The sequence below is a fragment of the Desulfosporosinus sp. BICA1-9 genome (assembly GCF_000802135.1).
Genome location: NZ_JUEE01000082.1, coordinates 1 through 57,671 on the forward strand (window position 1 = coordinate 1; position 57,671 = coordinate 57,671).

41 protein-coding genes and 4 pseudogenes are annotated in these 57,671 nt (G+C 40.7%); 1 reads left to right on the forward strand and 44 read right to left on the reverse strand.

Translation table 11 applies throughout. The features are described 5' to 3' along the window. The 21 genes and pseudogenes from JL57_RS10300 to JL57_RS10390 all read right to left on the reverse strand — a co-directional run. Positions 1 to 344 (reverse strand): annotated as a pseudogene (locus JL57_RS10300) (DUF3102 domain-containing protein); the annotation flags it as partial. A 356-nt stretch (positions 345 to 700) separates the two neighbouring features. Then, positions 701 to 1,222: pseudogene (locus JL57_RS10305) on the reverse strand (S16 family serine protease); the annotation flags it as partial. Further along, a complete protein-coding gene (locus JL57_RS10310) occupies positions 1,191 to 1,376 on the reverse strand; it encodes a hypothetical protein (RefSeq protein ID WP_034141967.1) in 186 nt (61 codons plus the stop codon). The gene JL57_RS10310 and the pseudogene JL57_RS10305, both read right to left, overlap by 32 nt. A gap of 84 nt (positions 1,377 to 1,460) precedes the next feature. Further along, entirely contained in the window at positions 1,461 to 1,820 is a 360-nt protein-coding gene (locus JL57_RS10315) for a hypothetical protein (protein ID WP_034141968.1), read from the reverse strand. A gap of 111 nt (positions 1,821 to 1,931) precedes the next feature. Next, complete coding sequence (locus JL57_RS10320; RefSeq protein WP_291299931.1) at positions 1,932 to 2,333, reverse strand: hypothetical protein; 402 nt, start codon at positions 2,331 to 2,333, stop codon at positions 1,932 to 1,934. Between the two features lie 60 nt (positions 2,334 to 2,393). Continuing rightward, complete coding sequence (locus tag JL57_RS34065) at positions 2,394 to 2,549, reverse strand: hypothetical protein (RefSeq protein WP_291299932.1); 156 nt, start codon at positions 2,547 to 2,549, stop codon at positions 2,394 to 2,396. Next, positions 2,533 to 3,876, reverse strand: coding sequence for an AAA family ATPase (locus JL57_RS10325; RefSeq protein WP_034141970.1), 1,344 nt, complete (start codon positions 3,874 to 3,876; stop codon positions 2,533 to 2,535). The genes JL57_RS34065 and JL57_RS10325 overlap by 17 nt, the downstream gene beginning before the upstream one ends. A 126-nt stretch (positions 3,877 to 4,002) precedes the next feature. Continuing rightward, positions 4,003 to 4,149 (reverse strand): hypothetical protein, encoded by a 147-nt coding sequence (locus JL57_RS34070; protein WP_291299933.1) that lies wholly within the window; start codon positions 4,147 to 4,149, stop codon positions 4,003 to 4,005. Further along, positions 4,146 to 4,628 carry a DUF1819 family protein gene (locus tag JL57_RS10330; protein ID WP_291299934.1) on the reverse strand — a complete coding sequence of 161 codons (483 nt, stop codon included), beginning with the start codon at positions 4,626 to 4,628 and terminating at the stop codon, positions 4,146 to 4,148. The genes JL57_RS34070 and JL57_RS10330 overlap by 4 nt, the downstream gene beginning before the upstream one ends. Positions 4,629 to 4,801: 173 nt before the next feature. Then, on the reverse strand, positions 4,802 to 4,981 hold the full coding sequence (locus JL57_RS34075) for a JAB domain-containing protein (protein ID WP_366557007.1): 180 nt from the start codon (positions 4,979 to 4,981) through the stop codon (positions 4,802 to 4,804). 477 nt (positions 4,982 to 5,458) lie between these two features. Beyond that, positions 5,459 to 6,385: a DUF6155 family protein gene (locus JL57_RS34080; protein WP_291299936.1), complete on the reverse strand. Its 927-nt coding sequence runs from the start codon at positions 6,383 to 6,385 to the stop codon at positions 5,459 to 5,461. An 858-nt stretch (positions 6,386 to 7,243) separates the two neighbouring features. Continuing rightward, entirely contained in the window at positions 7,244 to 7,486 is a 243-nt protein-coding gene (locus JL57_RS10345) for a hypothetical protein (RefSeq protein WP_034141972.1), read from the reverse strand. A 327-nt stretch (positions 7,487 to 7,813) separates the two neighbouring features. Beyond that, positions 7,814 to 7,903, reverse strand: a pseudogene (locus JL57_RS34085) (SEC-C metal-binding domain-containing protein); the annotation flags it as partial. A 224-nt stretch (positions 7,904 to 8,127) separates the two neighbouring features. Then, a pseudogene (locus tag JL57_RS10350) lies at positions 8,128 to 8,433 on the reverse strand (DUF1643 domain-containing protein); the annotation flags it as partial. A 138-nt stretch (positions 8,434 to 8,571) separates the two neighbouring features. Further along, positions 8,572 to 10,551, reverse strand: a complete 1,980-nt coding sequence (locus JL57_RS10355) for a DUF2779 domain-containing protein (protein WP_034141974.1) — start codon at positions 10,549 to 10,551, stop codon at positions 8,572 to 8,574. A gap of 65 nt (positions 10,552 to 10,616) precedes the next feature. After that, positions 10,617 to 11,045 (reverse strand): hypothetical protein, encoded by a 429-nt coding sequence (locus tag JL57_RS10360; protein ID WP_034141975.1) that lies wholly within the window; start codon positions 11,043 to 11,045, stop codon positions 10,617 to 10,619. A gap of 314 nt (positions 11,046 to 11,359) precedes the next feature. Then, positions 11,360 to 12,724: a DUF6884 domain-containing protein gene (locus JL57_RS34090; protein ID WP_291299937.1), complete on the reverse strand. Its 1,365-nt coding sequence runs from the start codon at positions 12,722 to 12,724 to the stop codon at positions 11,360 to 11,362. A gap of 78 nt (positions 12,725 to 12,802) precedes the next feature. Beyond that, positions 12,803 to 14,002, reverse strand: coding sequence for a HEPN/Toprim-associated domain-containing protein (locus JL57_RS10375; RefSeq protein ID WP_034141976.1), 1,200 nt, complete (start codon positions 14,000 to 14,002; stop codon positions 12,803 to 12,805). A gap of 403 nt (positions 14,003 to 14,405) precedes the next feature. Then, the gene (locus JL57_RS10380) at positions 14,406 to 15,191 is read right to left on the reverse strand and encodes a hypothetical protein (RefSeq protein WP_034141977.1); all 786 of its coding nucleotides are present in this window, start codon (positions 15,189 to 15,191) and stop codon (positions 14,406 to 14,408) included. A 58-nt stretch (positions 15,192 to 15,249) separates the two neighbouring features. Further along, positions 15,250 to 15,963, reverse strand: a complete 714-nt coding sequence (locus tag JL57_RS10385) for a hypothetical protein (RefSeq protein ID WP_034141978.1) — start codon at positions 15,961 to 15,963, stop codon at positions 15,250 to 15,252. Between the two features lie 181 nt (positions 15,964 to 16,144). Then, the gene (locus JL57_RS10390) at positions 16,145 to 16,543 is read right to left on the reverse strand and encodes a DUF6508 domain-containing protein (protein WP_034141979.1); all 399 of its coding nucleotides are present in this window, start codon (positions 16,541 to 16,543) and stop codon (positions 16,145 to 16,147) included. Between the two features lie 335 nt (positions 16,544 to 16,878). On the opposite strand from JL57_RS10390, the gene JL57_RS10400 reads away from it, so the two are divergent. After that, entirely contained in the window at positions 16,879 to 18,885 is a 2,007-nt protein-coding gene (locus tag JL57_RS10400) for a restriction endonuclease PLD domain-containing protein (protein ID WP_034141981.1), read from the forward strand. A 199-nt stretch (positions 18,886 to 19,084) separates the two neighbouring features. Here JL57_RS10400 and JL57_RS34095 read toward each other — a convergent pair whose 3' ends face one another. From JL57_RS34095 to JL57_RS10495, 23 genes are all read right to left on the reverse strand, one after another. Further along, entirely contained in the window at positions 19,085 to 20,095 is a 1,011-nt protein-coding gene (locus JL57_RS34095) for an HNH endonuclease (RefSeq protein ID WP_291299938.1), read from the reverse strand. A gap of 659 nt (positions 20,096 to 20,754) precedes the next feature. After that, on the reverse strand, positions 20,755 to 21,024 hold the full coding sequence (locus tag JL57_RS36345) for a hypothetical protein (RefSeq protein WP_366557008.1): 270 nt from the start codon (positions 21,022 to 21,024) through the stop codon (positions 20,755 to 20,757). Next, positions 21,015 to 21,329 carry a hypothetical protein gene (locus tag JL57_RS10410; RefSeq protein ID WP_034141982.1) on the reverse strand — a complete coding sequence of 105 codons (315 nt, stop codon included), beginning with the start codon at positions 21,327 to 21,329 and terminating at the stop codon, positions 21,015 to 21,017. Before JL57_RS10410 ends, JL57_RS36345 begins: the two co-directional genes overlap by 10 nt. Before the next feature lie 2 nt (positions 21,330 to 21,331). After that, the gene (locus JL57_RS10415) at positions 21,332 to 22,303 is read right to left on the reverse strand and encodes a nucleotidyltransferase (protein WP_291299939.1); all 972 of its coding nucleotides are present in this window, start codon (positions 22,301 to 22,303) and stop codon (positions 21,332 to 21,334) included. Positions 22,304 to 22,500: 197 nt separating this feature from the next. Continuing rightward, the gene (locus JL57_RS10420) at positions 22,501 to 25,677 is read right to left on the reverse strand and encodes a helicase-related protein (protein ID WP_291299940.1); all 3,177 of its coding nucleotides are present in this window, start codon (positions 25,675 to 25,677) and stop codon (positions 22,501 to 22,503) included. A 90-nt stretch (positions 25,678 to 25,767) separates the two neighbouring features. Next, the gene (gene pglZ, locus JL57_RS10425) at positions 25,768 to 28,290 is read right to left on the reverse strand and encodes a BREX-1 system phosphatase PglZ type A (RefSeq protein ID WP_034141985.1); all 2,523 of its coding nucleotides are present in this window, start codon (positions 28,288 to 28,290) and stop codon (positions 25,768 to 25,770) included. Positions 28,291 to 28,333: 43 nt separating this feature from the next. Next, positions 28,334 to 31,798, reverse strand: a complete 3,465-nt coding sequence (gene pglX, locus JL57_RS10430; RefSeq protein WP_034141986.1) for a BREX-1 system adenine-specific DNA-methyltransferase PglX — start codon at positions 31,796 to 31,798, stop codon at positions 28,334 to 28,336. Between the two features lie 26 nt (positions 31,799 to 31,824). Beyond that, on the reverse strand, positions 31,825 to 35,397 hold the full coding sequence (brxC, locus tag JL57_RS10435; RefSeq protein ID WP_291299941.1) for a BREX system P-loop protein BrxC: 3,573 nt from the start codon (positions 35,395 to 35,397) through the stop codon (positions 31,825 to 31,827). A 25-nt stretch (positions 35,398 to 35,422) separates the two neighbouring features. Then, a complete protein-coding gene (locus JL57_RS10440) occupies positions 35,423 to 35,968 on the reverse strand; it encodes a BREX protein BrxB domain-containing protein (protein ID WP_034141987.1) in 546 nt (181 codons plus the stop codon). Positions 35,969 to 35,977: 9 nt separating this feature from the next. Further along, complete coding sequence (locus tag JL57_RS10445; RefSeq protein WP_034141988.1) at positions 35,978 to 36,571, reverse strand: DUF1819 family protein; 594 nt, start codon at positions 36,569 to 36,571, stop codon at positions 35,978 to 35,980. 482 nt (positions 36,572 to 37,053) lie between these two features. Further along, entirely contained in the window at positions 37,054 to 41,043 is a 3,990-nt protein-coding gene (locus JL57_RS10450; protein ID WP_034141989.1) for an AAA domain-containing protein, read from the reverse strand. Between the two features lie 282 nt (positions 41,044 to 41,325). Continuing rightward, positions 41,326 to 42,789, reverse strand: a complete 1,464-nt coding sequence (locus tag JL57_RS10455) for a hypothetical protein (protein ID WP_034141990.1) — start codon at positions 42,787 to 42,789, stop codon at positions 41,326 to 41,328. A gap of 23 nt (positions 42,790 to 42,812) precedes the next feature. Then, on the reverse strand, positions 42,813 to 43,841 hold the full coding sequence (locus JL57_RS10460; RefSeq protein ID WP_034141991.1) for a nucleoid-associated protein: 1,029 nt from the start codon (positions 43,839 to 43,841) through the stop codon (positions 42,813 to 42,815). 388 nt (positions 43,842 to 44,229) lie between these two features. Beyond that, complete coding sequence (locus tag JL57_RS10465; protein WP_034141992.1) at positions 44,230 to 45,456, reverse strand: hypothetical protein; 1,227 nt, start codon at positions 45,454 to 45,456, stop codon at positions 44,230 to 44,232. Between the two features lie 18 nt (positions 45,457 to 45,474). Further along, entirely contained in the window at positions 45,475 to 47,031 is a 1,557-nt protein-coding gene (locus tag JL57_RS10470) for an AAA family ATPase (protein WP_034141993.1), read from the reverse strand. Then, positions 47,007 to 48,863, reverse strand: a complete 1,857-nt coding sequence (locus tag JL57_RS10475; RefSeq protein ID WP_034141994.1) for a hypothetical protein — start codon at positions 48,861 to 48,863, stop codon at positions 47,007 to 47,009. Before JL57_RS10475 ends, JL57_RS10470 begins: the two co-directional genes overlap by 25 nt. A gap of 1,305 nt (positions 48,864 to 50,168) precedes the next feature. Then, positions 50,169 to 50,336 carry a hypothetical protein gene (locus tag JL57_RS34100; protein ID WP_291299942.1) on the reverse strand — a complete coding sequence of 56 codons (168 nt, stop codon included), beginning with the start codon at positions 50,334 to 50,336 and terminating at the stop codon, positions 50,169 to 50,171. A gap of 371 nt (positions 50,337 to 50,707) precedes the next feature. Beyond that, positions 50,708 to 50,881 carry a hypothetical protein gene (locus JL57_RS34105; protein ID WP_291299943.1) on the reverse strand — a complete coding sequence of 58 codons (174 nt, stop codon included), beginning with the start codon at positions 50,879 to 50,881 and terminating at the stop codon, positions 50,708 to 50,710. 22 nt (positions 50,882 to 50,903) lie between these two features. Next, positions 50,904 to 51,278, reverse strand: coding sequence for a hypothetical protein (locus tag JL57_RS34110; protein ID WP_291299944.1), 375 nt, complete (start codon positions 51,276 to 51,278; stop codon positions 50,904 to 50,906). 338 nt (positions 51,279 to 51,616) lie between these two features. Next, positions 51,617 to 53,065, reverse strand: a complete 1,449-nt coding sequence (locus tag JL57_RS10480) for a hypothetical protein (RefSeq protein ID WP_291299945.1) — start codon at positions 53,063 to 53,065, stop codon at positions 51,617 to 51,619. After that, on the reverse strand, positions 53,059 to 54,024 hold the full coding sequence (locus JL57_RS10485) for a phage holin family protein (RefSeq protein ID WP_291299946.1): 966 nt from the start codon (positions 54,022 to 54,024) through the stop codon (positions 53,059 to 53,061). Before JL57_RS10485 ends, JL57_RS10480 begins: the two co-directional genes overlap by 7 nt. Positions 54,025 to 54,559: 535 nt before the next feature. Beyond that, on the reverse strand, positions 54,560 to 56,788 hold the full coding sequence (locus tag JL57_RS10490) for a hypothetical protein (RefSeq protein ID WP_034141995.1): 2,229 nt from the start codon (positions 56,786 to 56,788) through the stop codon (positions 54,560 to 54,562). Between the two features lie 213 nt (positions 56,789 to 57,001). Continuing rightward, on the reverse strand, positions 57,002 to 57,259 hold the full coding sequence (locus tag JL57_RS10495) for a hypothetical protein (RefSeq protein WP_045690927.1): 258 nt from the start codon (positions 57,257 to 57,259) through the stop codon (positions 57,002 to 57,004). Positions 57,260 to 57,671 lie beyond the last annotated feature (412 nt).

Genomic DNA, 57,671 nt, shown 5'->3' on the forward strand with positions numbered 1-57,671 from the left:
TTATCGAGTTCCGCTTTGGACGTCTTGACGTTCTCCAATTGGACCTTCAGATTGACAAGCTCCGCAGTCAGCTCGGTGATGATACCGTTTTGGTTTTCCACTGATTTCTGGAGGTCTGCGTTCTCCTGCAGGGCCTGGTCTTTTTCCTGTAAAACCTGGTCTTTTTCTTGCAGGGTCTGCGTTCGTTCATTGACCGCTTGCCTGAGTTCCTGTTTGGTCATTCCCTCGATATCCATATCAATGATGAATTGCGCCCGTTCCTCCTTGGGGATCCCTAAAAGAAGCACCGCCTGGCTGTAGTTCAAATTCGGATCCGGATCCGAATTTGAGGAGGTAGGCTGTCCGGCTCCGGCGGAATCTCGGTTTGATTATGATATCGTAATAAAAAGATCTGGAACAATTGGAGCGTTATTTGAACCAGAAGATGGTTGATCGTTCATATTACGCATGGTGCTTTTGGTCAGCATTTTTTGGGTACTCTTCTATGCCGAAAAAGTATGTCGATTCATTATTTAATGGCTGGAGTAAGAAGAAAATTGAGGCAGTACGAAGCAGAATGACCGATATCCAGTTACAACTATTTCACTAAAACTATACACTGGTCTAAATTTTCCCCAGCTTTCTTACAGGCTAATTTAATAGCCCTATTTTCTGATTCATAGAACATTACATTACATCCTCTACCTAAAGTAATTTCCTACTACTCCACTCCCAAAGCCTTAAACACCGCATCTTCCGGACTTTGATAAAACGCCATCTGAAACTTCGCAAAGAGTTCTGATGGAACGGTGGCAATATCCGTGGCCGATGCCATTGGAAGTAATACTTTCTTGGCTCCAGCATCAAAGCACACTTGCAACGTGTTGGCTAACTCTTCTACTTTATTGATGGTGCCACCGAGACTCATAGAACCCAATACGACTAACTGACTTTGAGGAGGTTTCCCCATAGCTCCAGAACACATCGCGATAAAGGCTGTCAACGTCAGCTCAGGGGTCATGCCGATGCCTTGGATATCTTGAACATACAGCAGGTAATCCTTGGTCTTAGTGCTTATCGAACCGCTGATGCTCCTACTATTGGCTTTAAAATAATTAAACGCAGTCAGGGTGTTTTCTTTGGCTTCCCTGCTGTTTCCAAGCCCAGATCTCTCAAATTTTCCAGATCCGGTCACGACTTCCGTTTCAATCTTATACACTCCGATCATCCCGGAATCCCCGCGACCAAAGCTTTACCTCACCTAATTCCAGCTCATCGACGACCTCTTGGAAATCCCCATCAGCATCGTACCAAAAGATGATCTGCCGTTGGGCCCCGTCTCGACACGGTGCCTGAAATTTATCGGTCAGGGCTGCATTTATCTGGTCATGATTCATGGTTTCACCTACTATTTCTATACATTAATCATAAGGCTACAGCCTTAAACTTGGGATACGCCTGATTCCTCTCCGCCCATTCATCTAATCCCCCAAGTTTTTGTCAAAGACCTTATCCAGAAGTAATTCATCCGTTTTAATAATGGGATTGTTATTCAGTTTTCCATCGATCATATACTTATCCACATAAAAGAATTCTTCACCACAGACATGCTTTTGCGGCACTATTGAGTCACAGAGCTCTCTGATTTTGTCAAACTGTCTTTCTCTTTTCAAACCATTTAACCTGTCCATAAACAGGTTCACAAAGTTAATCTTTTTGACGAACTCTTGAGGTAAAGTGTATCTAAATGTTTCTTTCAAGAACTCACAACTCTCGACTTGATTAAGGGTTGAATAGTGCTGGTACCACTTCTTTGAATTCTCCAATAGTTCTACAGACAATATTGTTTCACACCTTTATATGGAATATGATTCCTTCAGTCCCTAAATCCACTAAACTTGCCACCCATCCTCCTAGACCATTTTATTAAAGCTTGTCAGCAAATGTATTCATCAAAAATGGATATCCCCAACTCTTTGACATTGATTTTTAATATCTTTAAAATCTTCTACAGCACCGGCTTTTACTGCTATTCTTAGCAATTCCTTTAATTTATTAACAATATCTCTACGACGTTCGATCAAACCCTCTCTATTTAGGCCAGTATGTTCGATTGTGGTTTTTGCCCTCAAATCGTTATTAATAGACAGTATTTTCGCCGTTTCTATATCTATTTCTAAGTAATTCTTTATCTCATCGAATGTTGGGTTTAAAATTGGATTTTCGTCATCCCATTTATCCCCTTTATATTTTTTGCTATTACACACTTCGCAAGAATAATTGAGATTACACCATTCAAAACATAGGTGTGGAAATTTACTTTTAGGCATTAAATGTTCTATTCTTTCAAACACCTGAACCCCAATTGGGGATTCACAAAAACAACACTGCCCCTCAAACATTTCATGTAATGTTTATTTGACATCTTCTTGTCTATATTTATCTACGAATTTTTGCGGGATATCATTAAACGTACTATGTTTCGGAACTTCCGCTAACAGGTCAACAGTCCATTTTTTTGCATTTTTCTTTAGGCTTTCTGGTTGTGCCAACCTATCTACTTTGTGCATTTCTCTTCCCTCGTTCCTTTAGGATGTCCTCAATTGAGCCAAGTTCCGCTAATTCAACAGCAGCATCATTTTGGGGAAGATTTGAATACACATCATCTTTCAATTGATTTAATTTGGTATTTTCTTCATCTGATAATTGGTTTTTGATTTTCTTAAACGACAGCTGTTTGATTTCTTCAAGTTGTGGTTTTACTTCTGGCGATCTTTCGTCAACTCCCATGAATGTATTCAAAACATCATTTACTCGCCAGCCGTATGGAGATTTTATATATTTAGTATCTAGCTCAATAATCGGTGTACTAGTATCTGAGTCAAATAGACTTATAATTTTTTTATCCTTACAGGACGCTATGACAACTGGAGAATGGGTAGTCGCAATAAATTGAACATATGGAAATGTTTGCATTAGAGCCTCAACAATCCTCCATTGCCATTTCGGATGAATATGTAAATCAATTTCATCAATTAAGACAAGTCCAGGGGTTTTCTCTGTAACGTCACGTCTTAAATCAGGATTTAGTATGGCCATTCTATAAGCAATATCCGCAACCATTCCAATAAGGCTACGATAACCTGCACTCATGAATCTAAGTGGCAAGGCCTCGCCATTGGAAAAATACACAAGTTCTCCTGTCCGCTCATCATAGAAGATGGTACTATTTATATCTGTGTTTTCTAAAACACCAATAAACTTACCAACAGCTTTTTTTACTGATTCATATTCAGCAAGTTCTGTTTTTTTCTGATAGGCGATGCGCTCCATTCTCTGACACCAGTTGGTAAGCATACTAATATTGGACTCGGAAGCCAAACAATGAGTGTAACCTACATTACGCATATAATTTACTGTAAATACATCTTCCCATTTATCTCGTTTTTGCGTCCACATTCTTCCTGCGCTTTGATAGCTGATAACTGGAAACACATTGTTTTTGTTTTTTGTGAGTGTTGTAGCATATTTGGAAATATTTTTAGTTGTAACCGTTCTAGTTGTTTTCTTTTGGCTACTTTTGCTTCTATTCCATACAATTTCTTCGTCCGCAAAATCCGCGATACATCTAACTACGGTAGGGGTAAAGTATTCAATATCGTATGAACCATCACCTACTAAATGGCCTATGCTTCTGACATCGTCAGGTGTGAAATGTATTGTAGTTATACCATCAATCCCAACTATAAATCCACCTAATCCAATAGCTATTGCTTCCAACACTGATGTTTTACCCATTCCATTATTACCTATAATTAAGTTGAACTTATTATCAAAATCAAAGGTGTTATGTTTAATTCCTCTAAAGTTTTCAATGGTAATACTTTTTAAAATCATAAAATATCACCCCTCAGTTTAATTACAGACTATGCACCAAGTGCTAATCACCAAGACTACATTAACCAATTATTGGCATTATCATTGCGCGCTAGTTTGTCATTCTCAATCCTTTTAACTCATTCGTCAGATCTTCGCCAACACCTTCTGAAACTTAGCGTAATTGACGACGACCCCGTCATCCAGATCTATCTCAATCTGCTGATCAGCCAGATTATGAATCACTTCGTCATATTTTTTTAGTTCGTCCATCTGTTTGGTTAAGACTTTCAACCGCTTCGTCGCTTTAGTCTTTTCTTGCGTGTACTATTAATCAAACCCGCCTCAAAGAGTATTATACTATAGACCTGTGACAATTTTTTGAGCGTCGATTCCTGCCACCCTGCCACTTTAAGACTTTGTTCTGCTTTATTGTTAAAGAAGATGCAAAAATCCTTAGGTTCTAGTTCCTGCTCTCCTAGCCGTACTTTTTCCAGATATACTTCTTCTATAAACTCTAGAAATAGCCGATTCGTTTTCATGATCGCTATTAAGGCCACGAGTTTGCTTGTATGGAGAGAACCTTGAACTAGTAGGTTTAACAGTATTTCATCTAGAACTGCTACTCGCTTAAGCGTTGCACTTAGTAGCTTATCCAGGCTTTTATTTGTGGCGTACTGGAACAGGTTTTCGTCAATAATTTTTGCACTGATTTCTACACTAGAGAGCCCTGCTAAGGTTAGTTTGGCGACTTGCTTCAGTTCAACATACAAAAAGGGCTCACCCGTGAGATTTGCGAAATACTGTGGTACCACTGCATCACTTCCGATTTAAGCTATATTGGTTATTGTTATCATTCAACCTATTCTTTAAACGAAATCTCATTTTATTTCCATTTAGTTACAATTATTGTTCTGTATTGAAAACTAACAGTTCTATCACTTGTCTATAATAATCTCTTTTCGGAACAGCTAACATACGCTTGTCCTGCAGCAATGATGTGGTCAAGCACAGATATTGAAATAGGTTCTAAGGCAACCTGGATCCTTTTCGTTACTTCAATATCTTGAGGCGAAGGAATACTGCAATACTCCGTGTCCGTCAGCAACGACTGCTCCGACTTCAATGATCTCGGGGAACCAGACTCTCACTCTTCAGTATCTTTTGTGCACTTAAAGGCAAAAAAACACCGAAGACTCGTTTGCACTTTCTTCGGCATTATCATGTGTCATGGCTATATGAAAATAAAAAATAGACCATTCAAAATGGTCTATTTTCTGGTCGGCATTTGGTCAAAGCTTGCAGTTTGACCTGCCTACCTTAAAAGGCTGAAAGCCTTGATATTACTGGTCGGAGCGACATGATTTGAACATGCGACCTCTACCACCCCAAAGACACGGAGCAACTTGTTACAGCTTAGCTTATTCTGTTAAAACCCTTTAGTACCAAGGGTTTCAGGCATCGGTCATACCGGTGCCTTTTCTTATTTTGTTATGCTTTGTTATCTCTTATTACCCTCGTTGCATTAACGGTTGCATTACTTTTGTTTCCCTTGCCTGGTCCATCTCAATACATCTTCCGTAATTATTCATCGGTTACTGAATCATAAATTATAATCATCAACTAATTGATAATTTTTACTGTTCTTTTCAACTAATTCTAATAGGCATAGGGGAAATGAATACTTTTTTCTTCCCAATCGCGCATTTACAACAATACCGTATAAATCAAAGATACCTTCAATATCCGTAACTTTAATAATGTCACCTACTTCCAAAGGGCCAGGATCATCAATAATTTCGGCCGAAAATGGAAACTGGAGGTTTTCCTCAAGATATTCGCACCAAGCATCCTCAATTTTCGAGTCATCCTTGCCACCACAACGTATAATAAATTCGTTAACTCGTCTTTCCTGCTCGTTATAATTATTTTCGGAACGCTTTATTTCTATTGACCTCAAATTGTCTGGTTCTTTTTCATCTTTTTGTAGCTTTATTATACCTTCATCCTCATAGTACGCATAATATAAATCGCATAAACCATCCGAAAACCCCCAACCAATACCGTCACTAGCCTCCATGATCTTCCTAAATCTGTCCTGGAATTGTTGATTAAGATTTTCCTCAAAAACAAACTTTAAGGCTTTTTCGTACATACCCTCTATATTATTGTAAAATTTTTGGTCAATATCACCATACTCATCGGTAAACTCAACTCCGTTTTCCGCATATGAAATCATTAATTCTGCTATGTTCTCTGGTGACCGTGAAATCTTCCTAAAGTCCTCCAAAGCCTTTTTCATTACTGAGTAACGCAATTTCCCGAGTCCTCTGTCCTGGAAAAATTCATCCTCGATAATTTTATTGTACTTTTCTAGAATATCCTTTTCACCCGCAGGATCTAACTTGACTTTGTAATATTCTTTTACAGCCGGAAAGAGTTTAAATAGCTCTGTGATTTCTCCTTTTAATTGAACTTCATTGAGGCTTGCCAAAAACTTCTTAAGCTCCGTAACCTTTACCTCACCCATTCTGTATGCTCCTCCCGCCAACGCTGTTAATTTATTGCAATAACTTCATAATTCTTATTATAACACCCAATCCAAGCCCCAGATATAAACAGGCACCGAACCTAAAAGCTTCAGCGCTTAGTCCAATAATTCTAATATTTTTTCTCACAAATTCACCTTGACCTGAGTTAGTATGCAACTGCTAACCGCTTGCACGGTTAATTGGCTATCGTCTCATAGTATCGGTATTTTCAGAAGGTGCAACGATTTGAGAAGATTTTGACAAGATTATTCGCTCTGTATTGTATCCTAATTAAAGCAAATCCCGAAACGATTCACTGCCAATAGGGTATTGGCATTTACTTTAGTTAGGCAACAATTTCTAGGCCAATGTATATTGTTCCTTTCCTTGGTACATATTGTCTTGGCAATGGGTACACATTGTCTAAAATCTTTTTCCGAAAGTAAAAAGCACCTGCTTTTATTGAAGCAAATGCTCATATGACGTAATCGCCCTACAACTCGTTTAATTTGTTAAATTCATACTCTGTAAGTTAGTGATAATATGCGCTTAGAGTTAAAACATTTGATTTTGCCGAGGGTGACGAACCAGGAATATTTCAATATCATCTTTTGTAATACGATAAAAAACCTTATATGGCTCAGATTTTCCAACAGATATGAGCAGCATTCTTAAATTAACGGGGTAACCTTTAAGTACAACAGCTTTTCCTGGGACATATACGGAAAAGTCCTGTCCTTGGAAATAATTATTGATGTGCCCCCTTAAAAATGATGCTATAGGTGTAAGTTCTATTTCTCTTCTCCATTTATCAAGAAATATTAGTGAATCAACTGCCGATCTTCTCCAATGTATTCTCATGCTTCTCTAGAAAAACCCAAAATTATGTCTATTTCTAAATCAGAAAGGATTGGGTTTTCTCCTTCCAAAGCTTCTACTAACAGTTGTTCTTCTTCGGTATCAGTCACCTCATAAACATTAGCATCATTGTATTGTTCAACTTCGAATAATAAAAACTTTCGGTTACCAATTTCGATATATAATGAACCTGAATTGACCGCTTCTAGAACATCTTTATTTTGAATTTTAATTGCCTTCATAATCACTCCTAAACAAAGGATATATCTAATTATACCATGATTTATAAAAACGAACCTATTTATTTAACTGGTTAATATAGAAACAAAATTGCTGTTATTCGTTTCTGATACGACTATTTTCATCCTTATATTCCTAAATTATTTTGACAATAAACCAAACGGCTCCTAATTATAAGTCCAATACCTGACACAGAGCAGGCTTTAACCTGCCAGAAGCTTCCTTCCTCCCGAAAAAAGGGGGAAAGCGGAGATTAACCCCGCAGTCCCACTCACTCAACAACCTCGCAGCGCTCACTACGCGCCCGGGCTTGCGCACCTTCTTTAGCTCTACTTTCCACAGCATCTTTTGTACTTATTGCCACTACCGCATGGACAAGGATCATTCCTGCCAACTTTACCTTTTTCTTTACCAACACTTACCAAGCCAGAACTTAGGCAGTATTTGCGGCGTTGACAATTGCATCAACGGATATTTTTGTTATATCGTTTCGGATTATTTCCAGTGGCATAAGTGGGGATTCTCCTTTCAAAGGATTACTAGGTATCACATACTTCTAACGCTACTTTCAGCTTGTCAAAATGTGTAATGCGCCAATCAAAGAAGGGCGGCTGCCCGCCACCCTAGAGCAACTGACGGCGCACTAAGCCAACTTCCAGTCTTTCAACTCCATCTCGTAGCCCCAGACTTGACCATGTAAAGGATAGGGACCTTTCTCGGATACTCTATCGACATAAGTAATCGGCAGTGGGTTTAAAAGGCGAAGTACATCTTTGATCCGACGGATATAGATCCTTTCAAATCCCTTAAGGGCTGTTCCCCAAGCTACAATTATTTTGCTCACTTCTCCTGCAGCCTGTTGAATGAATTCATCATTCCGGATTCCTTTGATCCGTTGTTCCCCACCTTTGTTCTTACAGAGTTCTACTAGGTCATCCGCATTGGTTGTTCGGTATAAGAAACTACCTGTTTTTCTTGATGCTCCCCCCGTTTACTGATGCTGCAATTCCACCGCGCTTTGAATCTCACCGGCGTTGTGATTATAATCCTCGGGAGACGATTTGATGAATTTCTTTAAAACCTTTTCTTATTTCGGGTAAACTAAATCCTTCCAGCCCTCGTAAATCATAACCATTGCTAAAGTATCCAACTCACAATACTTCAACAATGCTTTCTCTATTTCCGTACGTTCATATTCCGACATCTCTTCGAATTGCATTCGAGCATAAGCTGTTAACGCAGCCCCTCCATCACGCAACTCATCACTATCGCTCAACACTGCGAAGTCTTTTTCTGAAATATCCTGAAACATATTAGGCAATAGTTTATAGGGATCAAGGACCCTGTCTTCGACATACTCAATCCATTTCCAGTTTCGATAATTCAAACTTGGGATACCACCATCGGCGCCATAAATAGGGTTGGCGTATTTTTCTTGTAGGAATCGTGAACTATTCAGAATCGCTGGCAAAACCTGCTTAATGGAATTCGAGCCCTTCGTGGCGGGATCATAATAATATCGTTTGACAAGTTCGCACATATCGATCATATTGCGGGGCCCTGCCACCCACTCTTTACTCTTTTTTACTGGAGTTGTAATGGTGCGAATAAAGTTACAGAGTTCCTCCCTGTCTGGTATATCCTCTTGGTCTTCCCCCAATTGCCGATAAATCATATTTAAGTACGTGTTTTCATGCGCAGCATATCGGAAAATGCTCCCTTGATCCTGGTCCAATTCGTTTTTCAGACTTCTGAGAAAACCATAGTTGGGGAATACCCCTGGTGCGGTGTTAAGATATTGTCCGCGATGTTCAATCCGCCCGTCTTTTTGCACGACATGGTGGGAAAACTGAAAGGCAATTCCTTCATAAGGACGTCTCCCTTTATTGAAGGGAATCGCAACCATGGAGGTTTCAAAATCTATGAAATGTAGCGGATAAACCCACGCACTCATCTCACGGTATAGATTTTCTGAATCGATCCAATGAGTCGCGTCATGGCTTTGAGCTTTTGTTACTTGCAGCCATTGCCTAGCACTAGAGGATATACCCAGATTGTCATCATCTTTTGGTGAAATATCTTCTTTGCAAATGTCCGATAGTTTGATGCGTCCTTCATTTAGACATAGGTCCTTTTTTCGAAAATTCCAGATTTCGAACATGGTTGAATCCTTGAAATCCTCGTCGGACCAGTTCAGACCTTCCTTCCAGCACTCATGAAAGCCGCTTTTCATGCCTACCTCCCTCTCTTGGTCAGTCGCTTTGAACTCGCAATGAACGCAGCAAGTAGAAGGCAGCGAAACTATTTTTTCGTCTCTGACATAGTAGTTAGCCAATAAATTCACATGTTCAACAAAACTAATTGGTTTCGGACCGACAATGACCTCTTCGGAATAGATTAAGTCACAACTGTCATCGACCTTGACCTTGACCAGAATCTGTTCGGAGAGATCTTCCTCAGATAGAGTTTGAGCTACCAAAACACTTTTTCTCCCGTTTTTATTTTTGGTGATTTTGAATTTCTGATTAAGCCCGTCCGCAGGACATAGGGCATTTTTATTGGCCATCATCAGATATGCAGAAACGGCATACGCTGGAAAGGCAGATCGGATGACATGTTTCTGAAAAGCAACATCTTCTAGATAGGGTTTCCATGATGAGGTAATCGACCTGTTTTTAGTCAGAAAAGCTTCTTCAGAATCCGTGTCAACCGATTTCGCTTTGACCTCTACTAACTCGATGTGGTTCTTATTCTTGATTAGAATATCAACTCGGATGAAAAGCGTTTCAAAGCGAACAGCCGCTTCATAGATGATAACCTGATCATTCTTCAGCAAGTCATTTGTCTGACGTAGTGCCTCGTCATAATCCAGTGTCTTAATATCATGCCCGCCAGGAAAATAGCACTTGGCCAATTCTCCGACTTGGAATCCTCCATCAGCCAAAGCGAGCAGAAACGTATCCTCTAGATTTTGATTAGCGTATTCGGATTTCCCCGTATAATAAAGTTTTGTTGGACATTCTAATCCCAATTTATATCGGGATTTGGTCAAGTATCTGGATCGCATAAATCAACCCCTCCCTCATCACCACTATTCCAAAAGGCGAAAACAAATCGTTGTTACAATCAGGCTCACAGCTTTGAATTCCAATACTCTACATAGGCTTTATACCCTCGCACATCAGCAAAATAGGCTACAAGCTGCTCTCCTTTAAGCTTATATGAATTCAAGAACTCCACGTCATTACGGCAAGCTTTTTCGATTCGATGGTTTCCATCGATTATTTCAAACACACCTGGTCGGATTTCTGCCTGTAATATCGGCTTAGTTATATCCACCTTTGGCAGATGATCCTCGTTTACAGAACCACGAATATGTCTCTTGAACCACTCACTAACCTTGATCAACTCTATTTCAGCTTCAAGTTTCCCTGCTGTGATATGTTCTAATATCTTTGAAATATTAAAGTTAAAAATTCCATTAGGATATATTTCATCGCCTACATTCGTTGGAATTGGATTGTAATTTTTATCAAGCTTGAGCTTTCGGCTCTTATTCATCCTCAACAAGCCTCGCTACGTTCAGACCACATTTCTTACATTTGCCCTTAAGTAGGACGCCAAATATTCCGTCATCATGCAAAGAGTACTTGATAATAGTAGTTACTCCGCAAGCTGAACAGAATACATTGTTTTCTATAAGTTCCTGTATATTTCGGGGTAGCTTTGCCCATTTCTGAGCTGCTTTGAATCTAGTACTGACATTACGCCACCTCTTTCCCTTTCAATACGCTCTTAGTGGATCTGTTGAAAATCTTAAATATACGATATCACGACCATAGTAGTTCATTTCTGGGTAGCTCTATTATCTACAATCATAAATAGTACTTTACTGTCAGTTTTGTCGACTTCCCTTTGGGCGGCGCAAAAATAATATCATACTCATAGTTAAGTTTCTTAGTCATTGCATCGCAAACCGTTGGAGTCGCATTTACAAGCCCCAACTCCTTTTGTAAATCGCCCGCTCGTAAAATATAAGTGCTTTCCCCTGCTGCTTTTTTTTGCTGCAAAAGATTGGATATATAGTTCCTTACTTCTGACACTGATAGATTCGTCGTTGAGTGCTTCACCATTTTGGGCAAAACTGAAGTAGCTTTTTTCTTATTCATCGTTAAATGCTTCGTATGCGGCATCTGCCCAAATCTAATACTATCCTTAATAAATCCAAACTCCTCAACTGACAACGGCTCCGCATCGAGTCCCTGGGTTAACCACAAACCACTCCGGCTTATTCTATCTACAGGGCTAGATTTGCCGAGCCAGTTATTATCCGGATAAAAATCATCTGAACAATTCAGAAGTGAAATCAATGCTTCTTCAATCCGCAGTCTAGCTTCATTATTATTAATGGGAAAGCACACAAAGGATATATTATTATGCAAGTAATCACTAACGGCGGTTTCGATTTCCGCCTCTTTTACTTTGTCGATGGTGGCTGTGTTCTTTTTGTTGGACATATCCAGTGTCCAAAGATCGAGATATGGATCATTATTCTTACTGAGCAAAGCTTTGCCAATATTTTTCCTAAAAATGCTTCCGTCTTTATTTTGACTGATAAAATGGTCTTTTAATCTTGCCTTTAAGCGACCCTCCGCGGTGTGAGTCCCCACTCTTACAATCCTATCGAGTTCCCCCTGTTTTTGACCTTTCTCGAACATTATGTAGATTCCATCTTCAAAGGGAATCTTAGCAATCATTTGATAATCCATTCTGGGCATCCTATTAAATAACAGATGAACCGCTTTGCACAGATTTGTTTCACGCTCATAGGCTATTAAACGTTGAAGTGCAGATTGCCTTTCCCCTTGCCGTTTGCCTTCTAAAGGCAGGTAAATGTTTATGATACTGGGTAGTAGATATTTGCAATAATTATTGCCTGCCAGAATAATAAACTCATCCTTTTCAAGGGATGCTATGTCTTTTAGCTGTGCTAAAACGTTCTTGCTCCAGTCTTTCTTTTCATCCTCAGATTTATCTAAGAGCGTATCATTGTATGGCGCTAAGACCTGATCTTTCGATACAAGTCCATATTTTGCAGAAAGTACGTAAATATCGTCTGCAACAATTTCCGCATATGCATAGGCAAGTCGAAACGTCGGGCTTTTGGAATATAGCTCAACAGCAGGGCAATCGTAGTCTTCTTTTAGACTTGTACATGATATTAACGCTATTCTTGACAATATCACACCTTCTTCTGTCTGTTCTACTCTTTCCCAATACGTTAAAGATTACGTTCTTGTGTTTTGATAATAGAAGCTTTAAGAAGCATTGGTCACCCATTGATCGACTAAGTAATCCAAAAGAAACCGAAGTCTATCCGTATTATAACTACCGTCTGTCAAATTGGACCCTCTGAAGGCTCGCACTAGTGCGTCTTTACCTTCGAGTTCACCTTGATACCTATCTAATTCACGATTGTATGATGTCCAACGCAAATAACTTATAGCTGAACTAATTTTGCTCATGTCCAGAAAGCATTCGATTGCAACGGCTGAGCCATTAATGTCTTCAACAGACTCTCCATTCGGGCCTATCGTTCTGAAGCTTGAAAAATATTCATGATCGGGCAACTTGCATATATGCAAATTCTTTGGCCTGGATAAATCTCGACATTTTTCAAATTTCTCAATTCCCGCTGCATCATTATCAAATATCACAAGAATATTGTTTTGTATCTTTATTCTTGATAGTCCTTGGCAAAACCGGAATAGGTTGCCTGTTCCCGTAAATGGATAATTCTCTTCCATATCCACAAAGTAGAAAAAGTCCGAGATATCAGGATAAAGCGCATTTATTGAACGCTTAATAATAAAGGAGTCAGAAGAACCTTCTGTAACGACTAATATCTTTGACGTATCAGATAGCGGGATGAACACCTCGTCAAAGCTAACCCATCCTCCTTCCACAATATCAGCGTAACGCCACTGAACAAGGAAATCTGCATTTTCGTCTTTCTCAGCAAGTAACCTTAACGTAATATATGGATCCAAGTTTTCAAAAAAAGTGCCTAAATCCTTATCAATAGTAATACCTTCTGGTAAGTATTGGGATAATTCAGGATCAGCAAAAATATAACGACTAACAAACTCACCCAAATCACAATCATAACAACAATTAGGGTCAAGTACTATTTTTTGAAGGTCTATTGAACTAATAGCTGAAAGAAATTGTTCAAAAGAAATTGTAACCTCTGAATAATAGCTAGGCATCATTTGAAGATGCTCTACATATCTCCTTTTTAAAGACTGAAAGGAATACCCCAACAGATCCAACCGTTTCTTTAGAGAGCCTAACTTTCGTGAGAATCCTTCTTTCATTTCAACAATATCATCAGCATAATAATAAGGAATTTGCATGACGTCAAATCGTTGAAACAAACACGAATGATCTGTAAAGGAATTATTCTTTCCCCAATCTATCTCAAATTTATCGATCCCCAAGGTGATCATTGAACCCATAAGCATTATCCCCCATTTTATAAATTCCCAGAACACAGTGCTAACCTTCTTAATTTTATGCGCAGTGTCACACGTCGCATAATAGACATAACTACTTTTTAATATTTAGGCATCAGGCCTCGTTACCAATGAGATCGTTCTGATTAGCGTTCTATATTAGTTATTCCTCTTTATCCAGTCCTCATCTCCGTTGTTTTAGTAAAACATAAGATACACACGTTATAGGAGTCCATAGACTCCTGGGCCTCATGTTTCAGTTACTCATCTTACTCCAATGAAAATGTAAGCCCTTAAAACCGCAGCTGTCTACGATGGCCTCTGGGGCATTTCAAATACCCCCATATAGTATTTCTAAGTTACTAAAATTCTCGAACGCGTTAACCTCTTTCATATTAAAAAAGTGTCAGTCAAAAACAAAAAAATGCTCTTTCCAAGGCGAAATCTGAGTTAAACGAATTCCCCTAGCCCTTAATAGTCCAATATGTTCTGATGAAGGGACAATGAAGAATGCCCTCAATGTACCTCGCTTGTAAAGCAGCGCGAAAATGTTATCAACACCGAGTTTTTCCTTCAACTGATCTAACCTTTCTTTCATCTGAACTTCGGCTGGTCCACTTCGGCATAAATGATGATAGATAACCAAACTTTGTTCGCGCTTTACGAAGGGAACCAATTCTTCAAAGAATGTATATTTTGGCCCGGTCTTTTGATGAGATTTAACAGACTTTACCTCTAACCCATTATCAGGATCAACAAAAATCACGTCGCACCCCAACGTCGCCTCAAGCGCTTTGCTACTCCATCGGTTTCTGTAACTGATCCGTTCGTTTCGAGCAGCAGGACTATTGTTAGACATGCCCTCATAACTAAGGGGCGTCTCATAGAAAACAGTCTTTGTTGGTAGCACATTGAACTTTTGAATTATCGAAACATCTCTTTTACCTGCCTTAATGATCTCAGATAGCGAATCATAAAGAGCTGGATCACCACTTCTGAAACGTGCTAGATTAGACGTTGTCTGCTCTAAATAGCGAATGTGTTTTCCGTCATCGTTGTGATTTTCATCTGGTACACGATACCAAACGACTCCCAATGATAAATCCAATTCGGTGCTATTTCCCATGCACAATGTTTTTAGTAGATGGTATTTACCAAAATCTCCAATATCACCGACATATCTGTTTTGCATCCTACTACTCCTTCTTCTCTTCTGTACTTAACTTCACTCTTTCTACACGAATTTCTGATTACTTAAGTAAATGAAAAAGGTCTCTTTTAAGAATTTCTAATACCTTTCGCCTAAATGGTTCAAAAGAATCTCCTTTACTTCCGTAGTATAGGAAGTGACGACAAGCCATAATTACTCCCGCCTTTCCATTAGAATATTTGAATTGTATCAACGGAGCTTGCAGCTCCATTCCCACTATTGACTGTTCAACATTTATCGTATTGGGAGCGATCAATCCTCGACTAATAAAAATATCAACTGACTGATCCACCGTTTTCTTGCCATGTAGAATTATCAAGCTTGGCTTAAATTCCGTGACCAAACTATAAAATATATCCTTACCTTTCTCTATCACAAACTTAGGTTCCTTTTTAAGGGCCTTTAGATTGGCAGTCGGGTAAGGAATAGCATCCGTTTCAAGAATCGATGCGTCTGTATAGTTAGAGAGCCAAGAAAAAAATGAATTCATACCGATTCGGGTACGAGATACTTCATCCTTATCCTGGCTTAATCTACTCGCTTTGTAAAAATCCATAAACTCTTCGTAGTTTAGAAGTAAGTCGACGTACTTATCTATTTCCATGTCCATAGGGAATATTGGAGTCGCTGGGTTAATCCCCACAAAGAATATGTCTACCTTAGATAACTCACCCTTGCAGATAAAAGGTCGATAATAGGCTTTGCCAAGTTCTGGTGCCAGACACATTTTCTTAAGAGAATCATGTGAAACCACAGTTACCCCTCCCATCTTTTCCATATTACATTTGAGATAAAAGAGATTGTTTCGCTAATGCCCACTATTTTTGTCATTCCACTCTATCTCGTATCTATTAAACATCTCTACTAAACTAAGGAATTCACGTGCCGAGCTGACTGTTTAAATAGTCAAGCCCAGGCTTCTTGTGCCAAAAAAATCACTTTAAGCCTGATAACTCCCGTAGTCTATATAAAACATTTAAGAAAATCTTCTCCTTTATCACCTGTCCCCAAAACCCATCACAAAACCTTTCCCCACGAACAGAATGTGTGAGAATTGCCCGCAGGAGTTGAATATCGGCTTCTGCAATATAAATGTTTATTTTGCCAGTGTCGATCTGATTTTTTTCCAGATAATCGAAGTAGTTATTAATTAGCAAATCACTATCATAGACGTCCTTGATAAAGCTATGTAGTTTTTCATCGTAAATTGGGTAATCCATTTCGAGCACACCATCGTTGGTTTCAGATGGCCTGTGCGACATATACAAATCAAGACTCTCATCCTCGAAATAGCTTATGTATTCCAATAATTTTTGCCAGTTCTCAATTGCCATTTCAATCCACCACCTTAGATTTAAGTACAATCACCTTACGTTGACAAATTTTTGAACATGCAAGCATACAGTTGCCATTGATCATTTTATTGTCTTTTCGATGTGATACAATTAGGACGCATAAAGTATGAATATTTTGACTTCTAACCATACACCCATAATGTTCAATCCCCATTAGTTTAGCTGCAAGGTCCCGTAACTTCACCACGCCTTTATGCCATTTATTTGGCAAGCGCCCCTTCCTTGTGAAGGGATATCTTGGTTATCAAAAATTAAGTAATCCAAAATTAGAAGGATTTCTAGATTTACTACATAGCTGAAAGGAAAATGAGTGAATGAGCGCAAGCCTTTTCGATCCTTTAGAACAAGATACTGAAATAAACCTTTTTAGCGAACCTTCGCGATCCGGTAATCGAATTGATGTAGTACAGATGGAGTTTGTCGAAGCAAAAAGTGTGCAGTGGAAGGATTTATTCAAAGGTTTTGATAAAATGTATGCCATCACCTATTCCTCTGGGATGAAGTTTATCTGTGATTTATTGGAGACATTCCAATATGCCGAAGTTATCTTTGGGTTTGAGGATGTAATGACCTATAGTTTACAGGAAATCATGGCTCACCAATTGAAAACAATCGAACGTTTGAGATTAACATCGAGTAAAACTAAGATTGATTTGGTTGCCAAAATAGATAACGGTTCTTTGAAAATGTTTGTAGCTCGAAAGAAATTATCCCACGAAAAGATTTATCTGCTCGAATCTACTGATGGGAAAAAGCGTGTCATTACCGGCTCTGCCAATATGTCCTATTCCGCTTTTTCTGGAAAGCAAAGGGAAAACATTAGCTATATCGATGGAGATAAGGCCTTTGACTGGTATAAAAATAGTTTTAATGAATTGAAGGAAATGAGTTCTGATAATATCTCAATTCCTTCACTAACAGTTGCAGATGATTTGGAGAAGGTTGACGAGATTCCGATTATGAGAACAATCCAATTGAAAAAGGCCTTGGTCATCGAACCCGACACAGAGTATAAAGACGATGTCAAATTCGTTCTTGATGTAAAAAACTTAGCCAATAAATTCACTCCATTTATGCCTAAACCCGATAAAAAAGGAAAGCAAATCTTGTCGCCTGAGATTGTCGTGCAAACTAGGCGTAGACTGATCGGCGCTGCTGTGCAGGAAAAGGAGTTACGGAGCCAACATCCTCAACTGTTCATAGATATTCCACTCATGCAGGTTACTCTTAATGAAACTAAATTAGATTTAAGCCCGACGACAAAGGAAATCCGAAATGATGTGGATTTGTTTCTTGAGTACATGGCGGGATATCAAAAATTTCATGGTGATACCGAAGGGATGCAATCTAAATACTATGCTTTCGCGAATTGGTTTTTCACAACGCCATTTATGGCCATTATGCGGGATATGGCAGTGAAATATAACCAGAACCTCCTGCCCTACCCTGTTTTTGGTTTAGTGTATGGTCAAAGTAAAGCTGGGAAGACAACTTTTTTAGAAACACTATTAAAAATGATGATTGGACAAAAGACCAAAATCTCAGCTCCTGATTTTACACGATCAACGATTGATGGGTTAAAAAGAACAGTTCAGGGTGCTCCGATCATTGTAGATGACCTCACACAGGCACGATTCTCACAACACGCAATTGAGACCATAAAAAACGATGATTTTGGAGTGGTCGATAATATAACTACCTATCCAGCCGTGGTAATCAGCGCCAACGAAGATGTAAAAGCTGTTGCTGCCGAGGTTGTCCGGAGAACAGTCATTTGTCACGTTCAAGCCGGACTTAAAAATACCGAGCTCATGAGAACAAGTACTGTGAGGCGTGTTCAAAGAAATATCGGAACAGCCTTTTACCGAGAGTATTTAAGGAGAATGATTGCGAAAATTCCCGAGTTGTTAGATGTCCTAAAGAATGATGAAGATCAAGAAGCTCCAGATATTTTGGAAGTATCCTCAAAAATCTTAGATGAAATTATCTCGGAACACTCCTCTGAGGTTCCAAACTATGTACGCATACTGACCCTCGATGATTATTTCTCCGAAAAGGTCACTGGTTCCCAGGCGATTAAGAAAATCAAAACCGCATGGCAAATCAATCGTAAGGCCTTTGATATTAGCAAAAAACATAATCAGCTTCGATTCAACGCTGGCCAAACGTGGGAGGCCGACCGAATATTAAAAGAACTTCCTGAGGATTTGGAAGCTCATAAATCTGGAGAATGGATTGTTATGGATTTAAGTAAAGCTTCGGAGTTTTTTGGGATTACCTTCAGTAAATTTGGGGGGTTCCTAGCCATGTTTAAAGGTTAATGAAAATAATATAAAAGCCTTGTAATGGAACATCTGTTCTGGCAAACTTAAGCTGTAACCGAAAGGCTACACAAAAGCACTCGAATGCGGGCAGGCAAGCGGGTGCTTTTATATTTGAATATTGTTACCCAATTAACTTGCTTAACAATATGGCTCACAGCTTTGAATATTTGATACAGGTATCTATATAAATGAATTATTATCCCGAATGTACTTCTCTATGACAATTCGGGCAAACAGCTATTGCATTATCAACGGTATCTTCACCGCCATCTGTTAATCTTATAATGTGATGAACTTCAAGATATGGAGTACCGTCAGATCTCCTAATAAACGGTGCTGGTTTTTTACACTTTTCACAAACCCCGTTTGCTCTGACAAGAACCTCTGCAATTACATCAGGATTACGTTTAAACACTATTGATATTGTCACATGCGTTTCAGGGATAAGTACCGTTCTACTTTCTAATCGTTTCTTTCTCTCCTCACTTCCATCCGCCAATGACTTTTGGACTTGCCTATTAAGTTCATCATGATTATCCAGCTGAAAATTTAATTCATTCAGCATCTTTACCATGCTGTCATAATGTTTTCTTTCAAGTTCCAGTAACGTCCCCCTGTGATTCTTAATAATATCGCAATTACTCAGCTTTTCCATTATCCTTAAAGTATCCAGATCCAGAAATATGTTAAAATCTCTGGTTTTCTGAAAATCAACGAAAATTTCATTTTTCTCTTCGTACTTATCCACTACTTGACATATTGCAGTAACTGCTTTAGTCTCACCTGTTTCATACGCAAGTACAAGATCTCCTATCTGTATGTTCTTAAAGCAGCCTTCATTCTTTCGTTTGCCTCTGTCAGAGTTTAAGTTGGAATAACGTTGTCTACTGCCAACCTTAACAATTGAAAAGGCCCAATTATAAACCTTAGAATCAATATTTAGCCAGAAATACTTTGGTTGACGCCTGTTTTTCGGAAGAATCCGATACTCACCTTTACCAATACGTTCAAAATATACTTTATATGTTGGGCTATGTGTATTTTCCGTTGCATTTGAAAGTATGACCCTCATATGATTTTCACTTGCTGGAATTCCGTTTCTTTTACAAAAGTCCTTAACCTTCTGAAAAGTAATTGGCTCAATGATCTCTCCTTCAATTACAGCTTTTACTAGTTCATATCCTAAGCCTTCACCGTATTTTACCACTTTATCACCCAGCTTTCTCACAATCCGAATACGATTTAATGAATTGTTACACAGTACTCAGCGTATCCTCTTCGTAACGTGTCCGTCTCATATGTAAACAGAATATCAGGCCACACTCTCTACTAAAGTCGGGAATGGCAAGTTAAATGATGTCGAATTAATGCTTTGTTAAGCTGTATCGATTGGCCAACCAACACCCAGAATTTGTTTGTTGATTGAAAAAGCCCTTGGATCTACTCCTCTTTCGCATCTGGTTCCGCGTAGAGTTCCAGTTACCTTTGCTGAACGACTAGTTCCACGAATAGCGATGAGGGTGTTAAAGTTTATTTTATGTTATCAACGAACAACAGAATAGTCCATCTGATGATGACAACATACCGAAAACATTTTTACCCATGTTCTACTTGCTGTTCGAAAAATCGGATTACATTTAGTGATATTTTTACTTGCGAAGAAAATAATGAATCAGTTTAAGTTCTTTAATTTAAAAGGAACGAAAAAGGGTACATAAGATGAAGCCTCCATCTGCATAGTGGTTCCGAGGGGCCTCCCCTCATTTCTTATAACACGAAGCAAAATCAGTCGACAGTTCCTGTCACCTGGTTGCGCCTTCGAGGCGCACAATTATTAGAATCGGTTCCACTTGTGTTGGAGTCGGATCACGAAACAAATCCGACCGGCCGGGAGGGATTGTGCCGGGAATTCAAATATATATCACCTGTTGTATTTCTTGAAGTCCAGTATCTTCCGGTTAGTTGATCGACATCGTCTAACTCGATTCTGCATGTCCCATATTGCATGGGATTTTCATAACCATGTCTGCCTTTGGGGTTCGTTATGTATGTGTAGTACATCACATAGGCTCCATTTTCCTCGATTATCTCACTAGATATCGATGCACTTGTTATTTCATCTGTAATTATTTTAATACGAGTAGAAAATAAACTTTGCTTAACGGAATATTGGTAGCCTTTTCTCCGTCTACACCATTATAGCGGTATTCTATCTTTCCGATGTAATTTTGATTTAATCTCGGAATTTTCTCCAAAGGATTCCAACGCCATCCCCATTTAACATAAATGATTGATAGTAACGTTGTACTAGTTATAGCGTATCCAGCATAACTGGTGTAATTAGCAAAAACGATTGGTTCTTTTATGTAACAACATAGGGAAAACACTAGGATAGCGAATACTATGATAGATTTTATATATCCTTTCTGTTTATCGCTCATAGTTAGGCTTCCTGAATATCATATTGGTAAAAGTCACTCAATGCTATTATAAAGGTTTTATAATTCTCTCTGTCTGAGGTAGTCGGAAACAGCGTTTTGATACCATTTGCTTCCTTGCATGTGCCAAAATTGTCAAAGTCACCTCTAAGATGGATGATCAGTTCATCAAATGTGTATCTATAGACAGAAGGATATTTTGCGTAAACAGCATTTGGAATGTTCCAAAGCAAGGATTCCAACCCGAAAGATGACACATTTTTAGGACTTGAATATTCGTAATCAAGCATTAATTGTTTCATTTTCTTCATAATACGGACGTGCTTTTTAAAGCAATAGTTTGTAGCATTATTTTTAGCTCTACCATTTTTAATATGTTGTTCAGGGTAATTGATAATATTTCCCCCACTGTCTGGCCTTATTTCTATACCACCCACATAATTATTGGCATCAAAGTGATAATCTTCACGATAATCTCTAAATCGATAAGCTGGTACAACATCAGCATCCACCCGATAACTATTACCATGAACCTTAATAGATTTATCCTTGCGTTCAACACCCTCACCGTTGAATTTCCTCTTTAAGGCAGACTCAACTTCGTCTTTTAGTTTCTGCGCAGTGAACGTGCCATCAGTAAAATTATAACTCTTTTTTGTTACTTCAATTCTGTATTCCGGAATAAACGTTGACTCTAGAATAACAGCAACATCCACGTCACTCTGAGTACGGATATTCGTATTATTTGCATATGAGCCCTGTACCAGCAAAACAATTTTCTTGCCCATGTCACCATGCAGGTCTAATGAGAATGCCCATGTGTCAGTTTCATAGGAACGAATTTCTTTGTTGTTATCGGTATATCCCACCAATTTCATTGCGTCTCTAATCATACGAATTGCGTTTTTACAACGTTCTTCCTCAGTTGCACTAAGCGGCGTTGCGTATGTTATTAATTGTGATTCTTTAAAATTCAACGCTATTCCTCCTCTAACAATCATAATACGCTTGCAAAATTTCAGTTCCTAATATCTCTTAAAACGACTCAACTTTGTGCCTTATTTACTTTGTAATACCTTTGTGGTGTTGCGTTTGGGCATCAATTCAATTGAAAACAAGCTTCTATACAATGCCCCAACCGCCAAAGTGAAACAACACAGGTATCCCGCCTGAATCAAATAATATCAATTAATCGCACCTCATAAGCGATCCTCTCACCCGCCACCCTATAAACATAAACATGCTCCCTAATCAAACCATAATCCTGCTCCATTAAATCTTGGCTAAGCTCCCCTTCATTCGACGTCAAGATAATATATCGACTAACACCTTCAGTATCTTCGCTGATAAAATCAACCAAGCCATATGCATCCATCCTTTTCAGATTAAGCCTGCCTTGGTGGGTTTCATAATCTTTAACGATGCTTTCAAAATCATTGGGAATTAAACGGCTATAGGGTGAATCTTCATAGGGTTGCACCTTAAATTGTGCTACCTTTTTCACAGAACGTAATTGTATGCTACGCTCCCTCTCGATTTCCTCTAATCGATCATGGCGACGCTCTTCTAGATCCTCAATCTGACTGATGGTCTGGTTGATCAGAGCACTATTTTTATGTGCGACATCTTCAGTCTGATATCTTTGCAGGCGCTCATAAAGGGTCGTCATTTGGGTATCAAATGAACGTCTTAAAAATTGACTTTTGCGATTCAGTAACTCTTCACGGCCTAGACGCAATGTGATTAACTGTAGACGTGCTTGTTTAATGACTTCTCCCTTAAAGGTTTCGTCTTCAGATATGCCGATCTCCGTCCCCTTGATCGTGTCACTAAACAGCCAATAGGGGGACAAGCGAATATAGGCACCATTAGCCCGCTTGGCCAGCAACAGCAAGCTGCGTTCTAATTCCCGTCCTTGCCCATTCACAAAACTAATTTCATTCAACTCAACAGTCATAGGTTCGTTCACTTTACACCTTATACTGCAAGTCGGCAGTGATATTCGTTGGACATCTTGCTCGGCATAAGCCAAGGCTAACTTATAGAGTGGATGATCATTGGCTAAAAGTAATAAATCTTCAGTCTCTTTATCTTCCTTGACCGTAAACCGGTACGTTCCTTCATCACTGAAATGGATCTTATGCTTTTTGCTAAAGTCTCGCACAGATTTAGGAATACGATCTATACGAATGATAGACTTATCATTTGATAGATTCAATTTCAAACGTGTTGACTGTAATTGTTCTAAAGCAAACTGTCCGTAGACACGCGCAGGTATGCTTTCCAGGGATAATTCATTATAGGAACGCCTCACTCCTGGGAGATCAAAGCTTTGATCATCGAGCCGCTCTTCTCGAGCTTGTTCCAGGAGCCGGCGATGTTCTTCTGATAAACGTTTTTCCATCTGAGCGATCAGATCATCAAGATTTTCTCTTCCAGAAATAGCTTTTTCCATGAGGCTTGCCAGATCAATCTCCTCTTCTTCCAGAACTTCTCCAATGAAATCGTAGACAAGCTCCTGGCCTAGATCAACGCGCATTTGCTCAAGCTTCTCTAATAGACGTTTCATGACTTCCCCTTCGCGAGTGTTCACTGCCACAAGGTTAAAGACAAAGACTTCGTTCCTTTGCCCAATTCTATGAATACGCCCCATACGCTGCTCGAGTCTGTTCGGATTCCATGGAACATCGTAATTAATCAACTGATTACAAAATTGAAGGTTGATTGATTCTCCACCAGCATCGGTTGCCAACATAATCTGGACGTCACCCCGGAACTTTTCAATTTCTTCCCGACGTCGATCCATTGAGAAATCCCCTACAATTTTTGCCACCGATGGTACCCGATCAAGTAAGCGCCGTTCTAAATAATTCAGGGTATCTTTGGCCTCCGAAAAAAGAAGAATTTTTTCTCCTTTGGCTAAAAGGCCCTCTGGTCCAAACAAGGTAGATTCTAACTCTTGATATTTTCGCTCCACATCACTCAAGCGAACTCCATTGGCCTTTCTAATTAAATCCGTCAATTCATTGATTTCTAGCTGCAATTCATAGAGGTCAATCGCATCCGTTTCGCCCTCCGCAACGCCCTCTAGTTCATCTTGTTCTTCAACTGTGGCCTCTTCATACTCCTCAATGGAGAAAACACGGACTTGTTTCAGCTCGTTTTTCAGGACATCTTCAAGCCGTTCTTTACGCCGTACCAACGATAAATAAATCGCCTCAATAGACGAGCTCAGCCTTCGTTGCAAGAGCATCATAGCAAATGCCGTACTGTGATTATTATTCTTTTTGGCCCGGTTAAAATGCTCACTGACATAGGACGTGACATCGTTATATAACTCTAATTCATCAATGGACAAATTAAAGGCTAAGGTTTGAGTGGTCCGCTTAGGAAATAAGGGCGTACCATCAAAGGTGACCATAGACTCTTTCAAGCGACGAATGATAAAGGGATTGGTTTTCTCATACAAAGAGTCGCTGGTATTGAGGTTCGAAAACAGATCATGGTCTATGAGGTTCATTAAGTGGCGAAAGTTCTCTTTATCTCCCTTATGCGGGGTAGCCGTTAATAACAAACAGTGTTCTGCATTTCGCAAGAGCACTTCCCCAAGTTGATACATCTTAGTTCTTTGAATTTTTCGCTGCTTTACCCCATGAGTGTAGGCCGCCATTTTATGCGCTTCATCCACAATGATCAGATCGAATTTAGAACGGATCAAATAGTTTTTGACATCCTCACGCATTGCCCAGTAAAGTGAGGCCAGGCAATTGTCGTGTTGATCAAATGGATTGAGATTACCAGATTCACGTAGCGTAGTGCGAGAAATGATCTTAAACTCTTCACCAAACTTCTCACTTAACTCTTCTTGCCATTGAGGGAGCACCAGGGGGGGTACAAGAATCAGGATTCTCTCGACACTTTGTCTAGCCAATAATTCTCGAATAAGCATTCCCGCCATAATTGTTTTTCCTGCACCTGGGTCATCCGCCAGCAAAAAACGCACCTGTGGGGTTTGCAACATTCGGCTGTAAACAGCTTCAATTTGATGGGGTAAAGGTATAATCTGTTGGTTTCCTCGCATCCTTGACTTAGAATATCGTTCATCTAGCTTGAGAACATGGTACCGTAAGTAATGACTGATTTGATCGAGGGTAGCAACAGGATTAAGGTTTTCTTGTAATAATTCTAACGACTCAAGCTGTTCTAACTCCAGATAGCTTTCATAATACTCTCTCGTCTGGCGACCAATAGCCTCTACTAAGAAGAGGATCTTATCGATGGGTTCACATTTCTTTATTTCTACTGTTTCCGCCCAATAGGGACCTTGGATGATATCACCAACTTTAATCAACAGTTGTACCCCCTACCCCGTCGAAAATCAGATCTTGCACGTTGGATGATCTTTATTTGCCTTTGCCAAATTATTTTTATATGTTACTTCTTAATAAAGCGCCTGGTACATTCTGAGTGTGAACACTTCATCACGATAAAGCTCGACCTTACCCGCTCGAATCGTCTCAATCCTTAACGTGCATGTTTCTCCTAGCGCATAATGACCTTCTGCCAAGGTGAATAAAACTGAGACATTCCGCTCCATCGCCTCGCCCGTTAAGTCAAACGTATAGATCACTTCATTAGAAGTTCTCTCGCCATTCTTATAAAAAGCCATCTTAACTTGTCGTAGCAATACATCGTTGGATATCCTTTTCTCTTGGTAGAAAGTTACCTGTTGTCGATAGTTCGTAATGATCTTATCTGGAGTTGCCACATTGATGTCGACCAGCTCGGCATCGGCAGTGCGGCGATAATCAATCAATGGAATAACCATTTCTTGGGGCATGGCTCCACCGTGAATGAATTGCAACCCCCCTGCTCCGATAAAACGGTTTAACCCTTTAGTGATCACTGCCTCACAATTAAGGATGACTGCTTCTTCTGGTAGGCGAATAGCCCCTTCCGGAACAGTTAAGCCCTTTCCTAAAGCGAAGCGTCGATTCTTATCATAGATTTCACCGGTGACCGCCTTGACCTTAGCGTCCGCTTCCACTTTATTATATTGAAATAAAAAGCCGTGGTCAGCGGTAATAAAGATCCGCTTAGCCTGAAGACGAGAGAGCTTGTCCACCGCATCCTTTAAGGCCGCAATCGTTCGTTCGACCGCTTCATACGTCTCACGCTCGGTTTTTGCTGTATCCCCCGTCGCATCAATTACATCATGATATAAATAAACCAAACGTTTGCGCTTGAACTTCTCATCAGCCTCACTAGGCGACCAATCCATGAAATCCCCTAGACGATAACAAACGGCTTCAGGACAATACGCTTGTAAAATAGCTTCTCGGTTGATTATCCCACGGGTTGATTTTTCATCGACATAGACTGTTCCACCTTCATCAATACGCATTTCACGGTGGGGCAACAGACACGCCATTCCCAGTTGGGTATAACTCGGCAAACTAACCTTCATGGGTTGAATTGATGCCTCTCCATTGATGCGTTGATTGAGCTGATCTGTTAGATCACGCCCCACCTCATAGCGAAAGGCATCGGAAATGATCACGAAAATCTTTGTCTGTTCCTTGTTTATAACTGGGCGAATCTTATCAGTAAAGAACTGTTCCTGCTTCAACATCTTACCCTTGGACTCGACCGTTCCTTCACATAACCAAGCATTAGTTTCTTCTGCCATACGCACAAGATACACATTTTCATACCAATTGGTCAGTTGTTCGATTAAAGGGTATAGCAACTCCTTTTGTTCTATATGTAAATAATTTTGCATTAAGTGACGATAAATTTGGTCAATTTTATACCATTCATCTGCGTAAAGACTTAAGAAACTATCCCATGACGAAGAATTAGAAGCAAACTTCTTGACCAGCATTTTTAGTTCAGTAAGTTTAATCACATGACTCAACACATCATAGTAACCGGCTAGTTTCTCCTTTTTCCCCCAATGGGTCTGTCTGTGAGCATTAATTCGCTCGCTCCAGGCACGAAGATCAGCCGTTTGATGCCTAATCTGATCGATCATTTGCTCGATTAGTAGCCCCTCTGTCGAAGGGAATGTCGAAGTACGATCATAGGCCTCTAGTGGTTTTGCAATGAGCTGCTCGGGTATCCTGTACTTAGATTCAAACTCTTTAATATATCCCTCTAATTTCTCTACCTTCGGCTTTTCTTCCCGAAACCAGTCCTCAATAAAGAGAGCACAGGTATTTGGCAAGGTCGAATCTAAGCTCTGTATCAAAGGGGGATCAATAAGTGCAGCACTAGCAAAATGTTGATAAATCGTAATTTCCATTAAGTTTAATAAAGGATTACCGACCTCATCGATCGCGATTCCAAAGTGGGGTAGAATTAACTTCCACATGCGATCGAGGGAGAAGAACTTAGCCACCTTTTTTAAGCCCTCATTGTTAGTTGAATCTAGTCCTAAGTATAAGAGCTGCTGGGTAATATCGGGTATGGTCAGCGAGGGGGAACCGATAAGGACAGCAATCATCGCGCTTTCAACCATCTTCTGATCTGCTTTTGCAGGTAAAATACGCTTTAACTTCTGCTTGCGCTCTTTACCTTTAAAGAACGCAGCAAAGTCCTCCACCATAGGGCGGATGACATGATCCTCTACCTGCAGTTCCTCGACGACCATAGCAATCTCGTCCGACTTAAACTCCGCTCCATAAAGCAGTATATCCAGTAAGTAATTCTTATCATCCCTTGGACGAGGAAAGGAGGCATAGAGAATAAAGGAGGTATGGGGATGTTTAATTTCTATGTCATATTTGAGACGAAAGAAGTTATTTTGTGTTATGCGTCGTACTTCCATTGCTTCTGCCACAAACTCTAGTTCCAACTCAGCAAAGTCCATCTGTTCACTGGCGTCATACCAGAAAAGAATGGCGCGTGGTTTAGCATCGTTCTCTTGAGTAATTTTCTCGCGCAGTGACTGTATCAAATCCATCTCTTACTCAGCCCTTTCCCGAATTCGACCGCTGTTCCAACCCCTATATCTTAGCAAGGACCTTCTGTAGTTTCGCGTAGTTTACTTTCACGCCGTCATCTAAGTCTAGGGCAATTTGAGCATTGGCATATACTGCTAAGACTTTATCAAAATCGATTAACTCTTCAATCCGCCTACGGAAGAGTTCTTTCTTTTTCTCAAAGGCCCGCTTTTCCACAGCGCTCAAGGATGGGTTAACCAAACGCATTTCCAAAGTATCGATCTCGTTGCTATACTTGGCTTGGATTTCTTGCAATTGTTCGAAACGAATTGTAGCTAAGGTATCTGGTTGATAGCGATGTAGGTAGATGAGCGTACGTAACCCTTTGGCACTGCCTGAATCAACGAGCCAGTAGATGGGACGCTTCTGATAAATTTGACAATGGTCTTTGAAGAACTCGTCCAGGAAATAACGTCTGATTCTCTCCTCAGTCGATTCATTATTCCTCTGGGTGAGTGATTCAGCAATCCAAGCAAGATTTTCTTCGACGGTATCTTCACTAAAAGTGACAGATAGAAATGTTTTTAGATGAGAGATGATATCATTTTCAAAATAGGCGTCATCTGTTAAAAGAATTAAGCCATTCCTGTTAGGAGTGAATTTGTGATAGTTTGATGCATCAAAATCACCACCAGCATATGCAAGCCCCTCAAGATCGAGCGAGTATCTACCCATGACGCAGCCGATGAAGTACGATAAGAATGATTTGCTATCACGCAGGCGATCAGCTTTACGTACGGTTACTTCTTCATCTGGGACTTCGGGCGTCATCTCATCTTGGAGTCCGTATTGTTCAATAAAAATACGATTTAGGGATTCTTCGTTGGATTTAAGCTGGGTGAACCTGTTATCTGCTTCGTTAATCCATCTTGAATAAGTATCCGAGAGTTTAGGAATTTCCTCTTCATGACACAACCATGGATGCCTAATAAAATCCCATGATATTTCAGAGGAATTCCAATCTAACCGTGAAATTGAAATATTCTCGTTTACCTTTGATCGTATTTCGATTTTAGAGTGAGGTATTATTACAGGGAGATTCTTAATGTTACCAACTTGGGAATGCATGGTAGGATTCAAGATCTTTAGCATTTCTACAGAAATATGACAACACATAAACCCCAGTAATAATTCGTATTCATCATTACTAGGAAACGCCATCGAACCCGAGTTATCGAATAAGAATCCTTTAGGGAGAAATCTAACACCAAAATAACTTGAACTAACATCAGACCAAGTAATTCCTTGGCGAAAGAAGTAGCTTTTGTTTCTAATAATGGAGCGATTGAAGTTTTTAATCCATTGTCCGTCATTTTCCCAGTTAACAACATATTCCTGATTTCCGTACCACTTTCTAAATGTACCACCTTTATTATATGGGAACCACTTTCTTTTACTAATTAATGCCTCCTTATAATCCTCAGAGTCAAACCCTATTTTTTGCATATTTACTTCGAACCAAAATCTTAAAAACTGATCATTATCACCAGTTTCCATCCCTTTCCTTGCCTCTGCTAGTTCATCTAATGTCAAAAATTCCTTGAATATTTTCCGAACCTGATCTGAACTCCAATAAGCAATTGGCGATCCAGGTATATCTAAGAATCTTTCCGAGCTTACTATTGCATATCGATTTTTCTTTACTGGAAAAACGCTAGGAATTCCCTCAACTAAATCCTCCAATTCTACATAATTAAATACGCCAACTTGTTTTTTAATACTCCTTAGTATTGTAGCGCATGTTCCAAATGCAATTCCCATAACGTTATTCCCCATATGTGTCATATTCAAAATCGAAAATTCTTGCAGCAGATGCTTTCGATAATCTTCATATGAAGATAAGAACATCCAAGATTGCATCGTGACAGAAACATGGAAGCCAAAAGGTTTAACAAACGATTCCATACGTTCCATAAATACAGCGAATAAATCTGCTTTACTATTTTTGTAGTTTTCTCTCAGATGCTCTGACAGCTTTGAATTCATTCCTTTATTGCCCATATAAGGGGGGTTGGTAATGACAATTTCATATCGGTCAGCAAGGGTCATAGCCTGCGATAATAGTTGTTCAAGTCTCGACAATAGATTTCTCTCGTTATTCACAAATAAGTTCTCGTTAAGCTGAGCCTTTAACCGTTCTACTTTAGTTAAATACTTGTTAAAATCGATCTGAATAGGCTTTAAAATACTGCCATAATTCTTAGCATCAATAAATGTTCGCAAAAGCAATTCTAATTGCATTACTTCATCTTCATTTTCCGCAATAAGCGGAACTACTCCCTCATCTAATAAACCATTCGACTCTTGAATCGAAATTATATTGATCTGAGGGGGATTGCGGAAAATGCGTCTTGATTTCGCTCTCGCTTTCATGAAGAGCGCAAAGGATGCTAGTTGGGCTGCACGGTCATCAATATCAATTCCAAATAAGTTCTTTTCTAAAATAAGAGTTGGAATATCACTCACGACATAGCCCCGCTCTTCATATATGGAATAGAGCAAATCAAAGGCATAGACCAGAATATGCCCTGACCCACAGGCAGGGTCTAGCAAACGGATGTTTTCCGGCGATAGTTTAGGGTTCTTTAGCTCTTCTAGTTGTTTCTTCACTTCTTCTGATTGTTCGGCTGATTCCACATAATATCTCATTTCAGGCTTTATTGATGATTCGGGATGGGCTTCTAACCACAGGGTCCCCAAAGAATTCTCGACCATGTAGCGTACAATCCAGTTGGGTGTAAAAAGTTGAGTGGCTGCAGGGATGTCCTCTTTGATAATTTTAATATTTTTCTTTAATTTTGCGGAAACTTCATCCTTTTTTTCAGAGATATAATACTGATACAACCAGCCAATCACTTCGACTTCCTGAAAGCTAGCAGTAAGTTCTTCATCCTTCACAAGCTCATTGATTACTGATTCACTGTCTAACAAGAAATCAGGCAATAGCAATTCTGTATAATCATCGATCCTCTCAAACATAAACGGCAAGATCGGTTGCAAGGCATTACACTGGGCAATAAAAAGCTTGCGATAGGCATCTTCATGATTGCCCGCTTCAAGTAATTTACGGATAGTAGTTTTATCGACCTCAAGCTCCATACTGGCATAGTTGAGCACGATATCAGGCTCCACTTTCCCCGTACTACTGGAAAGCACGTTCACCCGCTCGGGGAGATACTCATGAATCTCCATATAGCGGATAGCGATAATACGATTGAACCAAATATAGGCCGCTTCTTCAAGCAACTGTTGATATCCTTTATCCTTATATGCACCCTGCAGTGATTCAAAGGTTCCTTCCATCGAAAGGGGATAAGCAAGCTTATTGACCATAAGCTTCTCGCCTTGGCGCTCTACTTTAGTATTAGTGTTGGCATCAATGCCGAAGAGCTGCGCTCGTAAGGACACTTTATGAATTAACTCTTGGCGTGCTGATACGGCAAATGATTTGAGTGCTGCTTTATTCATTCTTAGATTCCTCCCAAGCGCCTTGCTTAATCGCTCTTCTTAAGATTACTAACCTTTAATTGCTCCATTAATTTGGTGCGCAAGTGTTTGATGGCATCATCTAATTCGTTTAAGGTCGTGATCTGCTGTCTTGTATTAAAGAAGAGGTGATAGAGTTCCTTCTCTCTCAAGTCTCTGGTGGGCTTTTCATGGACACCTGTTGGCTGATAGGGTGCCTTTTCTTTCTTCTGTTGTCTCTGCAGTTCTTCCATCTCACTTGCCTTCTTAGCAAGGCGTTTTACCTGGTCATTGCACTCAATCTGTAGAGATCGAATGATTAACATGCTTGAATCCTTAGCAATACGCTCTATGAGTTGTTCTAAGATCCTCTGCCCTTCAGTGAGCATGACTCGGATAGGTTCATTTTCTGTGTAATAATCTATCAATTCCTGATTCTGGACTAAGGTGCCCTCCACCTGCTCGACGATTGTTTGGCGTGCGGCTTCCACATAGTCAGCGATCTTAGCTTTTAGTTGTTCTTGAAGCAGCGGCAAGTTCGGAATTAGTTGGTAAGGTTTGGGGTTGGCGAGAATCGAATCAATTTGAAGTTTAATTAGGTTGATATCCCGATCATTCATCGACAATATCTCCTGCGCATACTTATTAAGCAGTTCGACCGAACTGTCAAAATAATCGATGGGGTTACGCCCATAGAAGGAATTGAGTGTATTAAGGTCTTCAAACCACTCATCCAACTGATCCTCTACCAGAATAAACTGACTCACTAGGTCATCATCATCGCTGAGGCTTAGAAGACGGTTGGTCCCCATTTTGAATCTCCCAATTTCCGCTTCCCCAGGGTAGGGATAAACCTTGGCACTCTTCCTGCGTTCTTCAATCTTGCCCAAAGGCCCCATGAATTTATCGTTCAATGCCTCTCTAATTGCCTTGGCCATCTCTTCGTAAGAATCTCCAATAGCATCATTGCCAAAATACTCACGAAAAATTAACTGGAGTTTTCTACGATCTTCTGCGCCGGGCACTTTTACAGCCATCAACAAGATGCGATCCCTTTCCTGTTGCTTACCCAGGCGATCGTAGAAGTTGGGATTCGTTGGAGTAAATGTGTCACCTGAATACGTCATCTTAACTTTGATGTCATGATACAAGGCCAAGACTATCGCAATCGTGTCATAGTCATTCCAACCATAAGGAACTCCACTATATTTGTCGATGAGGCTTTTTAAGGCGACTTTTTCGTGTGATCGATCCGCCTCTTCCATGTGCAGTTTTACATCTTCATAAGCATTTTTGTTTTCCATACCTTCAGTTGAGTACTGTAATCCGGCGGTTACCATTGAGATCCAGACATTCTTATAATCTTTATAGGAAGTCGGCTTATCAATATACGCTAACTTAGTGTACGTGTTCCGCACTAACATTTCCAAAGCACTCGTCATTCGGTTTTCAAAGGTGCCGTTAAAATTCCGCTCTTGACTTTGGATGAAAAATCTTGCTTGCTCACAAGCTCGTTCCATCATGTGCTCAGCTTTTCCCTCAAACCCTTCAACCTGATTAATCTTTGCCTCATAGATTCGGTTCTGGCTGGGAGTTGTACTCGGAGATTTTTTGCGTTTTGTATAGCTGAGAATCTGTTCAACATATTCGAGTGCGCCCTCGACTTCAGCAATCCGCTCAGGGTCCAAGCAAACGGATAAGACACCCGAGTTCGAGTTTAAGGCTACTTCACTATCACTAACTCGCCCACCATAGACTTGGACGGTGAGGGAATGGGTCATGATCGTACGTACAAAATTATCAAATCGCTTATTATAGTCAAATTCTTTCTTTTCATAACTAACCTTCGCCTTATTATAAATAGTATCGAAAAACATTTTCCCTAGGAGTTCTTTGATCCGCCCAGACTTGACTGGTTCGTTATGTATCTCACGATTGATCTCTTGCTCTTCATCGGATAGGAAAGAGTAGCTCTGGTCTGGATGTTGCTCGATATACCTGGTCTGTTCTAAGCGAGCTAGGGATTCCTTGACCGCGTTTTCCAGAGGTAAGCGCTCGCTATGAATACTGGGTATTAGCAGGGTTGCGACGTTATTCGCTTTGGCTTTAAGCGCCTCTATACTCTTAATCATATAGAGAACGGTTAACACGTGCACATCAAAATCCAACAATCCTTCATTATTGCGTGCTCGATCCTCTGCCCGGGCAATCGTGCTGGTAATAGCGGAATCTAAGAAACTGCGGATCGAAGGATAGAAATCAGCCATCGTCACTAAGTTCGTGGTATCTTTCTCTGCCTTCAGGAGGCAGGCTTCTTGGAAAGCTTTCAGTAGCGAGCGCTCCCCGTGCGCAAGGTGTGCACCACCCTCTCCTTGGGTGCGAATCTTATTAAAAACCTCTTTGAGCAACTCCACTTGGTAGGGTACGAAGGGAAAGAGTTCCACGAACTCCAAGGTTGAACGATAAGCCATCCGTAATTGGGTGGTACCTGGCTCAAAGGACAGACGATTGCGTATTATTTGCTCTTCTTGATCATAACGAAGGGTCAAACTTGCCGCAGCAGTCTCAGTTTTTTCGAGCAAACGGCGTTTAAGAACCGCATCCGTGTTTGCACTGGATAAATTCAGGCGAGTGATAAAACGTCCCTGAATTTTTGAAAAGTCATCCGAACTTTTCAAATTAATTGCGGATTCGATTTTTTCTTGTGAGGTGACGATCACCCAAGCTTGTCCCATGGCTGCTTGGCCAATTTCTTCAACCACCGTTTGTAAGTTGAGCATCAGATCCGAGTCTGTCCCGATATACTGACCGACTTCATCCGCTAAGAAGACTAGACGATAATCCGAACCCCGACTTTGGCAATACGTTGCAATTAATTTGGCGAGCATATCGGCGGTCATCTCCAAGGAATCTTTAGCCGTCGTAAGAAATTGTCTGGCTGATTCCTCGTCAACTCCAAGATTGATCAAGGCTTGGATAATCCCTTTTTGCTTAAGGCGGATTTTCAAGCGGATCTCTTCCCATGATGATCCGGTAACCTTCCTAATTTCCTCTTTAAAGGATCGATAAATCCCTTCACTTTCTAATTGACGTTCAATATCCGCCACCCAAATGGTCTCTGAATACCCGAGATGTCCATTGAAAACCCGTAAGAATACCTCCACTATTCGTTCTTTATTACTGGCACTCGAAGAGGATTTAGAATCAATGTTAAAGAGTATAGCGTCGCTCGGTTTCTCGGAAACCTTTTGCATCATGTCCAGCAATTCACGATCAGCGGTCTTATCTATGAAGTAATCAACTGGCCTTTTTCCAGCCACCTCTTTGTTGTCGAGTAAGTAGGAAAGGATTTTCAAGAAATGAGATTTACCTGAACCAAAGAATCCAGAAATCCAGACCCCAATATCCTTACCTGGTCGCTTGTACACTGCAAGATAATTTTTATAGAAGGCTGTAATATAGCGAGTGCCTTCCTCCGTCATGACGTATTCCTCGAGCTCTGTTTTCATGGTTTCTGGGTCAACTTGACCGGCTTGCACTACGCCGTTAATATTTCGTCTTATCTTCTTCTGAAAGATATCTTCGATAAGCAACGTTGCCATGAAATTCATCTCCTGTTTCTTCCATCTAGATTCTCGATAACAGATACTGGTCTTCGTTATTTAGTCGATGAAATAAGCGCAGATTAAGTCCTGTAAATTGCCCAGGGTAAAATAATACGACCGTACGACGATACGCATAGGTAGATAATAACTTAAGCAGTTTACTTGAGCGCATTAGGGGAAAAGCATTTCCTACTCCGGTGATGAAGATAAGCTCTGCATTCCCAGCTTCCTTGATAAAGGACTCGACTAGAGTCTGTTCATTATCTAGGACCGTTTCTGTCGTTTCGACTAAGCCGCTCAGACCTTCTTCATCACTTATTTCTAAGAGTTCCTCGAGATCCCCCTCGAATAGATTCAGAAAGAACTCAAATAGGTTGATATTCTTTATTCTAAGCGTGGATTGCTCGATTAGGGCTTTGAGATAAATACGTACCTTTAGCTCATCCTCGGCAGGGTAATCAAACACATAATGAGGAATTTCACTTCCTATTCCCTTGGGGGTAGTAAAACCCTGCTTGTGGATTCGGTTTTCGAGGTTATTTAAACGTTCATAGGTTTCAGCGTTCAATTGATTCACCTACCTTAATGTTGTTAGTATAGCCAGCAGTGGATAGTGATCTATTGCATAATCTTTTAATTCCCGATTGACGTGTAGAGGAGTAATCTGGTAGACATGTCTCTCTTTTTCGGTCAGCAAGCCGCACTCGCGAAAAAACATCAGCATAGAACTTTTTAAGCGTTGCTTTGTCTTAGGGCTCCAACGTGCAATTTCCTCAGTTTCAGCTTCTTTCCTTTCAAAGAAGAAATCCAGCTCTACTTTGCGCAAAATCCCTTGATTATGGAGATAATCATAAAGAACGATCTCCATGAAAAATTCATAGGGCAAACGATACGTATATAGGTAACTATATAAAATTAGAGCGTTCTCCTCAAAGCGAGTCCCCTCTAAATAAGCCTCTAATAGGATCTCGTCAAAGTTGCCAATTCTTTGCAGCACCCTTTTCAGCCTATCGCGAATTCCAGCTTCACTCCTCATTTGGAACAAATTATGGTTTAAAACTTCTTGTACAATTTCTGTTCTCGATAAGCCCCTTCTCTGAAGCCGGAGGACCTCCCGAATTTCCTGTTTAAATAAGCCGGTACTGGTAAAACCTGCAGAATATTTCTTCATATCATAGTAAACCATCCTCTGATTCATAATACTGATCAATCGAACACACTTGATACTATATCAGGTTAAACCGACAAGAAACTGTTTATCTCGATACTGTGAAGGCTGACTAGCCCTGACTCTATTCTGTCGTCTATATAATCGATGACATATCTTCTTAAAGGATTAATGTCATTTGAAATCTTCTAATTCCTTACAATTATAGTTATTTCTACACCTTTATGAATTAACCTGCAAATCTCAGTTGAATCTTGAATTTTCCTTGATCTTTAATGGAGGCTTTTGAATTGAAAATTACACTCGTAGAATATTCAAGGGTCTTCTAAATGCCGTTAATTTAACTGTGCAACATTCCTTCTACAGTATATTTTTCGACTTATTCTACGTTTAGTGTAACCATTAGTGATAATGGATAACGGAAGTTACATTACGGCAAATCCATTTTCATCTCTTTAACATTTCGTGTTCCTTTCTTAAAACAGTTAATCCTCGAACAATACCATTTGTTCAGTGTCAGAGTTTATTTCTTGTTTAGCCACAGGTTTTGATTTTTGGGGATACGTCTCATCCAAATACTTTGATACTTTTTTCAAGTCTCGTTTGGGGATCTTCTTCTCCATTTTTGGCAACTTGAGGTGTGATCTGTATAATCCCATATGATGCCGTTTATTCTCCAGACAACGCCAAGATGGCTCTTCCCCCCAATATCCAAATTCAACTGGGCCCCCGCATGTACGACAAGTTAGTTCTCCATTCATCGGATACTTCTGGTCAATTCCACGCGTAAAACAATTGTCGGTAACGCATCTCCAATAATAAGGGGCATCTTTACCTTCGGCTGCTATCATCTCTGAGCCGCAAACAGGACATTTGGATTCTGGTGTATCAATATAATTAATAAGTTCAGAAAGCCTCAAAACCTCTTTATAATCTTTTTGTACAGTTTTACTGCACCTTCTCTCCATAATTTCCTGAGTCGATGAAAAACTTAACGGATTCAGTGAGCCGGTCCAAACGATATCATCATCAATAAAAACTAGTTTTTCATGCATTTTCATTTTATGTATAAGGACTATACCAATATTCGAAATGTGTTCCTCTATTTCCCGGTATGTAGCAACCTCAGTCTTATTGCGGTCCTGAAGACTTTTAGTAATAACAAAGATAGTTACCCCCCGCTCAATTGCAGCCTGCAATTGGGGTTGCAGATAGGACAACCGATCTTTTGTCATAAAGGGTGAGTATATTACTATCTCATTTTTTGCCTTTTCCAAGTCGTCCGATAAGTACATATAAAAAGACTCTTGGGTAACTACTAATCTTTCCTCGACCGTTTCAATTTTACCCCCAGCGACAATTCTTTGTGCTTTTAAAGATTGTTCATGTAATTTCGGTGCAAGCTCTCTTGCATCAATCATCGGAAACTTCTTTTCGTATATAAGATCATTTAGCAAATCGGCTAGCTCAGATTTCTTACCTTTAGAGAGACAATACTTAAAATCGCCAATAATAAAGAGTTTAAATTTGGCCCTTGTTATCGCGACATTAAAAAGGCGTCCCATCTGTTCCTTCATTTCAGAGGAATTCATAAAAAGATTTACCCTAAAATGCGGCTCATCTACAACTAAATCAAATATGACAATATCCGCTTCTGAACCTTGAAAGCTGTGAACCGTTCCAGCACGAACTAAATCATCCTCAATTCCACTATCTTTTAATAGAAGGTCAATCAGTTTTGTGTGGGGCCGATATGGGGAAATAATTAAGATCTTGCTCTCTTTCCCTTTAAAGCTATTTGAACTGCTCTCTAAACCCTTTGAAATAATCCTTTCTGCAAGATTTACTGATAAAGTAGCAGAAAGGAAATTCAACCGGCTGCTTTGGTTTCCCTTTGATACACTAGTTACCCAGGCGTTTAAACTTTCAGTATTAACTAAGACTACTGGACTGTCCGTTAAAAAACTATCATTGCACCACTTATCAAATTCAGCTTTGCTCTGCCTTCTTTTATCTGAACCCGGCGATTTTAACATCCCATAATAACGATTTGCTATTTCGGCGATATCAGGCTCCATTCGGTGCTGTTCATTAAGGGTAATAAAGTAATTGGGTAAGCATTTTTTTACGTATTTTTCTTTGATACCAGATTGTTCAAAGATATCGCAACCAATCCACTTCTTGGCTATTTCAGTATCTGATAAGACAATAGGCGGAAGTTGCTTGAAATCGCCAACAATAACGACATTATTGGTTGACAGAAGCGTTGCAGTCCAGAGTGCTGGAATCGGGGCCATAGATGCCTCATCCAAAATAATTGTATCAAATTTCCTTGCATGAAGTTCATCGCTTAGATACGCTTTTGTTAATGTGGTTCCGATGATTTTGGCATCAGCTATTATATGCTTTTCGATCTCATCAATTTTATTTTGAATCTCTGCAATTTCGGCAGTATAAAGTATGATATCTTTCTCAAGTAACTTAATATATTCTTTAGCCTCATCCGGACTAAAACCTATTAAACTTATACTGAGCAAATTATAGTTTTCATCCATCAATGACAGAAAGTCCTGGAAACTAGCACAGCCCTGGTATTCATTGCTTTGACCAGAAGTCATCTTAGTTTTCTCAATCTTATTTTCTATATAGTGTTTTTTTAAGCTAATGCTTTTTGTCAACGCAAGATTATTAGTTATACATTCATTCAGCTCTTTTTCTAGTCTTGCATAATCTGATATTACTCCTTCAAGATCACTCCCAAAATCAGCTTCTATCTTTCTTATCTTTTCTTCTAGTTCAACTATCTTGTCATCTAGTTCTTTCGATTTTTCTTTGCTTGCGTTCATAACTTGGTTACATTTCTCAATTTTTGCAAGCGTTTGTTTGTATTGCTTTTCTATATCCTTAATTGAGGTTGATACGGCTATTGAATGCAGTTCACTTTCGAGGGCAAACCTTTTTTGGTACGATGTATCTTTATTGCCGTATACCACAATTTTAGCCTTGAGTGTTTCGTTTAAATCGCGCAAGGTAGTATCAAGCAGAGTAATATCTTGGCTCAGACGCTCAGGTGAAGGTATACGTCTTAGAGCCCTACTGATAACATTTGTTTGCGAAGCCTCTAAATGTAAATTTTTCGCCTTTAAAAGGTCAGAAGACTTGGTGGATATTTCAATTTGTAGATCATTTATCTCTTTTTCTAAACGCTCTAAAATTCGCTTTTGAAAAGTTAAAGAGATACTGTTTGACAATTCATTTTTAATCTCTTCCCGACGGTGAAATTTGGAAATTTGAGCGTTATATTGCTCCAATTCAAGATATGATCTATCCAGCTCATCAATAGTTGATGACTTTATTAACGATTCTTTATTACTCTCTTCGATGCATTTATTATATCTGTTTCTGAATCTAGTATATTCTCCCCCCACTTTAATATAGGGGCTGAATTGATCTCTTTGGGTTCTCAGTGTGCTTATTTGGTTCTGAAGCTTACTTTGGGAGTGGCATTCACGATCATATACTCCTATTGCTAAAGATAATTCTTTTCTTTCAGATTGATAGTTGTAACACCATTCATAATTTGAAATTTGCTTACGAAGCTTATTTATATCGGCTTTTGTCTCTCGCAATTGTTTCTTTTTATATGTAAGTTGCTCTGAAAGATCTTTCGAATGAATTGCAATTTGATTTATCATCAAAACTTCACTGTAGTTTTCAATTAATTGGGGATCTTTTGGAATACCGAGTCTAAGTATACAGCCATTTATCAAATCTTGCTTTTCGACACCCTTTGCTGATTTAAGTATGGCTGAGTCGACGGCAGTATTTGTATGAGATACTAGTAATACAGTTCTATCTCTTTTGAAAAGTTCATTAATAATTTTGCCAATCGTTTCTGTTTTACCCGTACCAGGAGGGCCCCAAATAAATGTCATGGTTCTTCCAATTGCACTCTCCACGGCTTTTATCTGGTTATGATTCAATTTAATACTTTCACCTTTTAAAGGTTTAATTGCTTCAGGAACTCCATTTACCGTTGTTCTCCCTAACATGCGCAGTCCAACAATATTTTCCATCTCTGAATTATTCTCAATTCTGGCAATTAATTTCTTCAACAAAATTGATAGATCATTATGTAATCTTGCGAATGGAACGAAGTCACCTAAATCAGTATTTAAACTAAGTATTATTCGAAGGTCTTCCACCGAAACAATGTTAGCTTGCATCGGAGGTTTTCCTGTCATAATTAGTTCAGCAGGAGATCCTTCTGGTGCATTTAACACAGAATCTATCGTAAAAAGATACTGATATTGACCTGCATTTATAGCAATTCTTTTTCCATTTGTCAAAGGAACAGCGCTACTAGAGCTTTTCTTTTTTGCAGCAATAATTTCATCCTCGAGAGCTTCACGGAATTCCTCGAGTAATTCTGGCAATCTTTTTTTATCTATATCATTATTATATTGTTGATCCATTTCCGTGCCTCATCTCTTCTTCTTGAGTGAAGACAATATTAATTTTCCTTCTGTCGATTAACTGTCTTCAACTTCATCGCCGAGCTCTGACTCTTAGTCCACGGTGGCGGGGACAACCTTTTTGCCCATAGCCGTTTCTATAGGGAATAATATTTGACGGAACAATCTTGGGATGTCGTATTTTGTTGCTCCGTTAAGATTTCAGTTACCTTTGGAAACGACTTGTTCTGGGAACTAAAGTAAGCCCTCACTCAAAGCTGGGTGAGGACTTTTACAACTCGCTTAAAATTGGCCAATTTCACATAAAACAATATAGTTTAACATTAACGTCAAAAACCATATAATCGAATATGCAATAATTTTCTTTTTGGCACTTTCAACATCTTCGGCGCAATCTTTTCCATCATTAAATATTATCTGGATATCTTCGGGTACCAACAAATCATCGTAACGTTCCTCTAGTCTTTTGTAATCTTTTTCCACCTTCTTCAAATCTACATGCGCTTCCCATATCGACATCAAAAGATATAACAAAGATACTCCAAGGAAAATTAGTTCGATGTAAGTTACTTCTTTCGTAAAAACAGGATTATCAGATGATATCAAAATACTTCGTAGAAATACTATTAGAAAAAAGGTGAATAACCCAATAAAATTCTTCTTGAAAGTGTCTACAAATGTATCGGCCTTTTTCATTATCTTTGAAGATAGTTCGAATAAAAACTCATTTACCTTGTTTTTAACAGCTACATATTGTTCGACATTGTCTTTAAGATAAATTTTGTATGCTGATTGGACGGAAGAAAGTAACCCCTTTCGAACACAAAGCAGATTATCATTTGGCACATGAATACTGAGTATGTTCCTAGCTAGCCCAATTTTGTCGTTAATGTTTCCTTCATTATAAACCCAGCTATATAAATCAAAGTATTCTTTTTCTCCATCAGGAGAAATCTCGCTATAGATCAATTCGTTTTCAATAGATTTATAGCCATTAACCTTGATTCTGATTTTCTGTGTATCCCTTTCAAAACTAGAAATATCGGAGATGAATATAAGCGAAAAAATATTTGCCATCTTATCCATCAAGCCATTCAATGCTTGGTTACTAGACCTAGTTATCAAATGGAAGTCTTCCGGTAAAAGATCATACTGCGACGCGTTTAGAAAATTGCATACATCATTCCTTTTCTTTAATATCCGACTACGGTCGCAACTACTCTCATTTATGTCGTTTATTTCGTGTAAAAAGTAAAAGGTAGCACTATGAAAATCATCCGTTTGTTCATACATCATGAAATAGACGCAAGAATTATTGATCATAACCTGACTAAATAGATGCATTACACCCAGTAAAGACTGATTAAGTAGGTTTCTAGTAAGTTCATCAAGTGAATAAATTGTAATAACATTAACATTTTCCTTATTACTATTTTTTACAATTGTCAAAATGAGATTAACTTTACTGCCGTTTTCTTTATATATCAGAGCATCTTGTATTTCTATTAAGAACTCGCTTAGAACTAGCCCAGGACTGAAATTTATTGGGTCACCATCGTCTAGAATAAAATTCAAGATAAGAGTATCCCTACTAGGGATACTTTCAATAAACGCATTTAATATTTTTATTTCAGGCACACGAAAGTCATTAAAAGACATTTCAATTTTTAATTCATGAAATGATTCAGACACAGTGGAGTTAATGGTTGTGCCAAAAATACTTGTTAAGGAACTGAAATGGCTCACTTTTACCCCTCCTGCCTAAAATTTTAAAAATTAAAACTTTGAAATACCTCTTCAGAATCAGTTTTTATCTTAATATACATGCTCCCGTCCTCAGATCGTTCAGCCTGTATTAAGTGCCTGATTGCTTCAACATGATCAATTATTTGCAACTCGATATTGGGAGAAATATGATATACTTGCTTAATATTTGCTCTTATTTCTTTTTTAACTACTACGAATTGTCTGTCAAACTTTCCTTGTTCAGGCAAACGAGAGATAGTGTCTCTAACTCTTTGAATATCAAAGCTATCTGGTTCAATCGGCTCATACCTATTAAAAACTGAATTCATCATGTTGTCGAAGGAGAAGTTCTCTTCGTTTCTAAAAAAGCCTATCGCGGTATTTCTTAATACCGTATGATCTTTTGGGGATTGCGTTTTAATCTGCTTACCAAGCACAATATCAATCGCCTTAAAAGCCTTTTTTGTATTATCTTCATCAGTATTAGCTTTGCGCAATTCCAAAAACTCTCCCCACCAATACTGCGAGGCCTTAGCGTTGACATCACTGATTTTCACACTTAGCACATTCATATCTTGAGAAAAGGTAATTAAGCCGGTTTTAATCGTTTGTTTGTCAACGGGCATTCCTACCCGTTTGACAAGTTCTATATCATCAATGTACGTGTCATGCTCGACTTTTGCCACTAAATATAAATACATATCATCATTCTCTATAAATGCTTGAATGAGACTCCCCTTGCGAATCTCAGTTATTGCTTTGTAGCGTTCCTGAGCCTTCTTTTCTTCTCTTAAAAGTCTATTAGCAACAATGTCAGATAATCCCTCAAATGTCATCTGTTGATTTTGATAAAGACAAATTGTGTTAATGACTTCAGTGGTTTGACTCTCCGGAACAAAAGATCTATTATCCAGCTGATTTACTATGGCCCCAACTGAATCAACTATGTATGTATTTATATCTCCTTCGTCGTCTGCAAGCGTCCGTGTCTCCGGATTGTCTCTTTTACGATCAATTGTGTGTAAGGATTTATAGAGAATTCTATGCGGCATATAATTATTCCTCCTTGTAATCTTCCAAGTCCCACTTAGCACTCGACTGTTAGGATACAACATTCTTGACGAAAATTTAAATTCCTGCAAGAAGTTCCAATTTAAAACATTTTTTTAAATTCATGCAATCCTATTTATAGAGCTATGTTCGTTCCTTCATTTTATTATTAATGTATGTGAATTATTTAATCCTTAACTAATAAACCTCCACTCTTCTGTGCCTGCTATCATTATCGCATCTGCCTTAGACATTTTTTTGTAAATTATCGAGAAGATATATCGACCACTGAACTGCAAGAATGTCTGAGCGCGACATACTTGCCGGGGAGAAACTGCCCTTCCAATGGCACGAATCGATTTGATGACGCATTTAGCATCATGCAAGCCCTTAATAGCAGTCATAAATATGTGGTAAGGGTGGCATCGCTTTTATATGTCTGGTATTCATTCTCTTGATCAATTCTCTATAAAAGGCGTGAAAGCTGGCTGGCGTTGTGGCCAATGAGATAACGTAACTAACAAATTCAAACTGATAACCCACATCGTATAGGGCATCATCAGAGTTTAGCACCAACTTGTTCCACAAAAATTCGCCCACTTCGTCCTGTGTCACCATTTTACTGGCTGTTACATGATCCTCGTATAGCCTCGTAAACTCTGATAGCGTTCTATGCATAAGTATATTGAAATGAAACGGAATTCTGTCCGTCCAAACTTTTTCTAAATTGAAAGTGGCGACATGCCGACGGATGCGTTCCCCCTCGACTGGTGCTGCCGACGACAGTGGTTCGAACCGAATAACGCGATTACCCGGATTACCGACAACGACGGCTTTGAATTTCCTTTCTGCAGAACGGATATAGGGTAGATACACACCCGTCATACAACCTGGATCATTCACAGCTTCGCCGACTAACGGCCATGCTGGCACACGGTTACCTTTACCTTTATTTTGTTTATTTCCGACAGACGAGTTGCATTCCATGCAAATCGGCACAATGTTGAAAGGCTGGATGACGAGAGCGGGAAAGAGGCTTTTTGGAAAGTAGTGGTCCAGCTGCGCTTTGCCGATATGAAGAAGGCCAAGACAAGCCGGGCAAACGTGCTCTCTGAGACCGTTCAATCGTTTATATTCTTCTTTGAACAGGTCCCTGTTGTTGCAGGTAGCGTTTTCCTCCTTGTGTCCGAAAAAATCGTCGTAAAGCTTTTCGAATACTTTTTTTATCGTGTCAATAACCACTTTCCTCTGAGTGTCGGCCAACATACCTGCGAACGCCGTTCCCAAATACCCAGTAAATTGGAAGGTGCTACTCTGATGATCCTGCGCATAGTTGAGGTCTCCCTTGAGAGAGCCGATAAATACCGGCATTAGAGTGCTAGGCAGCACGACGAACAACTCTCTCATCCGGTTACGCATGGCTTCTGGATGCTTCAACAGACAGCAGTCTTTATATTTGCGATGATGTTTGAGTCGCACAAAATGCTGCTCGTCGAACTGTCCGTCCGTAATTCCCTTCGAGTGGCAGTATTCGATCAATGCAACGATAAATTCTCCAGCTGATTCCATCTCTTTGTGTATCGCGGACGGTTTCTCCAAGTTGAAAAGCATCAACATTTTCTCCCTTCCAGATCTTTAATCGATGAGCAAATGTTTACCGGCCTGCAAATACTCCTCCAATCGGAAACGTTCGTAGCCTGGGCCGATTTTATCGATCATTTTCTGAATTCGATCGGCCGAATATGGATTCTCCCCAGCCAATTCTTTATCGATCACCCGTTTTGCAAACTCTCCAATCCTTTCATGCTCCATAAAAAGCTGTGCACTTACCTCCCCTCGGTCAGCACCGAATGTTGGAAGAGTCAGCGATATAGCCTTAAAAGTTCCGGATTGGCCGTCTTGAGCTTCTATCATAAACGTTTGGTCCTGGAAAGCGTCCGTTAAAATCAGAGTTGAATGCGTAGCGATCCAGTATTCCTGCCGATTATACCGTGTGTTGATGCCAGGCATGTCCACTTTAGCGAAATCATGTAGCATGCTGATAAACTGCATCGTCCAGTTCTCGTTTAAGAACACATCTGGTTCATCGAATAGAAATAAGGTATTTTCGTCGTGCTTCTGCTGGGACAGAATGACAAGCGCCATCCTAGACAGCCATAAAAACTCCCCATCACTCATACTTTTTTGATCCAGTATATGCTTTGTATCCTCGTGCCTATAAAAGATGTGCACGCCCAACAAGTAACCGAACCTTTGGGCTGTGATAAGCATAGTAAGAAACTCCGTCGGATTACCCGATAGGGTCTCTCCTGGTGATATCGTTATAACTCTAACCGCTTTCGGCATAGTACCGTCCGGGTGATACACGATTTTTACGCGGTGGTCACTGGCCTGACATTCTAAAAGGTCAAGAAACAAACTCTCATAACGTAGTTTATTATGCGTTGATTGTTTAAGGTGCCGGTATTTCACTTCATCCAATTCAAATGAAATAATATTAGGTTGAATATCTTTCACCATTTTAAAAAGCTGGCTTCTTTTGCTCCGGTAATTCTCCGACTCATCACCATGTGGCTCTGCCAACATCAAGGCCGCTAGGATAAATGACGCGTTGTCCGCGTCGAAGTTGATGCAGTTCGGCTCGTATAGCAGCTGCCCGCGCAGTTTTTGGAGATACCCCAGCCTGTTTCCACCCCGACCTTCACGTTTCAGCTCGTCGTAAATGTCGCTGTTTATAGCGGCTAGTGGAGACTTTACCAATACCTCCTCGAGGGAATTATTTGGACCCGTAGCAAAACTGATTATCCTGCGCGGATGAAGATTCGCCTGCTCGCTGTAGCGCTCCTTGATCACAGTTCCTTTCCTAACATGTACCAGGCTCTCTGAGGTACGAATATGGAGACGTTCCGTTAGCTCATTCTCGTCAGGATTGTTTGACAACAGCACATAGATTCGTTTGGAGTTCGTAGCAATACTGTAGATCAACTCGTACGGAAAACCAGGCGATTCGTCGTTCAGCGCTCGGGTAAAAATAAGCCCTATTGCCTGCATGACGGAGGTTTTGCCTGAACCGTTGTTGCCAATTAAGAATTTTATCGAGAATGGACTCAACTCCTCGTCTCTGCCCCCGAAATCGCCGACGAAGCGCTGAAATTGCTTGTAGTTTTTTAACGAGAGGCTGTGAATTTCCATAGGCGTTCTCCTTCCGGTACTTTCATCCAGAGATCAATCGCGCCGATTGCCGCAGTGGAAGCAATGCCTGTGTTGACAGACTCGTAAATACACTCGAGGAGCCCCATCCGGCCAATCATATGGACCGTATCGACCGCCTGTTGGATGGTGAATCTGCTCTGCTCTTCCTGCGAGAGCTTTTGTCTTGCTTTATGTATTGGAATTGGCGATTCTGAATCGCATATAATTAAGAATAGCTGAAATTGCTCTAGGGAGAGAATCTCCTCAAGCTTCTTTGGCTCGAATTCGGTGCGCTTGTCGGTACGCTTTAATTCGAAAACAACCTCTCCTTCCTCCGATACTACCGCCTCAACCCGGTTATCACAAATGAGACGCTGCAAGCTCTGCCCTATATCAAAGTTTGTCCCATGCCGATAGAGAGTGACCTGCCAGTCTTGAAGTTTTTCCCCGTCCGGCCTCGAATCTCTCGGGTTTACCATTTCGTCTTCAAGCCTGCTGATGGATTCAAACAATAGTTCATCCAACTTCAGCTGATTCTGATCTGGTCTTCTTACCTCGACAAAACCGGTTAGGTCTGAAATGGCGGCGGAAGCCCCACCGTTCCCTACCGCCTTATAATCGTCCCAAAAAAGCGTAGTCTGCCAGTCTTCGTATCCACTTAGTTGGAACCGCCTGATATCCCCCATATTTTGCCTGCCAGGCAGCGGTTCATTCCTTAAGACGATCAAGGAGAATTCTTCTCCATTACTTGATCGTTTCTGCTCGTCGGGCAGATGGATGACAGCCTTAATTTTTGCTTCCTGCCAGATCTGATCCAGCAGCCAGTTGCCTTCATCCTTTAGTAACTTTTCCGGCAGAATGGCAAACATCCAGCCCCTGGGCTTGCATTTACTCAAACCGTAAAGCAAATAAGAAAAATACATATGCGAGGTGCCCGTCAGTCCAAGTAGGCGAGAATCCGATGCCTTTCTATGATTTGTCGTTATTGACTTCGGCGGGTGGACGTAGACGACGTCGTATTTCAGCCAGTTTCCTATCTCTTTTGGAGAACCGACACTGAATGAATCATGGGGAAAGACAAGCGGATTTTTCTTCAAAATACTGAATCTCCTGACGCCTGACAGAAGGAATCGAAAGGTGGCGATGCGTGTCATTATGGGCGACAACGTCCTCCCAGCAAACAGAGAGGTCCGCGGATTGATAGGTTGAAATTCCTTAAAACTGGCCGTAAGCAATTGACCGGACCGGCAGTGTACGTCATGCACGTTGATCGTGTCATCGTTGCCACCGCTGCGCATTAAGTGGAAACTGGCAAGCGATACGATAAAATTTACCGATCCTCCGGTCATCCATTCCGACTTACCTTCGATGGAACCTTCGAAGAGCATTTCTAGCATATAATCGTAAAGCATAATGTCCAGATTCAGTCTCGCATTGTTTAAACGCACTACGTCCAACCTGTAGTAAATATCGTTCAGTATTCCCATTAGCTCATAACATTGAGCCGGAGTAATCGTCAACTTCTCCCCTCCGCCCGCCATCCTTTTTGGAACATAACTGCTGACAGGATGGCGACTTAACATTCTAGGTAGAATTTTCTCTTGAATAAGGTCATATGCATCATGCTTTATAGCAAGCAATTCCGACCACGTGAAAGAGAGTGACTTTTTAAATGGATAATTCAATGGCTTGGGACTGTCATCCGCAAGCAGAAACACGCTCCACAGAAACGTAAGCTGGTCGGCCACGGCTAATGCGTTACTTGTGCCCGCGTAAACGATATCGATCATTCTTTTGAGGTTTTCTTTGAAACCTATCAAGTCTTGCGTCATCTATACTAGCCTCCTTCATAGTAACCTTTTGCAAGATATTTATAATATTTCTGCACGATCCGACAGATTTCCTGCCGTTTTTTCCCATTCATTAAAAAACGAATTGCGGCTCATAATGACGATGTCCCAACAGTGAAGATATGAAATGTCTTCACATCACTCTACGTCGAGAAGGTTTTCATGCATTTTGTAATCAGCTTAATACTTTCCGCATTTTTCTTTCATTTCCTCCCAAGATAATCGAAATACTCCATTAATACATAAAGCTAGCTCATTTAAATAGCAAAGGCAGCGCATATACATCTTCATTGGTCCCTTGTGGCGAACGCAATTGTCCCTCGCGATGAGTTCACGAAATAAATAAAACCTCGCATTGAGGACCGCATCTACGTCAAAAGGCCCCATTTAAAATGGAACCTTTTGATATGAGCTATTTCAATAAATTCTTCAATTACTAACAATTTATAAAAATAAATGACTAAGCTTAAATCAAAACTTTAAGCATTAGTCAAGGAATATAATAAGTCTATTGAATTAAAACGTATTGGTTTCCCACTTAGTTGTTCTTCATAGCTTGTAGGAGGTTTGACTGCTCTATCTACCAAGTTTAAAGAGCCTCCATAAAAAATGGCCCACCGTGGTACGCTTTCCAAAGAAGAGGCGTGGTGGGATCTGTTAAGATAATTATAAATTAAAAATATGATAAAGGTCAATGAGTACAACTATGCCGATTCGAACATTCGCTCCTTCCGGAACTGCACTTCTCAAAATAAGGTGAACCATAGCCCTCAGAGTTGTATGGAGTTCAGTATCTAGCATTGATCGTGGTGTACAATCATCCCAGCGGCAAGGTACCCTGTTATATTTGCTCTATTGCAAGTTATAATAAAGCTGCATCAAATAAACAGGGATTAAAAAGGGCAGAGCTGTTAGTCATCCTGCTTGAACTATAAGCCGGCAGCACAGTCCTCTCTCGGATGCGTTTCGGGTCCTGCCCTGCTTCCGCTCAGTGGATCTCCCCTCATAACTTCGGGAAGCTAACTGAGCTAAGCGAACTGTTATCTTGCGCTGGGGTGTGGCTCGCCGTTTCGGGTCCTGGAGGGACGCTCAGGATTACGTCACCGGCTGCCGAGGACTAGGCCGCTAGTTATCCAGCCTGAAATATAAAGCGAGCCTGGTCCTCTTGGGCGTTCGCTGCAGACTGTTAAGGTACCCTGTTTTATTTGCTCTATGTCTGGCCTCCTAATACTGTAGCAAGAAAAACAGCGATCTAAAAGGACTAATCTGCTAGTCATCCGGCTTGAACTATAAGCCGGCAGCACAGTCCTCTCGCGGATGCGTTTCGGGTCCTGGCCGGCTGCCGCTCAGTGGATCTCCCCTCGAACCTCGTGGAGCTAACTGAGCTAAGAGCGCGGTTATCCCGCAGCTGGAGTAGGGCCCGCCGTTTCGGGTCTTGGCCCTGCCGCTCCGCACTCACCCCTCGTAACCTCGGGCTGCCTCCGGAGCTTGGCTCGCCGACTTGGGTCCAGGCTTATCTCCGAATGAGAGTCACCCCTCCGCCTCGGGTTGCCTCACATCCTTGGCGCGTGGTTTATGGTCTTGGCACGCTTCCCAGCAGGTGCGTTCCCTCCTAGAAGGCCCTGATCCTCCTGCGTCGGGATCCGTGCCTTACTGCGTCGAGAACCCCCCGCTCGGACGAAGCTGCATGAAGGCCTGGGTGCGGCCTACATGCCGAAGCTCAGACTTGGGCCCGTGAGTTTGGGTCTTGGCCCGTCGCTCATTTTTATAGCTCCGTTCTGACAATGATTGGATCTAGTCGCTTATCATGTGCCCTCTCTCACTTCTCACACTGCTTGGTGTGCATACTCGGCATCGAGGTATAGTCCCATACGTGCACGGGTACCTCCTTGCTCTAGATACTCTTGTCTTCGGCGTCCTTCCCCTCCGTTTAGCTTACCTGGTAGTACCGCCCAGGATTGCGTCAAGGTCTGCATACGACTTGGCTGGCATTTATTCATCTGCTCGGTATTCCTATTATCATTACTCTTCTAAGAACTGAACATCTATTAATACTACATATAATCGTTCATAAAACCTATGCATAGTGCAGGTCATTGTACTCTCATATTGCCTTTTGAGACTTCTTTGGATCGCTGGACGGACCATGCCGCACGCACAGGAAAGTGCGGCCTGCCAGCGGGCTCGGCCTGCGAGCCGTCCGTCCCCGAATTCCCGCTCACGCTGGTCATACGCGGCCGGGGCCGGGAACCGCGAATTTCCTCCTACGTCGCTCATACGCGGACGAGAGTTGGCACCGATCAGGCGAAGTTCCCTCCTGCGTCGGTCCGCCGCCTGGGTTACGACGTGGTTGGAACGTTGACGAGGTATAAACGAGGTGGGGGACCCGCCCTTCATGCATGTCTTGGACCGTCGAGATTAAGATCGGCACGGTTGTCTCAGGGGGAGACACCCGTGCCGACGAAGAATAAGAGTGTGATAACGGGTCCAGGTCCGTCGCTGGACGGACCATGCCGCACGCACAGGAAAGTGCGGCATGCCAGCGAGATCGGCCTGCAGGCCGTCCGTCCCCGAATTCCCGCTCACGCTGGTCATACGCGGCCGGGTCCGAGGGCCGCGTATTCCTCCTGCGTCGCTCATACACGGACGGGTGGGGATAGTTCGCTCGGCGCTAGCCAGCAGAACATTCTATGCTGAAGCGAGAATGTCCTGCGGACTCCAGCTTTTTGGTTTTGTCATCGTGTCCATGTGGCAGATGCGAGCATATCCTCGGACCTTGCACTCCTGTAACAACTGGTTACTTCCCCCAATATAATAGGCTCCATATTCTCAAACTTTGACTTTTTCAATAGTTTGTCGGAGTTTTGAAGTAATTGATCCCAAATATCGTCATTAATACTTTCAAGATGCTTCAGTTCTAATTCTGCTCTATCAAATAACCAATATTTAACCGATGGAATGAGGTATCTAATTAACGCTAACCATTCAGCATAATTAATAGCAAGAGGGTTTCCTTGCCTTAAATATACTTTTCCAACATTTGCCGCACAAGCTATAGAATGAGAACTTAATAACATGGATCGGTATTTAGGATTACCTCCCACCATAAAAACAATATCGTCGTTTTCTACAAAATGACGGATCATTATATACATTCTTAAAATAATTTCAATTGATGCCGGAGTAATACTCATCGTCGCAAAATGCCTTAAATCGTACCCATGGTAATACATCCATTTAGTTAACTGACTAATGGTTGCAGTCTTCCCATTAGGTCTTTTAAAACTACCAACATTTAATAACTCAAAAATCGAAGCAAAAGGGATCGGCAATCCTTTCTTAGTACAAACATCCGAACACAAATGCAGAAATTGTTTCACAACTGCTTCAAGAGGATCCGTACCCACACTCACCTTTTCAATAACAATAATTCCATCCTTAAGAGATGTAGAAGTTCCCCTTATTATATCGATTACTCCAAAAATCAAACCTAAAATGGGGTCATGACCAATCGTATCAATTCTATGAGTAGAACCACCAGTGTTATCGTATGGAACTTTAGCTACATTTTCAAGCCAGCTCTGTAAACCGTCCGGTAATCTTAAGCTCTGTAGCCATTTAGTCAACGGACTACCTTTTTGTCCTTTATATACACCTGACGTCATATCTTTAGGTATCGCTACAATGAATATATCAGTAAGTGCAGCCACAATTCCTGCAAGCCCAACGAATATATAATCCCATTTATCCCATTTAAATTGCTTGCTATACTTTTCGCTATTAATAGTCTCTAAATCAATATTAGATAAAAACATTTCATATGGAACAAATGGATTGATATCGTTTTTCAAGGAATATTTATAACATTCCACAACATAATCATCCCATGTGGTAAATTCAATTTTTTCGAAATAAAATTTAATTTCAGCTCGTTTTTTCTCATAAATAGAATTAATACTCTCTGTTTCTAGCTGCGCATTTAAAATATCTTCTTCGGAAAGCAACTCAATATCCTGTAATAATTCATCTAGCATTTTTTGGACCGATATAATTTCCATCGCAGTATCTCTATTTGTAGAAAAGGCTGTTTCAATATCTTCAATTTTTTGAGTCATTTTAGTTACTATGTTATATTGAACATTAATAATGGGATGCAGGCCATCTAACTCTTCCTGTGTTAGCATGCCGCACAACCTTGTTTCTTAGAATTCTGAATTTGTCTCAACTTTTGTATAACTTCCTGAAGTTTATGAATAGCTTCTCTATTAGACTCTGCATCTTGTGCCTTCTTTTCTAATTCCATTAATTTGTCAATTAAATTATTTATTGTATCCTGTAAATTTCTAATTACTTGCTCGGCGCGCCTTTCTTTTGCAAGTTGAGCTTTTTCTTTCTGTTTTTTACCTCCAACATCAAGTAAGTTTGTCACAACAACAAAAATAACTGTTCCGATAACAATTGCGATTCCTATTCCAGGAATCATTCCAAACCCTAATCCAAGTGCCGCTAGTCCACTAGTAATTCCCGCTGCACTTAACCCGATTACACTACCACTAAAGTACACAGCAGCTATCGGAACACCAACTGCACCCAATGCGCCAATTCCCGCTTTCAAAGTATCAGCCGCAAACTGATCATCGATTCCTCTCTGGGCAATTTCTTTAGCTTTTTGTGCAAATTTACGCATCTCTTTGTTTTGATCATCAGTGATACTGAATTCGTTACTTAACCTTCCAAGAAATTCTTGTTGTGTAGAATTTAATTCATCATTACATATTGATATCTCGATACAATTTAAATAAGCTATGTACTTAATTTCCTTCTCATATTCCTTGACATTTTGAACTATTACTTCAATGTTGGGCTCTTCAACTAAATAGTTTTGAATTTCTAATTTACCGCTTTCAGAGAATCCGTCTGTGTTCATAATTTCGTAAATTTTCCTTAATTCGTCCTTATAGAGTCCTCCGTCAACATAGGCTATCTTAAATAGAAGTCCATATATATCAATCAGCTGCTTTTCACTAAATTTTATTTCTTTTGGTTCCGCGTCCTCAATATTTTCCTTAATATCAGATATTTTAGTCACTGCAAAATCAATTGAGCTCTCAGTGGCTTCCTTTAATTTATCAAAAAAAGACATATCTTTACCCTCCTGTAAAATCCGTTCTCACTTAAAATTATTCGGGACGGTTTTCGCTAATTATTTTCTTCTTTATCTGCGTCTATTACCGCCCCCAAAGGTTTTACCTTGAGTGGAATGTCGCTTTAATATGATCTCCTGTTCGGTTTCTACACAAGTCATTCTTATTTGCACCTGTTTTTGCTGGAAAATATGACTTTTAAATTCTTCACTAATCTGTTTTATTCTCTATTATTTATTGTAATCCTTTCTTATTTAGGAAATAAATCCTAAGCTTAGCTTATATACATTAGCCCACTCCAAATTGGCTATCATTACTCTTACTACCCACAGGGGGTTGCGACCAGCTTAAATTTCAATCATCGTTGGATGACGCTTCGTTGGAATCGTAATTGAAGCTGTAACGATTCAAAGTCGTCAACTGCTGACATAGGTTCAGAGTCATAAGCAGCTATGGAGCAGCTTCCTCCCGGGCCGGCCTGTTTTGAACCTGCACACAGCCTCCAGTTTAAAAATATGGCGGTTTTGTCCTGGACTAATCTAGATTAGTCAGACCTGAAAACCGGCAATTTTTAATCATCTCCTCGGACACAGCTTCCACTACATCCTTCCAGTGCCGGACCGGTTCCTGCCCCAGTTCCGCCGGCACCGTCTCCGCTAACCGGGCTTGGCTGTCCCCACAGCGCTCTTTGACCTGCCGAACCGCTTCCGCTACCTGATTGTCGTAGTGATGTTGTTCCAACAGTTCCGCCGCAATCCTTTGGCCCAGTTTATCCTGAAGGCTTTTATCCAGGCTCTCCTGCATAATCCTTTCAGGGGGTATCACTTTGCCTTTATTGTGCAATTGGATTTTCCCCTCCAGCCAGGCTAGAAACTGGGGAGTACTCATGGCATTCAGTTCCACTCTGTTGTTCTGCAGCCATCTCTCCCACAGGGGATCTATATAGCTGGCCACGCCTTTCTTACGGCCGGATTTTTCCACCGTTTCGACCTCCAGCCCCATGGCGAGGGCTTCTTCAGGGTCTAAGCCCAGATTGATGATCTTCACTTTTCTGCCGGGCCTGGCTCCGGTTTCATTCTGCAGGGTATCATAGATGATCGTGCCATAAGCGTCGGCGTCATGAATGCAGAAAAAGGTGATCTCTTCCTCTGAATTTTCCCCGAGGGCATCCAGCAAATCCTTGACCGCCCGGCTGGCATAACCTTTACTGGTGAGCAGGGCCATATCATATTTCTCCGGGATTTTCTTTTCCTTGAGCACATTGAAGAAGCCCTCTTTTTCAATATACAGGACTTTGTTGAATGTCCAGGCGGGCTTATGATAATTTTCCACCGCGATGGTGCCGATGGGAATATCTTGACCGCAATGAGGATGGTACAGCGTCCCCCGCTCATCCCGGTACATCAGCGGAATGTCGCCGTGTTCCGCCTCATAACTGCCGATCAGATCCCGGCAGAAATAAGTGTAATCCGGCTCTTTCCCCGTTTCACGGATCACGTAGGGCCGGACGGCATAATAGAGCTGGCGCAGGCTGAAGCGGTATTCCCCGTTGCCGCTGGCTTTGGCAATAGCTTTTTCCAGGCATACCGCCACAACTTCTTTCTGGGATTTCGTTTTAATTACAGGGGTGGGCAGGGATTTTTGGGCTCTGTCCACCGCCTTTTTAATACCATCTCGAATCTCGTCGGCGATGACCGAGAGATCCGGCTCTTTCCCGTCCGTCACAATGGGGATATAAGGTGTCATGATATTGATTAATATAACGGCGGGCTTGGCCTTAACATTGCAGATTAAGCCGCAGCCGAAAAGATTCAGCTCATTTTTGTTGTGGTAGATATTGACCTCGCCGGTCACCGGTGATTTGTTGAGTAATACCGTGAGATGAGGTGTAGCGGAGAGCGCCGCATAGACTTCCAGGACAAAGGGTATTTCCGCCTCCTGGTTCCCTTTCATATTCCTGACCTTAAAGACACCGGATGATTTACAGTAGTCCTTCCAGTTAACCAGCTGGCCGATCCGCCCCAGCCGCTCCGGATTAACATTTTTAACCTGGGCTCTCAGCTCACCCAAAAGCCCTTCTGTTTCGCTAAAGCCTAAGGCAGCGGCAGGTGTCTTGGAATAGTTAGCGGCTATTATCCCAGCTTTTCTGCCGGTACAGCCATCAAATTGGGCGATCAGTTCCCTGACCGATCCGCTGAAGGATTGAAACAATTCAAAAAAGTTCTCGCTGGTATACCAATAGGGAGAGGTGTTTCCTCGGTAGGTTTCACCTTGGGCATAGTCTATCGCCAGGCGCGCCCAGTTTGAATCGATGGGCATTTTGCCTAAAGTCAAGCTGATTTTTGTCCCCTCTTCGTGATATGCACCTAAACATTCCGGGAGGGCCCTGCCGTCCTTTTGCCAATGGATTTTATAAGTTTTCCCTCGGGTGGAAACATAGAGTTCGCCGCCCGATGCTGCTACCGCCCCGGCTACCACGCGCAGGCCATTCCCCAGCGCTCCTCTGGTAGGCAATCTTAAATACTTAGAGGATCTGAGGGGCCTGTTGATTGAAAACAGTTCGGGATCCAGGCCGTTGCCGTGATCCTTGACATAAAAAAACTCCCCCCCATAACCAATTTCACAATCTCCTCCTAGATCTAGAGCATTGTCTACCAGTTCCTTACAAACCAACAGGGATAATTTGCTTTTAGGCACCCCTGCCTTTTGGGGCAGTGTCTCCATATTTCTGAACAATTTCCAGTCTTCCCGTTCAAATAGCATGCTCTGAATTCATTCCTTCTCAAAGAAATTACTGGAATATAATATGTTCAGGCTTCGAAAAATGTCAGACAACTTGGCAAATTACTCTGAAGCAATCCGTCCACTTGTCATGAAAGTGAAAGGAGCTGCCTTTTCATGAATGTCCTCAGACATCATTATGAGACAGCCCCCAATAATCTGTACTAAATTCCAATACGGCTTACAATTTGCCTCCTATAACAGCCAGCTGTAGTCCTGCCTGCAGTCTGCCACAACGTCCACGCAGACATTTTCCCCTTTTATTTGGTAAATCAGCAAGTATCGCTTTGCCATTAGAAGCTTAAGATATTTGCCTGCCGGTACCAGCGGATCGGAAAGCCAAGAGTTCCGCTCCGAAAATTCCTCCAGAAATTTTGCCTTCGCGCTGAACTCGGAATAGAGATAACTACGGCATTTATCCCTCTTTTCAAATTCGATAGCCTTTCTATTCATAAAATCCGTGACATCTTCATCTTGATTGCAACAAAAAAGAGAGAGCGCATCTCTCCATAACTCGGCCCACTAAGAGTAACTTCCGCGGGCATCTGCCCGCTCCATGGAGCGCATCGAGGAACGGGTGAGCACTCTTGATCCAGCCGCCCGGAGTAAATGACTTAAGATTGATGTAGATGTTTTCTTCCTTTACTGGGAGTTGTACACCAGCCTTCGTGCCAGCCTCCAGCTCCACCTTATTTAATGGACCTCTTAAAAGTCGTGATCATGGATGGCTTCACGCTCAAAAAGAACGAGCGAAAAATAATTGATATTAATGACAAGCTCGTAAGAGACAAAAAAATACCGAAGACTCGTTTGCACTTTCTTCGGCATTATCATGCGACATGGCTGTATGAAAATAATGTACTAG

What these genes read in the sequence shown, in the direction of transcription:
- JL57_RS10310 (WP_034141967.1), bottom strand. Translation starts at nt 1,376, where the DNA reads ATGAATCATGACCAGATAAATGCAGCCCTGACCGATAAATTTCAGGCA.
- JL57_RS34065 (WP_291299932.1), bottom strand. Translation starts at nt 2,549, where the DNA reads ATGCACAAAGTAGATAGGTTGGCACAACCAGAAAGCCTAAAGAAAAAT.
- JL57_RS10325 (WP_034141970.1), bottom strand. Translation starts at nt 3,876, where the DNA reads ATGATTTTAAAAAGTATTACCATTGAAAACTTTAGAGGAATTAAACAT.
- JL57_RS34080 (WP_291299936.1), bottom strand. Translation starts at nt 6,385, where the DNA reads ATGGGTGAGGTAAAGGTTACGGAGCTTAAGAAGTTTTTGGCAAGCCTC.
- JL57_RS10345 (WP_034141972.1), bottom strand. Translation starts at nt 7,486, where the DNA reads ATGAAGGCAATTAAAATTCAAAATAAAGATGTTCTAGAAGCGGTCAAT.
- JL57_RS10355 (WP_034141974.1), bottom strand. Translation starts at nt 10,551, where the DNA reads ATGCGATCCAGATACTTGACCAAATCCCGATATAAATTGGGATTAGAA.
- JL57_RS10360 (WP_034141975.1), bottom strand. Translation starts at nt 11,045, where the DNA reads ATGAATAAGAGCCGAAAGCTCAAGCTTGATAAAAATTACAATCCAATT.
- JL57_RS10375 (WP_034141976.1), bottom strand. Translation starts at nt 14,002, where the DNA reads ATGGGTTCAATGATCACCTTGGGGATCGATAAATTTGAGATAGATTGG.
- JL57_RS10380 (WP_034141977.1), bottom strand. Translation starts at nt 15,191, where the DNA reads ATGCAAAACAGATATGTCGGTGATATTGGAGATTTTGGTAAATACCAT.
- JL57_RS10390 (WP_034141979.1), bottom strand. Translation starts at nt 16,543, where the DNA reads ATGGCAATTGAGAACTGGCAAAAATTATTGGAATACATAAGCTATTTC.
- JL57_RS10400 (WP_034141981.1), top strand. Translation starts at nt 16,879, where the DNA reads ATGAGCGCAAGCCTTTTCGATCCTTTAGAACAAGATACTGAAATAAAC.
- JL57_RS10410 (WP_034141982.1), bottom strand. Translation starts at nt 21,329, where the DNA reads ATGAGCGATAAACAGAAAGGATATATAAAATCTATCATAGTATTCGCT.
- pglZ (WP_034141985.1), bottom strand. Translation starts at nt 28,290, where the DNA reads ATGGATTTGATACAGTCACTGCGCGAGAAAATTACTCAAGAGAACGAT.
- pglX (WP_034141986.1), bottom strand. Translation starts at nt 31,798, where the DNA reads ATGAATAAAGCAGCACTCAAATCATTTGCCGTATCAGCACGCCAAGAG.
- brxC (WP_291299941.1), bottom strand. Translation starts at nt 35,397, where the DNA reads ATGGCAACGTTGCTTATCGAAGATATCTTTCAGAAGAAGATAAGACGA.
- JL57_RS10445 (WP_034141988.1), bottom strand. Translation starts at nt 36,571, where the DNA reads ATGAAGAAATATTCTGCAGGTTTTACCAGTACCGGCTTATTTAAACAG.
- JL57_RS10450 (WP_034141989.1), bottom strand. Translation starts at nt 41,043, where the DNA reads ATGGATCAACAATATAATAATGATATAGATAAAAAAAGATTGCCAGAA.
- JL57_RS10460 (WP_034141991.1), bottom strand. Translation starts at nt 43,841, where the DNA reads ATGCCGCATAGAATTCTCTATAAATCCTTACACACAATTGATCGTAAA.
- JL57_RS10465 (WP_034141992.1), bottom strand. Translation starts at nt 45,456, where the DNA reads ATGTTGATGCTTTTCAACTTGGAGAAACCGTCCGCGATACACAAAGAG.
- JL57_RS10470 (WP_034141993.1), bottom strand. Translation starts at nt 47,031, where the DNA reads ATGGAAATTCACAGCCTCTCGTTAAAAAACTACAAGCAATTTCAGCGC.
- JL57_RS10475 (WP_034141994.1), bottom strand. Translation starts at nt 48,863, where the DNA reads ATGACGCAAGACTTGATAGGTTTCAAAGAAAACCTCAAAAGAATGATC.
- JL57_RS34105 (WP_291299943.1), bottom strand. Translation starts at nt 50,881, where the DNA reads ATGAATAAATGCCAGCCAAGTCGTATGCAGACCTTGACGCAATCCTGG.
- JL57_RS34110 (WP_291299944.1), bottom strand. Translation starts at nt 51,278, where the DNA reads ATGAAGGGCGGGTCCCCCACCTCGTTTATACCTCGTCAACGTTCCAAC.
- JL57_RS10480 (WP_291299945.1), bottom strand. Translation starts at nt 53,065, where the DNA reads ATGCTAACACAGGAAGAGTTAGATGGCCTGCATCCCATTATTAATGTT.
- JL57_RS10485 (WP_291299946.1), bottom strand. Translation starts at nt 54,024, where the DNA reads ATGTCTTTTTTTGATAAATTAAAGGAAGCCACTGAGAGCTCAATTGAT.
- JL57_RS10490 (WP_034141995.1), bottom strand. Translation starts at nt 56,788, where the DNA reads ATGCTATTTGAACGGGAAGACTGGAAATTGTTCAGAAATATGGAGACA.
- JL57_RS10495 (WP_045690927.1), bottom strand. Translation starts at nt 57,259, where the DNA reads ATGAATAGAAAGGCTATCGAATTTGAAAAGAGGGATAAATGCCGTAGT.